General features: G+C 60.5%; 54 protein-coding genes (2 of these 54 only partly in view). 32 read left to right on the forward strand and 22 right to left on the reverse strand.

Translation table 11 applies throughout. The annotated features are described in order from the left end of the window. The 11 genes from H8K11_08280 to H8K11_08330 form a co-directional block, all read left to right on the forward strand. On the forward strand, window positions 1-2,095 hold the 3' portion of the coding sequence (locus tag H8K11_08280; GenBank protein MCS6263742.1) for an endonuclease MutS2. 338 nt of this gene lie to the left of the window's left edge; 2,095 of the gene's 2,433 nt are visible here — the last part of the coding sequence; its start codon lies off the left edge, out of view; the stop codon is at window positions 2,093-2,095. Between the two features lie 190 nt (window positions 2,096-2,285). Next, window positions 2,286-4,592 (forward strand): PAS domain S-box protein, encoded by a 2,307-nt coding sequence (locus H8K11_08285; GenBank protein MCS6263743.1) that lies wholly within the window; start codon window positions 2,286-2,288, stop codon window positions 4,590-4,592. Then, window positions 4,574-5,218 carry a response regulator transcription factor gene (locus tag H8K11_08290; protein MCS6263744.1) on the forward strand — a complete coding sequence of 215 codons (645 nt, stop codon included), beginning with the start codon at window positions 4,574-4,576 and terminating at the stop codon, window positions 5,216-5,218. Before H8K11_08285 ends, H8K11_08290 begins: the two co-directional genes overlap by 19 nt. A 155-nt stretch (window positions 5,219-5,373) precedes the next feature. Then, window positions 5,374-5,703: a hypothetical protein gene (locus tag H8K11_08295; protein ID MCS6263745.1), complete on the forward strand. Its 330-nt coding sequence runs from the start codon at window positions 5,374-5,376 to the stop codon at window positions 5,701-5,703. Between the two features lie 36 nt (window positions 5,704-5,739). Next, complete coding sequence (locus tag H8K11_08300) at window positions 5,740-6,138, forward strand: hypothetical protein (GenBank protein MCS6263746.1); 399 nt, start codon at window positions 5,740-5,742, stop codon at window positions 6,136-6,138. 40 nt (window positions 6,139-6,178) lie between these two features. Further along, on the forward strand, window positions 6,179-6,688 hold the full coding sequence (locus H8K11_08305; GenBank protein ID MCS6263747.1) for a hypothetical protein: 510 nt from the start codon (window positions 6,179-6,181) through the stop codon (window positions 6,686-6,688). A gap of 143 nt (window positions 6,689-6,831) precedes the next feature. Beyond that, the gene (locus tag H8K11_08310; GenBank protein ID MCS6263748.1) at window positions 6,832-7,614 is read left to right on the forward strand and encodes a DUF3365 domain-containing protein; all 783 of its coding nucleotides are present in this window, start codon (window positions 6,832-6,834) and stop codon (window positions 7,612-7,614) included. Then, window positions 7,611-9,224 carry an SUMF1/EgtB/PvdO family nonheme iron enzyme gene (locus H8K11_08315; GenBank protein ID MCS6263749.1) on the forward strand — a complete coding sequence of 538 codons (1,614 nt, stop codon included), beginning with the start codon at window positions 7,611-7,613 and terminating at the stop codon, window positions 9,222-9,224. The genes H8K11_08310 and H8K11_08315 overlap by 4 nt, the downstream gene beginning before the upstream one ends. Before the next feature lie 281 nt (window positions 9,225-9,505). Further along, window positions 9,506-11,644, forward strand: coding sequence for an adenylate/guanylate cyclase domain-containing protein (locus H8K11_08320; GenBank protein MCS6263750.1), 2,139 nt, complete (start codon window positions 9,506-9,508; stop codon window positions 11,642-11,644). 26 nt (window positions 11,645-11,670) lie between these two features. Then, the gene (locus H8K11_08325; GenBank protein MCS6263751.1) at window positions 11,671-12,183 is read left to right on the forward strand and encodes an SH3 domain-containing protein; all 513 of its coding nucleotides are present in this window, start codon (window positions 11,671-11,673) and stop codon (window positions 12,181-12,183) included. Continuing rightward, entirely contained in the window at window positions 12,173-13,039 is an 867-nt protein-coding gene (locus H8K11_08330; protein MCS6263752.1) for a M48 family metalloprotease, read from the forward strand. The genes H8K11_08325 and H8K11_08330 overlap by 11 nt, the downstream gene beginning before the upstream one ends. A 54-nt stretch (window positions 13,040-13,093) precedes the next feature. On the opposite strand, the gene H8K11_08335 is transcribed toward H8K11_08330, so the two are convergent. The 4 genes from H8K11_08335 to H8K11_08350 form a co-directional block, all read right to left on the reverse strand. After that, window positions 13,094-15,031 (reverse strand): hypothetical protein, encoded by a 1,938-nt coding sequence (locus tag H8K11_08335; GenBank protein ID MCS6263753.1) that lies wholly within the window; start codon window positions 15,029-15,031, stop codon window positions 13,094-13,096. Next, entirely contained in the window at window positions 15,031-16,416 is a 1,386-nt protein-coding gene (locus tag H8K11_08340; protein ID MCS6263754.1) for a sigma-54-dependent Fis family transcriptional regulator, read from the reverse strand. Before H8K11_08340 ends, H8K11_08335 begins: the two co-directional genes overlap by 1 nt. 93 nt (window positions 16,417-16,509) lie before the next feature. After that, window positions 16,510-17,541: a tRNA epoxyqueuosine(34) reductase QueG gene (gene queG / locus H8K11_08345; protein MCS6263755.1), complete on the reverse strand. Its 1,032-nt coding sequence runs from the start codon at window positions 17,539-17,541 to the stop codon at window positions 16,510-16,512. Continuing rightward, window positions 17,541-17,915 (reverse strand): hypothetical protein, encoded by a 375-nt coding sequence (locus tag H8K11_08350; GenBank protein ID MCS6263756.1) that lies wholly within the window; start codon window positions 17,913-17,915, stop codon window positions 17,541-17,543. The genes queG and H8K11_08350 overlap by 1 nt, the downstream gene beginning before the upstream one ends. A 319-nt stretch (window positions 17,916-18,234) precedes the next feature. Here H8K11_08350 and H8K11_08355 point away from each other — a divergent pair, with 319 nt between their 5' ends. Both H8K11_08355 and H8K11_08360 read left to right on the forward strand, forming a co-directional pair. After that, entirely contained in the window at window positions 18,235-18,996 is a 762-nt protein-coding gene (locus tag H8K11_08355) for a response regulator (protein MCS6263757.1), read from the forward strand. Window positions 18,997-19,355: 359 nt separating this feature from the next. Further along, window positions 19,356-19,871, forward strand: a complete 516-nt coding sequence (locus H8K11_08360; GenBank protein ID MCS6263758.1) for a hypothetical protein — start codon at window positions 19,356-19,358, stop codon at window positions 19,869-19,871. Here H8K11_08360 and thiI read toward each other — a convergent pair. The 4 genes from thiI to H8K11_08380 all read right to left on the reverse strand — a co-directional run bounded on the left by thiI (window position 19,855) and on the right by H8K11_08380 (window position 23,605). Further along, window positions 19,855-21,033 (reverse strand): tRNA 4-thiouridine(8) synthase ThiI, encoded by a 1,179-nt coding sequence (gene thiI, locus H8K11_08365; GenBank protein MCS6263759.1) that lies wholly within the window; start codon window positions 21,031-21,033, stop codon window positions 19,855-19,857. The genes H8K11_08360 and thiI overlap by 17 nt on opposite strands. Before the next feature lie 59 nt (window positions 21,034-21,092). Further along, window positions 21,093-21,455: a four helix bundle protein gene (locus tag H8K11_08370; protein MCS6263760.1), complete on the reverse strand. Its 363-nt coding sequence runs from the start codon at window positions 21,453-21,455 to the stop codon at window positions 21,093-21,095. A gap of 42 nt (window positions 21,456-21,497) precedes the next feature. Continuing rightward, entirely contained in the window at window positions 21,498-22,418 is a 921-nt protein-coding gene (gene trxB / locus H8K11_08375; protein ID MCS6263761.1) for a thioredoxin-disulfide reductase, read from the reverse strand. 572 nt (window positions 22,419-22,990) lie between these two features. Further along, a complete protein-coding gene (locus H8K11_08380) occupies window positions 22,991-23,605 on the reverse strand; it encodes a dephospho-CoA kinase (protein MCS6263762.1) in 615 nt (204 codons plus the stop codon). Window positions 23,606-23,698: 93 nt separating this feature from the next. On the opposite strand from H8K11_08380, the gene H8K11_08385 reads away from it, so the two are divergent. The 8 genes from H8K11_08385 to H8K11_08420 all read left to right on the forward strand — a co-directional run bounded on the left by H8K11_08385 (window position 23,699) and on the right by H8K11_08420 (window position 33,181). Beyond that, window positions 23,699-24,724 carry a right-handed parallel beta-helix repeat-containing protein gene (locus H8K11_08385; GenBank protein ID MCS6263763.1) on the forward strand — a complete coding sequence of 342 codons (1,026 nt, stop codon included), beginning with the start codon at window positions 23,699-23,701 and terminating at the stop codon, window positions 24,722-24,724. A gap of 155 nt (window positions 24,725-24,879) precedes the next feature. After that, entirely contained in the window at window positions 24,880-25,065 is a 186-nt protein-coding gene (locus H8K11_08390) for a hypothetical protein (GenBank protein MCS6263764.1), read from the forward strand. A gap of 241 nt (window positions 25,066-25,306) precedes the next feature. Further along, window positions 25,307-27,982, forward strand: coding sequence for a glucosidase (locus tag H8K11_08395; protein MCS6263765.1), 2,676 nt, complete (start codon window positions 25,307-25,309; stop codon window positions 27,980-27,982). A 14-nt stretch (window positions 27,983-27,996) separates the two neighbouring features. After that, window positions 27,997-29,982 carry a glycogen debranching enzyme family protein gene (locus tag H8K11_08400; GenBank protein MCS6263766.1) on the forward strand — a complete coding sequence of 662 codons (1,986 nt, stop codon included), beginning with the start codon at window positions 27,997-27,999 and terminating at the stop codon, window positions 29,980-29,982. 141 nt (window positions 29,983-30,123) lie between these two features. After that, window positions 30,124-30,630: a hypothetical protein gene (locus H8K11_08405; protein ID MCS6263767.1), complete on the forward strand. Its 507-nt coding sequence runs from the start codon at window positions 30,124-30,126 to the stop codon at window positions 30,628-30,630. A 736-nt stretch (window positions 30,631-31,366) separates the two neighbouring features. Next, window positions 31,367-32,041, forward strand: coding sequence for a hypothetical protein (locus H8K11_08410; protein ID MCS6263768.1), 675 nt, complete (start codon window positions 31,367-31,369; stop codon window positions 32,039-32,041). 127 nt (window positions 32,042-32,168) lie between these two features. Then, complete coding sequence (locus H8K11_08415; GenBank protein MCS6263769.1) at window positions 32,169-32,720, forward strand: heme-binding protein; 552 nt, start codon at window positions 32,169-32,171, stop codon at window positions 32,718-32,720. Then, entirely contained in the window at window positions 32,717-33,181 is a 465-nt protein-coding gene (locus H8K11_08420) for a hypothetical protein (GenBank protein MCS6263770.1), read from the forward strand. Before H8K11_08415 ends, H8K11_08420 begins: the two co-directional genes overlap by 4 nt. Before the next feature lie 106 nt (window positions 33,182-33,287). Here the strand turns inward: H8K11_08420 and H8K11_08425 are convergent, their stop codons facing one another. After that, the gene (locus H8K11_08425) at window positions 33,288-34,187 is read right to left on the reverse strand and encodes an NAD(P)-dependent oxidoreductase (protein MCS6263771.1); all 900 of its coding nucleotides are present in this window, start codon (window positions 34,185-34,187) and stop codon (window positions 33,288-33,290) included. A gap of 141 nt (window positions 34,188-34,328) precedes the next feature. Here H8K11_08425 and H8K11_08430 point away from each other — a divergent pair, with 141 nt between their 5' ends. Then, window positions 34,329-34,550: a DUF3565 domain-containing protein gene (locus tag H8K11_08430; protein ID MCS6263772.1), complete on the forward strand. Its 222-nt coding sequence runs from the start codon at window positions 34,329-34,331 to the stop codon at window positions 34,548-34,550. A gap of 74 nt (window positions 34,551-34,624) precedes the next feature. Here H8K11_08430 and H8K11_08435 read toward each other — a convergent pair whose 3' ends face one another. From H8K11_08435 to H8K11_08445, 3 genes are all read right to left on the reverse strand, one after another. Then, entirely contained in the window at window positions 34,625-35,452 is an 828-nt protein-coding gene (locus H8K11_08435) for a hypothetical protein (protein ID MCS6263773.1), read from the reverse strand. A 192-nt stretch (window positions 35,453-35,644) separates the two neighbouring features. Then, window positions 35,645-36,766 (reverse strand): dipeptide epimerase, encoded by a 1,122-nt coding sequence (locus H8K11_08440; GenBank protein MCS6263774.1) that lies wholly within the window; start codon window positions 36,764-36,766, stop codon window positions 35,645-35,647. Further along, entirely contained in the window at window positions 36,763-37,407 is a 645-nt protein-coding gene (locus H8K11_08445; GenBank protein ID MCS6263775.1) for a molybdopterin-dependent oxidoreductase, read from the reverse strand. The genes H8K11_08440 and H8K11_08445 overlap by 4 nt, the downstream gene beginning before the upstream one ends. 905 nt (window positions 37,408-38,312) lie before the next feature. Between H8K11_08445 and H8K11_08450 the strand changes: the two genes are divergently transcribed. Genes H8K11_08450 through H8K11_08460 form a run of 3 tightly spaced genes read left to right on the forward strand, consistent with a single transcriptional unit; the run spans window position 38,313 to window position 41,399 of the window. Further along, window positions 38,313-39,050, forward strand: a complete 738-nt coding sequence (locus tag H8K11_08450) for a TVP38/TMEM64 family protein (GenBank protein ID MCS6263776.1) — start codon at window positions 38,313-38,315, stop codon at window positions 39,048-39,050. Between the two features lie 49 nt (window positions 39,051-39,099). Beyond that, window positions 39,100-40,653: a mercuric reductase gene (locus tag H8K11_08455; GenBank protein MCS6263777.1), complete on the forward strand. Its 1,554-nt coding sequence runs from the start codon at window positions 39,100-39,102 to the stop codon at window positions 40,651-40,653. A gap of 11 nt (window positions 40,654-40,664) precedes the next feature. Further along, window positions 40,665-41,399: a DUF3047 domain-containing protein gene (locus H8K11_08460; protein MCS6263778.1), complete on the forward strand. Its 735-nt coding sequence runs from the start codon at window positions 40,665-40,667 to the stop codon at window positions 41,397-41,399. 107 nt (window positions 41,400-41,506) lie between these two features. Here H8K11_08460 and H8K11_08465 read toward each other — a convergent pair whose 3' ends face one another. Next, complete coding sequence (locus H8K11_08465; protein MCS6263779.1) at window positions 41,507-41,920, reverse strand: hypothetical protein; 414 nt, start codon at window positions 41,918-41,920, stop codon at window positions 41,507-41,509. A gap of 200 nt (window positions 41,921-42,120) precedes the next feature. Here H8K11_08465 and H8K11_08470 point away from each other — a divergent pair, with 200 nt between their 5' ends. From H8K11_08470 to H8K11_08490, 5 genes are all read left to right on the forward strand, one after another. After that, window positions 42,121-43,119, forward strand: a complete 999-nt coding sequence (locus H8K11_08470) for a radical SAM protein (GenBank protein MCS6263780.1) — start codon at window positions 42,121-42,123, stop codon at window positions 43,117-43,119. A gap of 13 nt (window positions 43,120-43,132) precedes the next feature. Beyond that, window positions 43,133-43,909, forward strand: a complete 777-nt coding sequence (locus H8K11_08475; GenBank protein ID MCS6263781.1) for a DUF547 domain-containing protein — start codon at window positions 43,133-43,135, stop codon at window positions 43,907-43,909. An 11-nt stretch (window positions 43,910-43,920) separates the two neighbouring features. Continuing rightward, window positions 43,921-44,556, forward strand: a complete 636-nt coding sequence (locus H8K11_08480; GenBank protein MCS6263782.1) for a ferritin-like domain-containing protein — start codon at window positions 43,921-43,923, stop codon at window positions 44,554-44,556. After that, window positions 44,553-45,257, forward strand: coding sequence for a TIGR04283 family arsenosugar biosynthesis glycosyltransferase (locus H8K11_08485; GenBank protein ID MCS6263783.1), 705 nt, complete (start codon window positions 44,553-44,555; stop codon window positions 45,255-45,257). The genes H8K11_08480 and H8K11_08485 overlap by 4 nt, the downstream gene beginning before the upstream one ends. A 140-nt stretch (window positions 45,258-45,397) precedes the next feature. Then, on the forward strand, window positions 45,398-45,715 hold the full coding sequence (locus H8K11_08490) for a hypothetical protein (GenBank protein ID MCS6263784.1): 318 nt from the start codon (window positions 45,398-45,400) through the stop codon (window positions 45,713-45,715). On the opposite strand, the gene H8K11_08495 is transcribed toward H8K11_08490, so the two are convergent. Beyond that, window positions 45,703-45,846: a hypothetical protein gene (locus H8K11_08495; GenBank protein MCS6263785.1), complete on the reverse strand. Its 144-nt coding sequence runs from the start codon at window positions 45,844-45,846 to the stop codon at window positions 45,703-45,705. The genes H8K11_08490 and H8K11_08495 overlap by 13 nt on opposite strands. 90 nt (window positions 45,847-45,936) lie before the next feature. On the opposite strand from H8K11_08495, the gene H8K11_08500 reads away from it, so the two are divergent. Beyond that, window positions 45,937-48,612, forward strand: a complete 2,676-nt coding sequence (locus tag H8K11_08500; protein ID MCS6263786.1) for a CBS domain-containing protein — start codon at window positions 45,937-45,939, stop codon at window positions 48,610-48,612. 111 nt (window positions 48,613-48,723) lie between these two features. Here H8K11_08500 and H8K11_08505 read toward each other — a convergent pair whose 3' ends face one another. From H8K11_08505 to H8K11_08525, 5 genes are all read right to left on the reverse strand, one after another. Beyond that, entirely contained in the window at window positions 48,724-48,924 is a 201-nt protein-coding gene (locus H8K11_08505; protein MCS6263787.1) for a hypothetical protein, read from the reverse strand. Between the two features lie 133 nt (window positions 48,925-49,057). Further along, on the reverse strand, window positions 49,058-50,023 hold the full coding sequence (locus tag H8K11_08510) for a biotin-dependent carboxyltransferase (GenBank protein ID MCS6263788.1): 966 nt from the start codon (window positions 50,021-50,023) through the stop codon (window positions 49,058-49,060). Beyond that, window positions 50,013-50,789, reverse strand: coding sequence for a LamB/YcsF family protein (locus H8K11_08515; protein ID MCS6263789.1), 777 nt, complete (start codon window positions 50,787-50,789; stop codon window positions 50,013-50,015). Before H8K11_08515 ends, H8K11_08510 begins: the two co-directional genes overlap by 11 nt. Then, complete coding sequence (gene pxpB, locus H8K11_08520) at window positions 50,786-51,490, reverse strand: 5-oxoprolinase subunit PxpB (protein ID MCS6263790.1); 705 nt, start codon at window positions 51,488-51,490, stop codon at window positions 50,786-50,788. The genes H8K11_08515 and pxpB overlap by 4 nt, the downstream gene beginning before the upstream one ends. Window positions 51,491-51,518: 28 nt before the next feature. Beyond that, window positions 51,519-52,799 carry an MFS transporter gene (locus H8K11_08525; protein ID MCS6263791.1) on the reverse strand — a complete coding sequence of 427 codons (1,281 nt, stop codon included), beginning with the start codon at window positions 52,797-52,799 and terminating at the stop codon, window positions 51,519-51,521. Window positions 52,800-52,907: 108 nt separating this feature from the next. Between H8K11_08525 and H8K11_08530 the strand changes: the two genes are divergently transcribed. Then, window positions 52,908-53,546, forward strand: coding sequence for a J domain-containing protein (locus H8K11_08530; GenBank protein MCS6263792.1), 639 nt, complete (start codon window positions 52,908-52,910; stop codon window positions 53,544-53,546). A gap of 25 nt (window positions 53,547-53,571) precedes the next feature. On the opposite strand, the gene H8K11_08535 is transcribed toward H8K11_08530, so the two are convergent. The 3 genes in view from H8K11_08535 to H8K11_08545 are tightly spaced (each overlapping or abutting the next) and all read right to left on the reverse strand, a layout consistent with a single transcriptional unit that may run on beyond the window. After that, window positions 53,572-54,780: an amidohydrolase family protein gene (locus H8K11_08535; protein MCS6263793.1), complete on the reverse strand. Its 1,209-nt coding sequence runs from the start codon at window positions 54,778-54,780 to the stop codon at window positions 53,572-53,574. Next, on the reverse strand, window positions 54,777-55,379 hold the full coding sequence (locus H8K11_08540; GenBank protein MCS6263794.1) for a DUF3365 domain-containing protein: 603 nt from the start codon (window positions 55,377-55,379) through the stop codon (window positions 54,777-54,779). The genes H8K11_08535 and H8K11_08540 overlap by 4 nt, the downstream gene beginning before the upstream one ends. Continuing rightward, on the reverse strand, window positions 55,376-56,484 hold the 3' portion of the coding sequence (locus tag H8K11_08545) for an alanine--glyoxylate aminotransferase family protein (protein ID MCS6263795.1). The gene runs 58 nt beyond the window's last position; only the last 1,109 of its 1,167 coding nucleotides appear in the window; its start codon lies beyond the right edge, outside the window; the stop codon is at window positions 55,376-55,378. The genes H8K11_08540 and H8K11_08545 overlap by 4 nt, the downstream gene beginning before the upstream one ends.

Raw genomic sequence — 56,484 nt, forward strand, 5'->3', positions numbered from 1 at the left:
TCATCAGGCCGATGCCCCGGCCGTGGGTGCGCTGGCGGTGCAGCTTGGACCGGTCGAGGAGTATCGCGGGCTGAGCAGGGCATTACAGGCCGCCATCGATCCCGGCGGATCGATGCGTGAATCGGCCAGCCCCGAGCTGCACAGGTTGATGCAGCGCGCCAACGACCTGAAGCAGCAGATGCGGCATCGCCTCGATCAGATTCTGCACTCGCGCCGGTATGAGGAGGTGCTGCAGGAACACTATTTTGCGCAACGGGAAGGGCGCTACGTGGTCCCGATCAAGGCCGAGATGCAGGGACGGATTCCCGGCATTGTGCATGACGTCTCGTCGAGCGGAGCGACGGTATTTCTGGAGCCTCGCGAGTTGGTGGATCTCAACAACTCCATCAAAGTCGTAGATCTGGATGTGGAACGTGAGGTGCGGAGAATTCTGCGGGAACTGTCGGCGATGGTGGCGCCTCATCAGCCGGCGCTCGCTGGCAGTGTGGCGGTGCTCGGCGAGCTCGATGCCATTTCAGCGAAGGCGGGGCTGAGCCAGCGGCTGCAGGCCGTTCCGCCGCGTCTCAATGATCAGGGGCGCATCCTACTCAACCGCGCACGGCATCCGTTCCTGGTCCTGACCAAAGAGCAGGTCGTGCCGAATGACCTGGTGTTCGATGAATCTGTGCGAGTCCTCATCATTTCCGGACCCAATACCGGCGGGAAAACCGTGACCCTGAAGCTGCTGGGATTGTTCGCATTGATGGCGCGCTGCGGTCTGCATCTTCCCTGTGCGTCCGAGTCGGAGATGGCGATTTTCCCTTCGGTCTATGCGGACATCGGCGATGCACAGGATCTGGCGCGGGATCTGTCCAGCTTTTCTGCCCATATCACGCAGATGGTGCAATTGCTGAAGGAAGTCTCCGAAGCGACCGCCCCCGGCACTTCGCCCCCGCCGATACATCCAGGACGGGCATTGGTACTGCTCGACGAGCCGGTCACGTCGACCGATCCGGCTGAAGGCGCGGCATTGGCGAGCGCGCTGCTGTGCCGGCTGGCGGCAGCGGGCGTGAAGGTGGTGGCTACCACACACTACAGCTTGTTGAAAGGGTTGGCGCAAGAGACGCCGGGTTTCGCCAATGCGAGTGTGGAGTTCAACATCGACACACTCTCCCCCACCTATCGGCTGATCCTTGGGCAGCCGGGAGGGTCGGCGGCCATCGAAATTGCCGGACGTCTCGGGATGGATGAGTCGTTATTGAAGGATGCCCGTGCCCGGCTGCAGGGCGATAATCAGCTCCTGGAGACCTTGCTGAATGATTTGCAGGACAAACAGCGGCGTATGAGCGAGGACCTCGCTGCCGCAACGGCAGCCAGGCAGGCTGCCGAGCAGGCGGCGCGCGAGTCTCAGGAACTGCTGGCCTTCCTGCAGGAGTCGGAGCGGGACGAGCGACAGGGATTGAAGAAAAAGCTGTCCCAGGAGTTTCAACGCGCCCGGGCTGCGGTCCAAGCCACGCTCGACGACCTGAAGCGCGACCAAAAGTTGCTCAAGGCCAAGGAAACCAAAGTCCGGCTCATCGAACTGGAGCAAGCTGTCAGCCGTGAAGTGGGAGCGGCGCAGGAGCCGATTCCCGTGGATCAGCTGTCGGTGGGAGATGCGGTGGAGGTGGTCGGGTTGGGCATGACGGGAACCTTGCTCGAAAGCCCGCAGGGAAAAAAACGTGTGCGCCTGAAAGTCGGGGAAGGCGAAATTTTAGCGAACGTGGGAAGTCTGGTCGGCCTCGCACGACCCCCTCAGCCCGCTCGAAGCGAGCCTCGTAAGACGACGACGGTGACGTCCAGGCGAACCAGTCAGCCCCTGGCCCCCGAGGATATTCAGGAGACGTTGGATGTGCGAGGCCAGGCCGCGGACGACGCACTGGATATCGTGGTGGCCGGGCTCGATCGGGCCATCTTCGGCGGGAGTCCGTTTGTGCGCATCATTCATGGACACGGGACCGGCCGACTGAGGGCTGTACTACGTGACTATCTGAAGGCGTCTCCCTACGTCGTGACCTTTCGCCCCGGTGATCGCGCAGAGGGAGGCGATGGTGTCACGATTGTCGAGTTGCGATGACCGTGCATTGTGAGGCCTATGTTCGGCAACCGAAATTTTGTATGCTGAAGGGGTGGCGAGTGTACGCCCGACAGCAGTGGAGTGTGACATGACGTAACCGATGTGCGGTCCGGCCGGCATTCCCTCTCGGCAGAACTCGCTGCCTGGTCCAAGGAGCCGGTCGAGTCGCTCCCTCCAATGGCCTGCCGCCATGCGTCAGCGGGTCAGTCTCCAGAGTTTGATTACCCTCTCTGTGCTGTCGATCGGGATTCTTTCCGGCACAGTCGGCCTCGTGTATGCCTACTGGCATGCCAAGCAGTCACTTCACACCACAGTCGGCATTACCTTCCAGGAAATAGCCCGCCAGAGCGCGGACAAAGCGGCCCTGTTGCTTGCCAAGGAACTCGAGTGGATGCAACGGCTCAGTGCCCTTCCTGAGATTCGAGCATCCGTGGAAGGGGCGTCCCCTGCGAAGCAGCCTACGCTGCAGTTCGAGCAGTGGCGAGAGGAGCAGCATCGTTATTTTCACTCGCTGGTGATTGTCCGGTGGGATGGCCAATTGGTCGGAGGCCGGCAGAGCGAATCCGCACGGACTTTTTATGCGCAGCAACCATGGTGGCCGGTTGTGTTCTCGGCTCAACGCGCCTGGGCCGGTCCGCTGACTGTTGACGACAATGGCCGAGGTTTTTGGGAAGTCGCAGTGCCGATCGGCGGAGAGGGGCAGCCGGTGCGAGGGGCCCTGAAGGCCGTGATCGGGACGGACCGTATCCTGTCCTCGATTGTGGGAAGCCGCATCGGCCGGACAGGACACATGATGCTGCTGGCCGAGGACGGTGTGGTGCTTGCCTGTTCCATGCTGGCCCCCAATCTTCACGCAACCCTTCGGACACAGTCTACGCAGGCAGCAGCGGACGCTCCCGCCGCTCGATGGCTTCAGTTGGAGGAGGATACGCATGGCGGGCACCAGAGCATCATCGGTCTGGCCCGGGTCGTCCTGCCGGCGCAGATCGAGCAGGCCCGTGGCTGGTACATCCTGATGCAGCAGGATCCGTCGGAGACGTTCGAGCCGTTGCTGGCCCTCATGGGGAAACTGGGGGCGTTCTGGGTCGGAGCCGTCGTGTTCATCGTGTGGCTGCGCTGGCGGCTGGCTCGGCGCATCGTGCGTCCCCTCGGCGATTTGATTCAGCGGGTCAATGTCTTCGGCGGCGCATGGCCGTCGGAACCGCTGCCGTCTCAGGCCTTCTCCCTGCCCAGCGGCATTGTCGAGATCGATGCGCTGGCCTCGAGTTTCGACGACCTCGCGCAACGATTGGAACAGGCCTCCCGAGTGAAGGCGCAGTACGTCCGCCGGTTGGAACAGGTGAATCTTGATCTCGCCACGTCGGAAGAGCATTACCGGCTCCTGTGGAACCATTCGGTCGATACCAAAATTCTGATCGATCCGGTCGGTTCCATTCTGGACATCAATCGGCGAGGGGAGGTCACACTCGGGCGGGGGGTCTCGACCCTCGCCCGGCGTCCGTTCACGGACCTCGTCGCTGAGTCAGAGCGGCCTCGACTGCTGGAGCAGTTGGAGTCAGTAATTCGGATCGGGGCGGACCTGTCGGGTGGGGCGATGCACGTTCCGACACCCACCGGTGACCTGACGATGGATGTGGATTGGGTGCCGGTCAAGAAAGCGGGCCGCATTGAATCGATCATGATCCAACTCCGCGACCTCACCGAACAGAAGGCGCTTGAGCGTCAAGTCGTTCGGTCCGAGCGGCTGGCCTCGTTGAGCCAGTTTGCCTCGATGTTTGCCCACGACATCAGGAATCCGCTGGCCGGGATCAAGAAGACGCTGGAGTGGCTTGGAGGCTGTCCCGAGATGGGGCGGGATCCGCCGCGTCGCTGTCTGGAGGACCTGCGCTTCACTACGGATCTCCTGCTGGGCATGATCAACGACATGTTGGATGTCTATCAGGAGAACTATTCGGGACTGCCGTTGAGTACGTCGCCGGTGTCGCCAAGTCTGTTGATGCACGAAGTGTTACGACTGTTTCGTTCCGAGGCCGAGGCGCAAGAGGTGCGATTCAACGTCCAGGTTCCCTCGGAGGCGGTGTGGATCATGGGGGACGGTCGGCGCTTGCAACGGGTGCTGATCAATTTGATCCACAACGCGCTGAAGTATTCGCCGGCAAGGGGCGCCATCATGATTACCGTGCAGGTGAACGGGGGACAGGTCTCACAGAGAGAAACTGTCGACGAGCCGGATGCAAGTTCGACCGTGACTATTCAGATCCAGGATGAGGGGCCTGGAATTGCGCCGGAGGACCTGCCGCATCTCTTCGAGATGTTTTTCAGGAAAAAGGACGGGCAGGATTACCGGATCGGACGCGGCCTGGGGCTGCACTTCTGCCGGTTGGTGGTGGATGCCCATGGCGGACAGATCACGGCGGCAAATCGTCCCGAAGGCGGCGCGGTCTTTACGGTCGCGTTGCCGGTCAGGCAGGAGCAGGTATGCCCATCACCATCGTGATTGCCGAAGATCAACGGTTGTTCCGGCAGAGCTTGCGCCTGCTGCTGGAACATGAGCGGGATCTCGTTGTGGTCGGGGAAGCGATGGATGGCCGGCAGGCGTTTGATCTCGCGGTGGCACACAAGCCGGGCATCGTTCTGATGGATGTGGATATGCCCAGGTTGGACGGCATCACGGCCACGCGATTGATCCGCAGCTGCGTGCCGGACAGCAAGGTGCTGATGCTGTCGGTACATGACGACGATGCCCGGATCGTGGCCGCCGTGCAAGCGGGCGCCTGTGGGTACATTCTCAAGGACGCCGACCACCAGGAGTTTCTGCGCATCATTCGCGCTACGTTCGAGGGCGACGTGGTGCGATCTCCCTTTATGCCCGACGGCTTCGCCAAGAAGGCGATGGCCCTGGTGAACAAACAGGGCGAATCGGAGGGCAGCGGGTTGTCGCTCCTTACGGAGCGCGAGCATGAAATTCTCGCCTGCGCCGCTGCCGGGCGGAGCAACAAAGAAATCGCCGATCAACTGTGCGTATCCCTCGATACCGTCAAGACCCATCTGCACCATATTTATCAGAAGCTCCGGGTGAGCGGCCGGGTTGAAGCCGTGCTCACCTATCTGCAGAGCCGCTAGATCCCCGTTCATTCCCTCCACGTCCTCACTCGAAGGGTGGAGGGAAAATCCACCCTCCAGGCAATAGGCCCCGTGTCCCGCTTCCAGTACTGTTCTAGGTGCTGCCGCAGAGTGCCTGTGCAATGCGGTCATCCTTCATGGAGGAGGGAGACATCATGGAAACGGGATCACGTATCAAGTTTGTGTGGGTCATTGTCGTCGGGTTGGGCCTGGCCTTGTCCACTGCGTCCGGGGGACAGGCGCAAGTGATCCATCCCGACCAAATTATCGGTATTCCCTCCCCGCAAACGGAGATGGGTTTCGGGGAGAGTCCGACATCCTCCGAGCCGTCGGCAAACGACATGGAGAAGGGGTTTGATCGTCAAATGATGGTTCCGGAGAGCGGTGCATCCGGCAGCATGGACATGAACAAGCTGAAGACGCCGGACGCTACCGATGCGGAGAACGCGCGCGAGTCGGACCGCCAATCGTCGGTCTCCTTCTGATCCTGGTGGGATCGTGTCATTGAGAGGAGGCGCACCATGAGCATGCAACAGAGAGGCTATCGATTCTGTGCCTTGTCTATCGGGTTGTGCCTGGGTGTGGTGGTGTGTGCGGCTGCCGCTTTTGCGCAGCAATCGGCATGGGTCGATGAAATCAATAACTCCCTCAACTTCTACAAGACCAGTTATCCCGGTTCGAATTGGGAACCCTACAGCCAGCGGCTGCAGACCGTGAAAGAGGCGGTGGATCGCGCGGATACCCGGACGGTCAAGTCAGAAATGGGCAAGTGGTTCAAGATGCTCAGGGCCCGTGAGCAGGGCATCCACGATGTCGCTGCCGACGAGTTGTTCAACTTTGCGTTGATGGTCACGCCGATCCTGGAATACGGCATCACGGTTCCACCGGCCCCCGGCGGAGGCACCGAGCCGGGTTATTGAGTCGATGCCTGGATGTGAGTCGGTGCGAAAGGAGGCCGTTATGAGGTGGAACGCGTGTCTAGCCGTTGCTGCGATCGGGGTCTTCTTCCCGGTGGCGTCAGGATGGGCTGATTCGACCGACAGCCTCCTGATGGGTGTGCGTTCGGCGGTGAACGGGCATATCGTCAAAATCGAGAGCGGGCTCTTGTTTGTCAAAACTCCCTATGGGCTGCAATTCCGGACGATCAGTCCGAACAAGGCCGATCGGGTGGGGCTGCACAATGCTCGGCCCGGCGATGAAGTGTGGTTACTGATCGATTCAGGGAACGTGTTGCTGGACGCGGCCAGGTCGGGTGGTGAACATTTTGCCAATCACAAGGTCGTGGCCGGTCGGATCCACTATGCGGACCCCTTCTGGGGAGAGATTCAGATCTCCACGCCTGAGGGATTCGAGCGGTTCGAGGTCGATGCGCTGGCGGGAAGCAAGCTGTCGGTATTTCAAGAGGGGATGCCGGTGACGATCGAGTTGGACTCCGACAACGTGATGATCGACATACAGTCTGATCGGTAGTATGACAGGTCGCACCTGTCGTCGCCTTGACTTCATTGTGAGAGGCTCGTACGATTTTTAGCAATGCGCGCTCCTGCCAGGCAATCGCGAGCAGGAGCGCGCGGTTCCCGCAGTCCGCAACGCGAACGCACCAGAGGCGGCTCATGCGACGTCTGCCGTGGATGCTGGCGTGCCTGGTAGCAGCAGGGTGGTTTTTGGCCTTGCCGTCTGCCCGGGGGCTTGAGTCCTCCTCCGACCGGTCGACTATTCCCTTCCACACCATCCTCGAACTGGAGCAGACGGCTCGTCTGCTGGCCATCCTGCTCGACTCCGGCCGCGCAGTCGTGAATGACAATCAAACTTTACTAGATGACCCGAACAAGGCACACAAAGGCTTCACGCCGGAGGCTTTTGAAGGACAGCTACGCGATATGTTCCGTGGCCGAGCCGGCATCAATCTGGATGAGTTGGATGGGAGCGCCTTATCCTCCCGGAGCCGTCGTCTGCTTCAGGAGCTGGTGTCGGTGAGCAAGCAGGTGATCGCGGATGCTCAAGCGGAACTCAATCGGCAGGGGGCCGGGTTCAAGGGGTTTATTCCGGCCGTGTTCGGAGCGCGCGTATCCACGCGCTTCACCGCAGTGACGGGGGTGCGACTCAAACAGACGGCCTTGGATCCCCGGAATCCCGCCAATCGGCCTGACTCGTACGAACGGGTCGCACTGGAAGCGTTTGCGGACTCCGCCTACCCTCGTGAAAAAGTCATCAGTGAAATGGCTGCCAACAGTTCGTCGCTCCGCCTGATGTTTCCTCTCTATGCGACGAGACAGTGCCTTGATTGCCATGGCGGTCCGAAGGGGGGACTCGATCGCACGGGCTATCCGAGGGAAGGCCTCACCTTGGGGCAAAACGCCGGGGCCATTAGCGTGCTGTTGCCGGTCGGAAAATGAAGATCTACCTGGTCCTGCTTGTCCTGTTGTTCGCGCTCGTCGAAAGTGGACGGGCGAACGAGCGTCCGCCGTTGCCGGTAGAAAAGCCGGCCGGCAGCGGCGTCATTGTTCATCGTGATGGGTATGTCCTCACGGCCCACCATGTCGTCGCCAATGCGAAGCGGATCACGATCGTGACGTCCGGGGAATTTCGGGCGCCCGCCGTGCTGGTGAGCGTGGACGCGGAACACGATCTCGCCTTGCTCAAGGTGGAGACGGTGGGGCTCTCCGAAGCACTCCTTGGGTATGCCGGCGCTGTGAAGCTGGACCAAGAGGTCATTGCCGTCGGGTTTCAGTTCGGCTTGCGTGAAATCACCATCACCCGTGGCCACGTGGCTGCCGTCAGGACCAAGGGCGTGCAGCGGGTCTTTCAGGTCGATGCCGCGGTGAATCCCGGTAACAGCGGAGGCCCGGTGTTCAACCGGAAGGGCGAAGTCGTGGGCATCCTCACCACGAAGTTTACCCATCCGTCCGGGATCGTGCCGGAAGGGATGGCCTTTGCCGTGCCGATCAGTTATGCCACGCCCTTGTTAGCCAACATCCCGGATTTCGATTTCTCCGCCATCGGCAGGGGGCGGAGGGAGTCACCCAAGGGAAAGGGCAACGGTGATCTGGTCATGGAACTCACGCGGACCTCCGTGCGCATCGAAACCCTGCGCATGTCCGAGGGGCCGGCCACGGTCATGCAACCTGCGCCGATGCCTCCGTCTTCTGACGGCCGGCGCAGTGCGCAGCCGTCTGTCACCCATGTGCCGGTGCCGTCCGCTCGCGTCCATGAACCGGTTCCCCTGGCCGGAGACGAATCTATTGATCGCGTGAATGCTCAACTGCTGGCAAGCCAGCAGGAAGAACTCAAGCGACTTGTCGATCAAGGCCTGACACCTCCCGGCGAGATGGTGTTGATTCCCGCCGGCGAGTTCCTCATGGGCATGGAGGATGGTTTGCCCGATGCCCGTCCGATCCATCGGTTGTCTATGAGTGCCTATTGGATCGACCGGCATGGAGTGACGAACGGGCAGTACCGGGCCTGTGTGGAGGGGGGGGCCTGTCTGATTCCGAAAGTGCGCGATGCCTTCGACGATCCGCAGCGAGCCCAATTCCCGGTGACCAATGTCACCTGGTCCCAAGCCCGGGCCTATTGTCAGTGGGTCGGTAAACGATTGCCGACGGAGGCGGAATGGGAAAAGGCGGCGCGGGGAATCGACGGCCGGCGCTATCCCTGGGGCAACAGCGACGAGGTGATTCAGAAAAGCCGGGTCAAGCTGACGGACGGGAATTCCGCCAATGGCGTCGATCCGTTGGGCCTGCCCTCGGTCTCCGCGTCACCCTACGGCGTGCTCGGCATGATCGGGATGGTGTCGGAATGGGTGAAGGACTGGTATGCGGAGGATTTTTACCGCACCTCGCCGGCCCGGGATCCGCAAGGGCCGCTGCGCGGGACGTTTCGTGTCTTGCGAGGCGGCAGTTGGATGGAGCGGCCCCTCGAGTTGCGCGCCAGCTACCGGGCCTGGGACGAGATGACGTACTGGGGGCCGACGTTAGGATTTCGTTGCGCGACCGACGTCCCCTAACCCGGAAGATTCCTGACTGCCTGCTCCGCCGTCCGATCCTCTTGCCCGGCGGGGCTTTTCTCGCTCGGCCTCCTCGACGGACTCCAAGTACGCCTGCGTCGGCCTCACTTGCGAGAAGCCCCGGCGGGCTTCGGTCTCGAACGTCTCGCGACGGCCCTCAGGAATCTCATCCGGGCCAGCCGGGTGCTGAAAAAGGCCCCCTCTAGCCCCCTTTCCCTCCGGTTCATTCTCACGTACGATAGCCCGATGGTCGGCGCGCTTTTGATCGTGCAATCGCCTTCATGACCTCCACTCCCTTTCGAAAGAAAATCCTGTCGGCGGTCGCAGTGGGCCTGACGGTGTTCGCCCTCGTGGCCGGGCTCAGTACCTCCCGCTGGTTCGAGGTCGCAGAACTCAAGGCGCTGGATCATTTGGTCCGACGCTACGCGGATCCTGCCAAAGCCGATTCGAATCTTGTGTTACTCGCCATCGATGAATCGAGCCTCGAGGCATTCGGGCGCTGGCCCTGGCCTCGCGATCGGTTCGGCTACGTCGTGCGGTATCTCAAACAAGCGGGCGCCAGAGCCGTCGTGTTCGATGTGATGTTCTTCGAGGCGGACGAGAATGCGGAAGAATTCGACCAGTCGTTTGCCGATGATTTGAAGGCGGCAGGCAACGTGTTCCTGCCGATGCTGTTCCAGGCTGAGCCCGCTGCCATTCCGCCTGAGGCGCAGCCTCGCGCCACGCTCACGGTGGAGTCGTCTGGTGCGGGGCCCGCGCCGGATACTTATGCCGGAGTGAAACTGCCGATTCCGGTGCTGGCACAACAGGCACGCGGGCTGGGTGTCATCAATCTGTCTGCCGACGCCGACGGCCCGACAAGGCGGGTGCCTTTGCTGGGGCAAGTCAACGGCAAGGTCGTGCCGCATCTCTCGGTAGCGGTCGCGCAATACCTGCTCGGCGCCGACCGGCTCTCGATGCGTGACGGGCGTCTGCAGATCGGCGCCCACCACGTTCCATTGGAGACCGACGGCAGCCTGTTGATTGACTGGCATGGATCCCTGGAGCAGACCTACCATGCGAAGAGGTATTCCATCGGACGGGTGTTGCAAGCCTTCGCGCAGCAGGCGAAAGGCGAACGGCCGTCGCTGGATCCGACGCTGTTCAAGGACAAGGTGGTGTTTATCGCCGGTACAGCGGCGGGGCTCTACGATCTTCGTGTCACGCCGTTCTCTGCTGCCACGCCGGGCGTGCTCATTCATATGGCGGCGTTGGACAATCTCCTGCACGGGCAAGGTTTACAAGCCGCTCCGAGGTGGTTCTCGCTGACGACCATCCTGCTGCTCTGTCTGGCTTCTGCCGGTACCTTCATGTTGTTCCGTTCCTACCCGGTCAAGTTTGGCGTCACGATCGGACTGGCGGTGGCCTACTATGGATTAGTCGTGCATGCGTTTGCCGGGCACGAGTGGTGGCTGGAGCTGGTGTTTCCGGAAGCGGCGCTGGCGTTGACATTCGGCACGGCCGCGACCGTCGAATATGTGACCGAAGGCAAGCAGCGCCGTCTCATGCGCGCGGCCTTCGACAAGTACATGTCGTCCGAGGTGGTCGAGGAGATCATGCGGAATCCCGAGGCCATCAAGCTTGGCGGGGAGAAAAAAGAAATCACGATCTTTTTTTCCGACATCGCAGGCTTTACGACAATCTCGGAAAAGATGTCTCCCGAAGACCTCGTGACGTTGCTCAATCGCTATCTGTCGGCGATGACGACCATCATCAAGACCACCCATCGTGGCAATGTGAACAAGTATCTCGGCGACGGGATCATGGCATTGTTCGGCGCGCCGCTGGACGACCCGAAGCATGCCTCGCTGGCCTGTTACGCTGCGCTGGACTGTCAGGTCGAGTTGGCCCGTCTCAGGGAAGTGTGGAAGCGGGAGGGGCTTCCGGAGATCGGCGCCAGGATCGGCCTCAATTCGGGCCCCTGCATCGTGGGCAACATGGGGTCCGAAGAACGAATGGAATATACGGTGACCGGCGATAGTGTGAACCTGGCTTCTCGTCTGGAGGGGGCCAGCAAGTATTACGACACGCTGATTCTGATCGGCCAGCGGACGGCCGAACTGGCGAAGAACGACATTGAAGTGCGGGAGATCGATCTGCTACGAGTGAAAGGGAAAAAAGAGCCGGTCGTCGTGTTCGAACTGTTGGCCCGCAAGGGGCAGCTGGATGACAAGAAGCGGCGCGTGATCGCAGTGTATCTGGAAGGACTGACGGCCTATAAGATGCGGAATTTTTCAACCGCTTGTGCCAGGTTTTCAGAAGCCGTTGCGCTGGATCCGTCGGATGGGCCTTCGCGGGTCTACCTGGAACGATCCACGAATTATCGACAGATGCCCCCGCCTGGAGAGTGGGACGGCGTCTATGAAATGACCTCAAAATAAGTGGCAGTGCCGAGGGGGAGGAAGCTGTGACAGCACCACGATCGTTTTGGATTCCGCTCATCGCCCTGTGGATCGGTCTGTTCGCCTGGGGGACGGAAGCCTGGGCCGAAACCGTCTACGTGCAAGCCAAGACGGCTCAACTGCGCGCAGGAAAAACCTCGCTGGATGCCGTGGTCGGGAATGTAAAGTTCGGCGAGTCGCTGGAGGTGGTCGGTCGAGATGGAAGCTGGATGGAGGTCAAAACTTCAGCCGGCGCACGGGGATGGATCTTCGCCAACAAAACGTCCACATCGAAACCGTCAGGGAGCAACGACACCTTGGCGCGGCTGGGTCAGAGTATGCGGGGCGGAGACGCATCCGCGACCACCGCGTCGGCGGGAGCCAGAGGGCTGGACAAGGCGTCCGAGGGGTATGCCAACCGTGCCGGCGTGTCCGCGCGGGATCGGGAGGTAGTGGATCGCATGACGGCCTATCAAATCCCCGACCAGGACGTCGAAGAGTTCATGCGGGAAGGAGGCCTGGGCGAATATGCAAAATAACAGGATCTGGACGGCGAGCCTGATGGCGCTCTCGATGGCGGTGGCTGGTTGTGCGGAAGTGCAGCGGGCTGCCGAGGATGTCGCGCGACAATCCGGCAATCCCCGATTGGCCGGCGCAATCCATGGCGCAGGCAATGTCGTCGGCAGTCTGTTTCCCATCGGTTACGAGGAAGAGTCGTCGATCGGGCAGGCGATAGCCCTGCAAGTCGTGGCGCGATACGGCGGTGTCGTGGATCAGCCTGAGTTAGTCCGTTATGTGAACCTGGTGGGGAGGGCGGTGGCCAACACATCCGACCGGCCCGATATCCCATATCGGGTCGCCATTCTGGATCACGAGTCGATCAATGCGTTTGCCGCGCCTGCCGGGTATATTTTTGTGACGCGGGGTCTGCTCAAGCAAATTAAGAATGAAGCGGAACTCGCCGCCGTTCTGGGGCATGAAATTGCGCACGTGAGCGAAAAGCATATTCTTGACGTGATTCAACGCAGCAAGCGCCTGGCCGGGGTCACCGAAGCCGGCCTCTCCTATGCGACGAGTAATCCGGCTGCGTTCAAGGGCGTCATCGACGGCGCCGTCAAGAAGCTGCTCGATGAAGGGCTGGATCAGGAGAAAGAAACCGACGCCGATACGGTCGGTGAAGTGTTCGCCGCGCGGGTCGGATACGATGCGGAGGCCTATGTGGGCCTCCTGACGCGGTTGCGCGATCTCAAGGGCGATGACCGTGCGCTGTTTAAGACCCATCCCAACTTTTCCGCGCGGATCGAGGCCGTGCAGAAGACCATTCGCACCAAGCATCTTGCCTCCAACGGCCTGGTGTTGCAGGAACGGTTTGCCCGCATGATCAAGCGTGTCTAGCAGGCGGCTGAAACAGGCTGCCAGCGGCGTTCTCGCGGCGTTCAGGGGCCGTCCCTAGCTCGCCGGGCGAAAGCGTAGCGTGAAGGTGGTTCCTTTTCCCTGGTTGCTGGTCACGGCCAGGGTTCCGCCGTTATCCTCGATGAGCCGTTTGACGTTGGTGAGGCCGAGACCGGTTCCATAGGCTTTGGTCGTGAAGAAGGGCTCGAAGATTCGTGAAAGGTGTTCCGGAGCGATGCCGTTTCCGGTATCGGCCACCTCAATTTCCACCTCGCTGTCCTGTCCGGCTCTGGTCGTGAGGGTCAGGGTTCCTCCTTCCGGCATCGCTTCACGCGCATTGATGAGGAGGTTCATCAGGGCCTCCTTCACCTGCTCCGGATCGACCTGAATCGAGGGCAGGGCATGCTCAAATCGCTGTTCGACCCGGATGCGTTCATGTCCACCCTGTGCTTCCCACTGTCTCAGCGCAGCGCGGACGACGGCTTCCGCAGGTTCTACCTTGAAGTCCGGCGGCTTCTGTCTGGCATACCGGAGAAAGTCGTGGAGTCGCAGTGAAAGTTTGTCGACTTCATCGATGATATAGCGGGCCATTTCCTGGCGGATGGGTTCTTCCTGCGGCCCCTCCAGCACGACTTGTGCGGAACTCCGGATGACGCCGAGCGGGTTCCGCAGATCGTGGGCGAGGGCGGCGAGCAGTTGTCCCACCGACGCCAGCTTTTCCTGCCGGATCAGCTCATGTTGCTGTGACCGGATCGTTCGCAGGTTTTCTTCCAGCACCTCCCGCATGGCCGCGAAACTCGTGGCCAGGTCTTCAATTTCATCAGCGGTCTGATAGCCCGGCGAAAGCAACGGGGGCCGGGGGCGGTTTGCGGTGCTCTCTTCCGGTAGGGCCAGCGTAAGGCGAAGGCCCTCCGCTTCGCGCTGGAGCGCCACGATCGGTTTCACGATGCGGTAGCCGACAAGAAACCCGAAGGCGGAGAGCACGATCACCAGCCCGAACCCGATGACGCCGACCGTCAGCAGCAGGGAATAGATCGGCGCGTAGGTTTCCTCGGGCGCCTGCCGGATGAACGCATACCATCGGTTGCCGTCGAGGCTCCCCGGCGTCAGCGCATGAGTCAGGTGGACCGGCGCCGCCCCGACGATCGCATCGCGGCCGCCGTGTGCATCATCGTCTGCGACCAGCCACAGGGGGCGATCCAACGTCAGCCGGTTCATCAAAGTCGATGGAATCAAATGGGCGGTGGGCGGCAGGACCGGGCAGATCAACGGCGTGCCTTGCGTGTCGAGCAGCATGGCGTGACCCGTGTTCCCGATCTGGATGGGGAGGATCATTTGAGTCAACAGATTGCGACGGATGACGAGGCCGACGACGCCGATGGTGGACCGGCGGGTGTCGTCAAGGATCGGGACGGCAACATGGAAGACCATGTCGTTCACCTGAGGATCGAACGTCACGTTGCTGACGTAGGATGTGCCGGGTGCGGCCTGTATGGCTTCACGCCACCAGACTTCGCCCGCCTGTTGCGGCGGCAGCCGCGGATCTGTCGAGGCGACGACCTGGCCCTGTCGGTCGGCAATGGTGACACGCACATAGTGCCGGGATTCGCCCGCCCATTCGTGGAGGTAGCTTGTGGTGTCCTGGTCCACCGCGGGCGGGCCGTTGGATTTCGGATGGGCCGGCGATGGCGGAGGCTGTGTCTTGCCGGCAGTGGTACCGGTCTGTTGGTTCGCAAGGACGACCGGCTGACGGACGTGCAGGGGGACGAGCGCCAGCCGGATGGCCCGATCGATTTCATTGTCGACAGCGGTTGCCAGTCGAATAGAGGTGGAACGCGCGATCTCCTGGAAGCCTTCACCGATGGCTTGCTTGAGAGTGGCGGTGCTGGATCGGTAGGTCGCCCAGAGCGCGACCATGCCGGGCACGATGCCGACAATGAGCAGCGCGATGAAGAATTTTCTCTGGAGACCGCCGGTTCGTCGTAGGCGACGCATCAGCCTGAGGGCAGCGACAGGTTATGTTTGGCCATTCGATACCGCAACGTATTGCGCGTGATCTTGAGCAGACGGCTGGCTTCGGACACGTTCCCCCCGGTTTTACGCAACGCCTCCTGGAGCATCGTCTTTTCGACTTCCTCCACGGAAAGTCCCAGCGCGAGGAGGGACGGTGTACCGGCCGGTTTCTCTTCGTTTGGCGGCGGAGTGCTCTTGAACGAGGCCGGCAGATGCTCGGGCGTAATCTCGTCCTGTTTGCAGGTGATGGTCAGCCACTCCACGACATTGTGCAGTTCCCGCACGTTGCCCGGCCAGGGGTATTGTTTGAGGATCGCGAGCGCCTCGGTGGTCATTCCCCTGATGCGGCTGCCGCGTTCCCGACGGGCCTGGCTGAGGAACTGAGTCAGAATCGGTTCGATATCCTCCGGTCGTTCGCGCAAGGGCGGCATCCGGAGCTGATACACGTTCAGGCGATAGTAGAGGTCCAGGCGGAAACGGCCCGCTTTGATAAGATCGGGCAATTCCTGGTTGGTCGCGGCGATGACGCGAATATCGACGGCGACACTGCGCACGCCGCCCAATGGCTCCACGACATGCTGTTCAAGGACGCGCAGGAGCTTGGCCTGTGCCGTCAAACTCAGTTCGCCGATTTCGTCCAGGAACAATGTGCCCCGGTCCGCCATTTGAAAGCGTCCCGGCTTGGCTTTCTTTGCGTCGGTAAACGCACCCTTCTCGTACCCGAACAGTTCGGATTCCAACAGGTGCTCGGGGATGCCGGCGCAGTTCAGGGCTACCATCGGGCCTTGGGCGCGCGGGCTGACGAGGTGGATGGCGCGCGCGAGCAGATCCTTGCCCGTTCCGCTTTCGCCTGTGATGAGGACCGTGGCATCGGTCTGTGCCACTTCCCGGGCGAGCCGCTTGATCAGTTCCATCTCCTTGGAGACGCTGACCATGCGGTCGAAGCCGAACTGTTCGTGCAACCCTGCGCGCAGAATGCGATTGTCCCGGGCGAGCTGACGGACCTGCAGCGCGCGGGCAATGACGATCTTCAACTCTTCATTGTCGACAGGCTTGGAGATGTAGTCGTAGGCGCCTTTCTGCATGGCCTCGACGGCCGATTTGACGGTGCCGTATCCGGTCACGATCAGGACCGGCACATCGGGTAACTGTTGCCGGGCTGCTTCCAGCACATCCATGCCCGAGACGGCGCCCAATTGGAGATCCGTGATGATCATGTCGAGGGATTCGTGTTCCTGGATCATGCGGAGGGCTTCGTCCCCCGAGCGGGCCAGGAGCAACTGATACCCGGCAGGTTTCAGCACCAGCTCGAAGAGCCGCCGCATTCGTTCTTCATCTTCGACGATCAGGAGGGTGGGTGCGTGCATGGCCTCGCAACCGGCTGAGGTGGGTCCTCACATGAGGGAGGACATGAGACCGTAGCCTACCACTATCGGCCGGGGAGAAACAGTGGGTGGGGCTTAGCGGGGATCGGCGCTCGGCGGAGGTGTGGTGCTGTGCCGATCAACGGGGGCGGTTTCATTGGAGAGCGCCCAGGAGAGATTGCGTTGGAGTCCGGCGTATTTTGCGCGGCGGATGGGACTGTGTTTGAACGTGGTGGCGAAGGTCTGCTCGTCCATCTTCGTCAGGGCCAGCAGCGACGGGGCCGCGGTGAGTGGGGAAGGCTGGAAGCCGGGTTCGGTGGTTGATCCGGCCTGGACGTTGTAGGGGCAGATGTCCAGGCAATCGTCGCAGCCGAAAATCCGGTTGCCCAGCTTTCGCCGGAGGTCCTCGGCGATCGGCGGTTCGGTGCCGCGAAGTTCGATGGTCAGGTAGGAGATGCAGCGTCCGGCATCGACGACGTAGGGTTCGGTGATCGCGCCGGTCGGACAGGCCTGGATGCAGAGCGTGCAACTTCCGCAGAGATCGGTTCCCGCCTCATCCGGCTCAAGCTCCAGCGTCGTCAGAATTTCTCCCAGGAGCAGCCAGGAGCCGAAGTCTGTCGAGACAAGGTTCGAATGTTTGCCGATCCAGCCGAGGCCGGCCTGCTGGGCCCAGGCCTTCTCCATGACCGGTCCCGTGTCGACATAGGCCCGGTTGAGGCTGTCCGGGGCCAGCGCGCCGATGCGCTCGGCGAGTTGGGCCAGCTTGTCGCCAAGGATCTTGTGGTAGTCGAGGCCCCAGGCATAGCGGGCAATGCGCCCGTTTCCCTGGCGTTCGTCGGCCCGATAGTCGGTGTAATAGTTCATGCCGACGGAAATGATCGATCGGCAGCCGGGCAACACTCGGGTGGGATCGGCTCGCCGCCCGGGATCACGGACCATCCAGGCCATGGTCGCGTGGTATCCGCGCCTGAGCCATTCTTGGAGCCGGTCCAGCAGGTCACCGGCCGAGGCCTCGCGATTCAGATTTGTGGCCGGGTTCGTTTGCGTAGGAAGGAGGCTGATACCGACGGCGTCGAAGCCGAGTTCGCGGGCGGCTTGTTTGATGGCGACTGTGAGGGACGCGGGCATTAGGGCTTCGCGCACTCGAATCGCACCATGAATTGCCCGGTGCAATGACCTGAATCGCAGCGGGTACATTGGCCGGTAATGCGCGTCTTCCAGTCCGTGCCTTTCTGATCGAAGGTGCAAAACGTGCGACCGGCCTTGGAGATGGTCGTCCACGGTTTGTCGGTTCCCGGGAAGCGGGCGATGACGCAGCCGGCGGGAATCGGCACTTGACACTGGTGAGTAGGATCGCCTTTCGCCATGCCGAAACTGCAGGATTGTTCGGTCGTCGCGGAAGAGTCAGGCGGCGCTTGGGCCTGCCCCTCGTCGGGAACAGAGCCCCATGTGAGGGCACAGCCGAGCAGGAGCGGAAGGATCGGACGAATCAGCCAAGACATATTGGATCAACTCCGTTAAAGAGCGGTATGGTATCACAGCGGTCATTTCCGCGGCGAATCCACCTCATCGCGCCTGTTCCAGGCCAGCCCTGTCTACTACCGATTCTGTCCAGGGACTGTTCAAAAACCACCGCTAGTGTATGGGGGCAAGAATCCGGCCCGGCGTAACATGATGCCGGTACAGGGAAGCGAAGGTGGCATGTTAGTTGCGTTGCCCTGGGGTATCGAGTGCCGTGCGGATACGTGTGTAGTGTGTTCGAACGGTGTGTGGTGTGACCGGCGATACCAATTTTCCGATCTCGTTTCATCGGGTTGTACTATGGCGCAGGCAAAAATTCTGATCGTCGATGACGAAGTGGTGGTGGCTGAAGACATCAGACGTCAGCTGCGCACACTCGGGTATCTGGTCGTAGGTGTGGTGGCATCCGGGGATGAGGCCGTACGGCTGGCCGGGGAGCATCGGCCGGATTTAGTTCTCATGGATATTAAGCTGAAGGGGGCGATGGATGGGATCGACGCGGCCCGAACCATCCAGTCCCGGTATGGTACGCCGGTGATCTATCTGACGGCCTTTTCGGATGAGGAGACACTGGAACGGGCGAGGGAAACCTTGCCGTTGGCCTATTTGATTAAGCCGTTTGTGAGCAGCGATCTGCGCGCCGCGCTGGAGCTCGCGCTCTTCCGCCAGCGTGTGTCGCGTATTGCCGAGCAACGCGGGCGGTGGTTGGAGGCGGTTGTCCAGTCGATGGAAGATGCCGTTATGACGGTCGATCAGCGGGGGCGAGTGACCATGCTCAACCCGGCGGCTGAAGGTTTGACCGGCTGGGCGCAGCCAGATGCGCTGGGGAAGGCAGTTCAGGAAGTGATGGTGGTGTTGGATCCGGAGAGTCGGTGGCCGGTGCCGAACCGGGCCGTACAGCTCTTGCGTACGGGAACGTCTGCCGATCTTGGCGGGCGTCCGTTTCTTCTCGTCAGTCGCAACGGGCACGAGCATCGGATCACCGACAGTGCGGCCATGATCCGTGATGAGCGGGGAGACCCGTCAGGAGTCGTACTGGTGTTTCGCCCTGCCTCTGCGTAACCGTTCAGGTTCCCGCCGTTTTCAACCGTGTGATCATCCGCCCAGCAGGCATAATTGTATTCGTCCCGTCGTTGCGCTCGCACTGGGCGCATTCAATGAGTATACTTCTTGAGTAACGCTGCAGGCCGGCGAGTGATTCCGGTCGCACGGGTGTTAAGACGGTGTCTAGGTGTGGAGGCACGCATGAGTGTTGGTTCTGCAATTTTTCGGGTGCGACGTCTGTCTGATGAGCGCAATTTCGTCCGGTTCACGAACCCCACCGTTATACTGTGATGCACAGACTACGATGTGTCCTAAGCTGGGTTTGGTTGGTATCCGGTTGCCTGCTCGTCCTGGTGTCCGTGCCGGTCGGGGGCGCGATGGCTGGAGAGGTTGGCTCAGCCCATCTGCTGCGGGCCCTCGTGGTGCAACCGGATCCTGACGGTGGTGTGCGGGCAACGGCTACGCTGCTGTTTCCCGGCGGCCCGGCGGTGCTCCAGTCGATTCTCTCCGAGTACCGCAAATGGCCTGAACTGTTTGAAACCCGGATGCGGGTGGCGCAAGTTGAAGAGCGGGACGGACGGGTCCTCACGGATATCTATATTTCACACGCGCTCTTGCCCGGTGAACAGCGGCTGCTCTGTGAATCGCAGACGTTGCCCGGCGGCGGGCTCATCACGCACCTCAAGGGGGGGGATTTCACGCGCTACCATCGGGAGTGGCGGCTCCAACCGGCCGGCGACGGCACGCAGACGCGGGCGGAATTCGACCTGTTGGTCGAGGTGAAGACCCTCGTCCCCGATTGGCTGGTCGCCGTCGCCATGGAGCGGGAGCTGAATACCCACTTTCGACTGGTTCGGGAGCGGGCCTTAGATCGGATTACGAAGGAAAGGTGAACGTCGACAGCTCGGCCTTTTCGACGCCCTGCTTGACGAATGCGCTGATCTCCAGGCCCCGTTCGATGCGCAGGATGTCGTCCGGCTTGGTTCTAGTGCTCGGGTGTAGCGGCACGAAGAGCTTGCAGCAGTCTTGATCCGGCTCGATCGACGTCGTGAAGCTCCCGATCTGTTGCGCCTGCTCGGTAATTTCGATCTTGTCCATTCCGATCAACGGGCGCAGAAGCGGGAGTTCCGCGGCCGCCTCCACCACCGACAGATTCTCAGGTGTTTGCGAAGCGACCTGGCCGAGGCTATCCCCGGTGACCAGCGCCCAGCAGCCATGACGCCGCGCAAGTTCTTCCGCGATGCGCACCATGATCCGCCGATACAAGACGACACGAAAGGCCGCCGGGGCGTTCGCGACGATCTCACGTTGAATCTCGCCGAAGGGCACAATGTAAAGTTGCGAATGGTATTGGTAGGCCGTCAGCAGCTGGACCAGCTCCTGGACCTTCTCTTCGGAATCGCGGCTCACCAGCGGGCGTCCGGAGAAATGCACGAAGACGGCTTTGCAGCCGCGTTTCATCATCCGGTAGGCCGCCACGGGGGAGTCGATGCCGCCGGAAATCAAACAGGCCACTTTTCCGCTGGTACCCACCGGCATGCCGCCCGGGCCTTGGATCTTTCTTGCCGCGACATGGGCTTCCTTGGTGAGGAGCTCGATGTAAAGTGTCAGGTCGGGCTGTTTTAGCTTCACGGCTTTTCCCGTGGTTTCGTGGAGATAGCCGCCGACTTCGCGTTCGACGTCCATCGAAGTCAGAGGCAGGCGTTTGTCTGCGCGTTTGGCCGTCACCCGGAACGAGTTGAAGGTCTGTTCGGAGAGTTGCCGCTCAGCGACCTGTTTGATGGTCGTCAGATCCGGTGCCGTGAGATCCAACGGCACGGATTCGGTCAGCAGAAAGTTTGAGACGCCGCAGGTGCGGCGGAGTCGCTCGGTCACCATGTCCGGCGCGACCTCATCGGGAATCGTCACCCGGATGCGCCCCTGCAGCGACTCGATCCGCCGGATCTTCAGATCTTTCAGCGCCAGTCTGAGATTGCGGACAAGCCGTTGCTCGAAGAAGTCGCGGTTGCGGCCTTTGAGGGCGAGTTCGTGGTAATGGACAATTGCGCAATGCATGATATCAGCGTGAAACGGGAAAGGTGAAATGTGAAACGTATGAAAAAGGCAACACGCGTCTAATCTTTTGTCCTTAAATGTCGAATCAGTCCGCTGAGCATCCTATCGACCCGTTCGAGCATTTCCACTAGAGATTCCAACTCTCTCTGTCCGAGGTACTCGAGTCGCCGGGCAAGTTCCAGTTGTGTATCCAGTTCGCTCAATGAGCCCTTCGCGATATAGAGAAACTGGATAAACTCCTTTTTGGTTTGTCTGGCTGCTCCCTCGGCAATGTTGCTGGGAATGCTGATTGCTGCCCGCCGCGCTTGATTGGTGAGGCCAAACTGCTCTCTCGCCGGGAATTCATCGGTAGTCTTATAAACTAACTGCGCCAGCTCGACGGCTGTCGTCCAGGCATCAAGCTGCTTGTGAGGCTTGCTCATGCGCCGGTTCATTCCGGTCAGAACTCGCTCACCTTTCACGTTTTACGTTTCACGCGACTCCAGGAATCGCTCGGCGTCGATGGCGGCCATGCAGCCGGAGCCGGCCGCGGTGATGGCCTGGCGATATTTGGTATCCTGCACGTCGCCTGCGGCGAAGACACCAGGCACGCTGGTGGCGGTGCCTTGCGAGGTGAGGATGTACCCCTTCTCATCCATCGTGAGTTGGCCCGTGAAGAGATCGGTGTTGGGCCGGTGGCCGATGGCGACGAAGACGCCGTCGCAAGCCAGTTCCGAAGAGGCGCCGGTCACGAGGTTCTTGAGCCGGGCTCCGATGACCAGGTCCCTTCCAAGGATGTCCTCGACGATGGAATTCCATGCAAACGAAATTTTTTCATTCTTCATGGCGCGGTCCTGCATGATTTTCGAGGCCCGCAGTTTGTCACGTCGGTGGACCACGGTGACGGTTCGAGCGAATTTCGTCAGGAAGTTGGCTTCTTCCAGCGCACTGTCGCCGCCGCCCACGACCACTAAATCTTTCCCGCGAAAAAAGTAGCCGTCGCAGGTCGCGCAGGTCGAGACGCCGTGTCCGATCAACCTGGTTTCATTCGGTACGCCGAGCGGAATGGACGAGGCGCCGGTGGCCAGGATCAAGGTCGCCGCCGTCACCGTCTGTTCCCCGTCGATGGTCAGGTGAAACGGTCGCTGCGCGAGATCGACGGCCGAGACATCGCCGGTGAGGAATGACGTGCCGAAGTGCTCGGCCTGGGCGCGCATTTCCTTCATGAGCTCGGGGCCCATGATGCCTTTTGAAAATCCGGGATAGTTTTCGACTTCGGTGGTCGTCGTGAGTTGCCCGCCGGACTGCCAGCCTTCGATGAGCAGCGGCGAGAGATTGGCTCTGGCTGCGTAGATGGCGGCGGTGAGGCCGGCAGGGCCGGAGCCGATAATGACTACATTGTGCATGGAAAGAACTTAACACGGAGACACTTGCGGATGCATCTTGGCGGTTTGTTGTTTCTCGATTCGTGAATTCCCCTGGTTGCAGGGAGATGGTGACGTGGAAGGAGGGGCGTCCTCTTTCAGGGCTGAAAGGTAATCGACCATTTCGTATAGGGCTTTAGCTGCAAGTGCAGTTTTATAATTCAGGGGCATCGCGACCGACCTATATCCGTTAGGAACGTAGAGGTCATGATCTAAGATCGATTCCACCACATATTCTCTGACAGACCTCGCAGTACCCTTATAGCTTGAGCTGTTGAGCCGTTTCTGACCGGTCGTTCCCATGACCAGTTTGGGCACTATTGTTCCAACAGCACCTCGTATCCCAGGAATTACATGACAGGCTATGCACTTTGCTTTGCGAAATAATGATTCAATATCTTCATCGCCAGTAGATGTGACCAAGGAGGCTTTGGCTGGGCCACCTATTTTGAAATACAAAGTAGAGGACTCTTTCCTCAAGCTTCCTGCTGCAGAAGTATCTCCCTGAGACGCGAGCAGAGATGCCAAGCTTAGTGTAACCAGTATGAGAGGTGTCATTGTTTAGAACTGCTCCTCTCGACAAGCTCCTTCCAGACAAGTTCAACCTTCTTGCGGAGCTGTCTCAAAGAGCTACTTCCATCAAGAACCGTGTCTGCTCGCCGGGTTTTATTTGCAAGTGGGAGTTGGCTCTTAATTCTTCTGATGGCCTCGGCGCGGGTGAACCCATTGCGCTTCTTCAATCGGGCGATTTGAGTTTCGCGGTCGGCGGTGACGACGATGACCCGGTCCACGCGTTTGTCGATACCGGCTTCGTAGAGAAGCGGAACGTCGTACACGACGACGGCCTTGGGGTTGTTGCGTGCGGCTTGTCTCGTCAGTCTGGCTTGCTCACGCGCGACGCGGGGGTGGATGATTTGTTCCAGCCGGCGCAACTTGGACCGGTTCCGGAAGACCATGGCGCCGAGGGCCTGGCGATTGAGAGTACGATCGGGATTGAGAACGGCTTTGCCGAAGGTCTTGATGATGGCGCGCCAGGCCGGTTTGCCAGGTTCCACCACCTGGTGGGCCAACGCATCGGCATCGATGACGAGGGCCCCGCATCGCTCGAACATCTTCGCTACCGTGCTTTTGCCGGTCGCGACGCCGCCGGTGAGGCCCACAAGGATCATGGGACGGGAAGATACCATGGGGGGCGAGGGCTCGCAATGACACTCGATTGACTTCTCGCCATGCCCGGCGGTATGACCATTCGTATGAAAAACATGAAACATTGTCTAGCCGCCGTCCTCCTTCTGTGTCTGCCATTCGGAGTCTTGGGCCTCTCCATCGCTCGGGCGGAAGCGCCGGCGCCCGCCGAACGGCAGCCGCTGGTGGTCGCCTTGGATGACTCAGGTCAGTACCACTCGATCCAGGAGGCGGTGGATGCCGCAAAGAAGGGTGACACCATTCTCATCAGGCCCGGCTCCTATGCCGAGGATGTGACCATTCACAGCAAGGAAAACGTCCGACTGGTGGGGGCGGGAATGGATCAGGTCACGATCCTGGGTCGTGAACGCGTCGGGGTGTTCCATGTCGGAAAGTGGCCCTATGGTGCGACGAACATCGAAATTTCCGGCCTCACGATCAACGAGCATGGCGGCCACGCGATGGGGATGTTCAACGGCCGCGGCATCACCCTGCATCATGTGCGGGTCAAGGGTATGTTGTTTACGCAGCAGGTGGAGGATGTGCGGATTGAGGACTGTATCATCGGCGGCAGTGAAACCACCGGCGTTCAGTTCGCAAATTCTCAGGCGGTCATGCGGGGCAATTTCATCCATGACAATGACCACGGGGTGAGTGTGGCGGGCAAATCCACGGTGCGCCTGGAACGAAACGTCATCACCAGGAGCCTGTTCGAGGCGGTGATCGTGAACGATCAATCGAAGGCTGCGTTGGTCGGCAATACCTTTGTGAAAAACGGGGGCGGCGCCGCGTTTCTCGGGACCTCCCAGAATGAGGCTTCGGGCAACATCGTCAGCCTCAACGCCTACGGGTTTGTCGTGGCGCCCTCCAGCCGGGTGCTCTTATCCTACAACGCCATGCAGAATTCCGGATCGAACTATCTCCGGCACGGAACCCCCAACCAACCGGCTCCGGAGCTGAAACCCGATTCGGATTTGACGGTGGACCCACGATTTGTTGACACCGCCCGGGATGATTTCAGATTGCGTGCGGATACCGCGCTGGTCAAAATCGGTGACTTTCCTTACCTTGGTGCCCTGCCTCCCCTTGCGGAATCGCACTGACTTCCGCAGTAAAGCATAACAAATTGAGAGGTTAGCGCTTCCACTCAGCCCCGAAATTCCCTGTGCTATGCTTCAGTGAGCGCATGGTAGTCAGGTGTCTCCGGTGTGGCTCAAGAATTGCTGCACTACGACCGACAAGGGATTGGAGGTAACAAGTGGCCAGCTTTCGATTCGATCTGGAAAAGCGGAGTACCGACGGGATTCCCAACTTGGCGGAGCTGGAGTCCGGCAAGCTTCTAGGGGCGATCCTACCGATGTCCGAGCAAGCACAACTTCAGTTGCGTGACAGCATCGAAGTCATCGACTATCTCATGAACCAGGAAGGTGTCGTCTGGAGTTAGGGCCTGCGTCCTCCCGCTGAATGTTCCTTTCCCATTCCTGTTCCGTCCCTTGTCATCACCCCCACATCTTTCGCCTGACCTCGCAAGGATCGCTCTGCTGACTCGATTTCTGTCGTGCATGGCCGGCACTGCCTCGCTTCTTGAGCTGGCGCCCTCGAATCTCAGTTGAATCTTTTTGGGGCCGGGCGCATGCTGGCGCCTGCTGCAAGCTGTGTCTCGTTCAGTCGGGAGACCTCGTGCTATGTCGATGTCGCCGGGAGAGGAATCTGTTCGTCCGGGGTCCGCTGAGCAGCAGCGCCTGGATGAGGACGATCTGCGCCGGAAACACTGGAAACGCTGGGGGCCCTATGTCAGTGAACGGGCTTGGGGAACGGTCCGCGAAGACTATAGCCCGTATGGGACGGCCTGGGAATCGGTTCCCCACGATCATGCCCGCTCGAAAGCCTACCGTTGGAATGAAGACGGATTGGCCGGCATTTGTGATCGGCACCAGTTCGTCTGTCTCGCGCTGGCGCTCTGGAACGGACGGGACCCGATTCTCAAAGAACGGATGTTCGGCCTCACGGGGAACGAGGGCAATCATGGTGAGGATCCCAAAGAATATTATTTCTACCTCGACTCCACCCCTACGCATTCCTACATGAAGTTTCTCTACAAGTATCCGCAGGCGGCGTTTCCGTATACACAACTCATCGAAGAAAATCGCCGTCGAGGCAGGAACGATCCGGAGTTCGAGTTGCTCGATACGGGAGTGTTCGCCGACGATCGTTACTTCGATGTCGGTGTCGAATATGCCAAGGCCTCGCCGGAAGATGTGCTCATGCGGATCCAGATCGTCAATCGCGGTCCGGATCCGGCGCAGCTGACAGTGCTGCCGACCATCTGGTTCCGCAACACCTGGTCGTGGGGACTCGATGTGCGCCGCCCGCGGATGCGGAAAGGCGAATCGACGTCGTCGGTCGGTATTGTGGAGTTCGACCATGAGTATTACGGGCCGCGACGGTTGCTCTGCGAGGGTGGGCCGGATCTGTTGTTCACCGAAAACGAAACCAATACCCGGCGTCTCTACGGCGATGTGGATGGCGCACGGTATGTGAAAGACGGGATCAATGACTACGTCGTGCAGGGCGACAAGGGCGCGGTCAATCCCGAGCAGATCGGCTCGAAGGTGTCCGCGCACTATGTGGTGACCGCGTTGCCTGATCGGCCTGTGACGATTCGATTGCGGTTCACGAACGGGGCCGCTGAGGGGGCTCTCGATCCGCAGGCATTCGACGCGGTCTTTGCCGCCCGTCTCAAGGAAGCGGACGAGTTTTATGCCGCGTTGGCCCCCGCGAACGTGTCAGAAGATGCGCGAATGGTGCAGCGGCAAGCCTTTGCCGGGCTCTTGTGGAGCAAGCAGTTTTATCACTACGACGTCGATCGTTGGCTGAAGGGCGACCCGGCGGGACCGGAACCTCCTAAAGAGCGGCTGCATGGCAGGAATGCGGATTGGACACATCTCTACAATGCGGACGTCATTTCCATGCCGGATAAGTGGGAATACCCCTGGTATGCGGCCTGGGACTTGGCGTTTCACTGCCTGCCGATCGCACTCGTCGATTCGCGTTTTGCCAAGGATCAGCTCGTCCTCATGCTGCGTGAATGGTACATGCATCCGAACGGCCAGATTCCTGCCTATGAATGGGCCCTGGGCGACGTGAATCCGCCGGTGCATGCCTGGGCGGCCTGGCGGGTGTACAAGATCGAGAAGAAGCGGAAAGGCGTCGGCGATCGCATCTTTCTGGAGCGGGTGTTCCACAAGCTCCTGCTGAATTTTACCTGGTGGGTGAATCGGAAGGATGCCGAGGGGAAGAATATTTTTCAGGGCGGATTTCTGGGGTTGGACAACATCGGGGTGTTCGATCGCAGCAAGCCGCTGCCCACCGGCGGGCACATCGAGCAATCCGACGCAACCAGCTGGATGGGGATGTATTGCCTGAATATGTTGTCGATCGCGTTGGAATTGGCGCGGGAAGACCGGGCCTATGAAGATGTCGCCAGCAAGTTCTTCGAGCATTTTGTCTACATCTGCCGGGCGATGAACAACATCGGCGATGCGAAGATCGAACTCTGGAACAAGGCCGACGGCTTCTTCTACGACGTGCTGCACCTGCCGGACGGGAAGAAGTTTCCCATGAAAGTGCGGTCGATGGTCGGCTTGATTCCGTTGTTTGCGGTGGAGACGCTGGATTCTGAGCTCATCGACCGGTTGCCCCGGTTCAAGCACCGGATGCAATGGTTCATCGAAAACCGGCCGGATTTCAGTCTGCACATTGAAACCCAGTCGCAGGACGGGGAGGTGCGCCGGTTCTTGTCGCTCGTCAACCGTCACCGGTTGCCCAAGGTCCTGCGGTACATGTTGGATGAGCAGGAGTTTTTGTCGCCATATGGCGTGCGGGCCCTGTCCCGTTATCACAAGGACCACCCCTACGTGTTCTCGATGATGGGTACGAGCCAGTGTGTCGAATATCAGCCTGCGGAATCCACCAACGGTCTCTTCGGAGGGAATTCGAATTGGCGGGGGCCGGTCTGGTTTCCCGTGAACTACCTCCTGATCGAATCGCTTCAGAAGTTTCACTATTATTTGGGCGACGGCTTCACGGTCGAGTATCCGACGGGATCCGGGCAGAAGCGCACTCTCGCCGAAGTCGCCGCCGAATTGTCCCGGCGGCTCACGCACACCTTCCTGCGCGGACCCGATGGTCGGCGTCCCGTCTACGGTGGTGCGGAAAAGTTTCAGCAGGATCCGCACTGGCGCGATCTCATCTTGTTTTATGAATATTTTCATGGCGACAACGGCGCCGGGATCGGCGCGAGCCATCAAACCGGCTGGACCGGGCTAGTGGCGAAGTTGATTCAGCAGTCGGGCGAGTAAGCCGGAGGCACGGGATGACCATTGATTCGAGGCGCTGTCAGGACCTTGAGCGGGCACTCAGTCTGGAATGGCTGGAGACGAACGGGCGGGGCGGGTATGCTTCGGGCACCGTCGCCGGCGCGAATACGCGACGCTACCATGCGTTGCTGCTGGTGGCCAGACGCCCGCCGGTCGATCGTGTGGTCCTGGTGAATCATCTCGAAGAATCGATGGAAGTCGGCGGCCAATCCTTTCCGCTCTCGACAAATTTGTATAGCGGCGCGGTTCATCCGGAAGGGTATCGGTATTGCGACGGGTTCTCCGCCCTGCCATGGCCGACCTGGTGTTACGCCTCCCACGGAATTCGCCTGGAGCGTGAACTGCTCTGTCCGGATGGCCGCGATATGGTCGTCGTGCGGTGGCGGTTGCTTGGCGACGCACCGTCTGCTGTGGTGCTGCGGGTCAGACCGATGCTCTCGGGTCGCGACTTTCATGCGCTGCATCAGGAGAATGCCGGGGTGCGCAGTCAGGCCACGGTTGACGGGGGGCGTGTCACGTGGCAACCCTACGAGGCGCTACCTGCCGTGCTGGCGTTCCACAACGGGCAGTATCTCCATGAGCCGGATTGGTACCGCCACATTCACTATCGGATCGAGCGCGAACGCGGCCTGGACCATACAGAGGATTGGTGGTCGCCGGGCGAATGTGCGTTCACGCTCACTCCGGGATCGGTGGCGGAACTTCTGTTCACGACCGAACAGCTTGAGTCCATCGAGGTCACGCAGGTTGTAGAGGCGGAGCGGCGGCGGCGCGCAGAGTGTCCGGTATCGGCGCCGATCGACGATGCGTTGGCGCAGGAGCTCTGGGCTGCGAGCAGCGCGTATCTTGTCCGCCGGGGAAACGGGCAGACGGTGATCGCCGGATATCCCTGGTTTGCCGATTGGGGGCGAGACACGTTTATCGCGTTGCCGGGGCTCTGCCTGGTGACGGGTCGTTACGACGTGGCCCGGCAGGTGATCGAGGCGTTTGCGTCTCATGTGTCGCAAGGGATGGTGCCGAATCGATTTCCCGACATCGGCGAACAACCTGAGTACAACACGATCGATGCGTCCTTATGGTTTATTCATGCCGTGGATCGCTATCTCCACTATAGCCGCGACCTCGACGGAGTACGCCGGATTGCCTGGCCCGCGATCAAACAGATTGTGGAGGGGTATCGTCGAGGCACGCGGTTCGGTATTCACATGGACGACGACGGGATGATTACCGGCGGCGAGGAGGGCGTTCAGCTCACCTGGATGGATGTCAAAATTGGCGATTGGGTGGTGACTCCCCGGCATGGGAAACCGGTCGAGATTCAAGCGCTCTGGGTGCGGGCGTTGGCGGCGGCTGCCGAACTGGCGGCGCAATTCGGGGAACCGGCGTACGCGGCACAATGCCGGCAAGATCGTGCGAAGGCCACCGAGTCGTTTCGAGCCCGCTTCTGGTATCGAACCGGAGGCTATCTCTTCGATGTGGTAGACGGGCCGATCGGAGACGACGCCTCGCTCCGTCCGAACCAGATTTATGCCCTGGCGTTGGACGATCAGCTGGTGACGGAGGCACAGGCAAAACACATTTTGCAGCTCGTGAAAGAACGGTTGCTCACGCCGATGGGCTTACGCACATTGGCGCCGGAGGACATCCGGTTCTGTGCGTCATACGAGGGTGGGGTCTCTGAGCGGGACGGTGCCTACCATCAAGGCACCGTGTGGCCGTTTCTGCTCGGCCCGTTCGTGACGGCGTGGGTGAAAACCTATGGCGATAGTCCGGCGGTGCGGCGGGATGCACGCCTGTTTCTCGACGGGCTGCACGAACATTTACACGAAGCCTGCCTGGGTCAGGTGTCGGAGATCTTCGATGGTCAGCACCCGCATCGAGCGCGTGGCTGTGTGGCGCAGGCCTGGTCCGTAGCCGAACCCTTGCGCGCGCTCATGGAAGATCTCGGCGCGGTTCGTGAGAGATCATCGAATCCGCGCTGACTTGTGACGTTGCGGGTCCTTCATCAATTCCGGTTCCATGCGGACACGAGCGCGTGAGTGCTCCTGTCCTGTCACGTTCCTGCCAGATTCTGCTCCGGAAATCTTGACAGCCAAAGAAGCGATCCGGTAAGGATAAGAAAGATGCGCCAGCACACCTCCGTCACAATTGTTGCTCTCCTGTCCGCCGGGTTGTTCCTGACCGGCTGTCAGCTCTTCGATTCCTCCACGCGTCAGCCGGCACCTCGCTCGGCTTCCGTGATGTCGATGTGGGAATTGTACCGGCATTGCCAATCGAGCGGCGATGTCGAGACGGTCTTGTCGGCAGCGAAACAGCTGCAGCAGTCCGCTGATACGCATGTGGTTCCCGCTCCGGATGTTCCCAAGAGTCTTGACCGGTTTGTCACGCGTCAGCCGGTTCGCACGACGGTTGATCCCAAAGCGCTGGCCGCTTCGTGCACCTTGCAGGCGGCGAGGACGAGCCTGAGCGCCGGGCGTGAGCAGGAAGCGGAACAGCTTCTCTATGCTGTGGTGTTGAGTTATCCGGAAAGCGACTATACCTTCTACGTCGCGCAAGCGAAGGTCTGGATCGAGGAATTGCATCGTCCCGGCACGCCGGATGCTCTCATCCATCCCATCTCCACCTTCTAGCAGGCCGTTGAAACAGTCCGCCGGCGTCGTTCTCGCTCCCTTCAGAGCCTCAACGTACCACAGAGGGTACGCCTTGGCCCTTCATTCGCTGCAGCCTTGCTGGACGGCCTTTTTGAACGGCCTGCGGGTGGTGCGCATGGCATACGTGATCGCGGCCGATTCAGAACAACAGTGGACGGACGGCTGGGGGCGACAATCTGCTAGCCGGCTGTCGACCTCGTTCCGTTTCTCATTCAGCCAACATTGTTGAGCTGAATCCCTTGATCATGACGGAGTGATTGTCTGATGCGCAGGTCATTGCGGCCCGGATCTATCATTGGACCCGATGTGAGATGGGTTCAGCGCTATGGTGCGAAGCCGGTATTCTGTTGCAGGCGGCCGGACTCTCGTTGCGCGCCCTTGCGTGAGTCGCACGCGGGGATAATGTGAATCGAGTGGGAGGATGGCGGGCCCTGTAGCGTGGAAAAACCTGCCTGCAGCTGGTGCGCGGTGTTATGGTCTACGTCTGGCCCTTGTCGATCCTCGGGCGGCTCTTCTATCGACTTCGCTGGTCTCCTCCTCTTTATGGGGTGATCAATCGTCGATCTCGGCTGGTATTCCGCTCAATTCCGCAGGTGCTTGGTCCGGATGGTGCTGAGGCGGTTCGCCCCTCCATACCGACGGGATCTTTCGCACCACCGTCAAGGCGCTGGCGCAAGATCTCGCGCTGTTCCGGGATCTGGCTCGGAATGCCGGGATGATGCTCGCCGGACAGGATGTTCAACGGAAGATCACGCAACGATACAATTCGAGCGATATGAAATGGTACGTGGTGCGGGCGATCGGACGGCGCGCGAAACGGCCGCCCATTCCGTCATCGTTCATCCGCTTCTTTCTCCACCCGCAGCTGCTGAGTATCGCCGGTACCTATCTCGGGTTACAGGTCCGTCTCAACTACTTGGATGTCTGGCATAACATCCCGGTGCGAGAGGGTGAGCCGCCGATCTCCGCGGAGTTCTGGCATCGCGACCATGAAGATCAGCGTATCATTAAGGTCTTTGTGTTGCTGACCGATGTCGATGAGACAATGGGGCCCTTCAACTATGTGAAGCGGTCCCAGGCAGGCGGGGAGTACGGCACTCTCTTTCCCGCCATTCCCCCGACCGGTCGATACCCGAAACGGAACGTGCTCGACCAGCTCATCAATGAGACGCCGTTGCCGTCTGTCTCCTGCATCGGGCCGGCGGGCAGTGTCATCCTCTGTGATGCGAGCGGGTTGCATCGAGGAGGTCGGTCGCTGACGCAGCCGCGAATCGTTTTAGTGGGCGTCTACACCTCCAATGCCGGACTCGATGCGGCCCGTTATTCCCTCCCTCGATCGGTCGGCCATGAACTGTTATCCCCTGCCGCGAAGTTCGCCCTGTATTTCTAGCGCACCGGTACTTGGTCACTCCAATCTGTAAGCCTGACCTCTGAGTATTGACAGAGCGGGGTGATGGCCGTACCCTCGCACGTCATACGCAGATTGCGCAGGGCATGTGAAACTAAGGAGGCTTGTAATGGCGGGGACGATACAATCGTTGAAACGGGGCGTGGGGCGTGTCGGCATGATGGCGGGAATTCTGTTCTTGGCCGGCGGGTGGCCTATGGCGGCGTCGGCGGCGGATGAATTGCCAAAAGAAGCCGTATTGCCGGCGACACTCGCGGGCAAGGCCGTGCAGGCAGCGCTCGATTTCTGCAAGAAGGACGGCTATCGTGTGAGTGCGTCGGTCGTCGATCGCGCAGGGGTCTTGCGGGCCATGATGCGGGCCGACGGAGCTGGTCCGCATACCGTCGATAGCAGCAGAAAGAAGGCCTATACCGCTGCCAGCTTGCGGCGCGCGACGAGCGACTTGGCCGACATGATTGCCAAGCAGCCCGCGTTGCAAGCATTGCGAGAGATGAATGAGAGTATCTTGATGGTCGGTGGCGGGTTACCTATCGAAATCGCCGGCGAGGTAGTCGGAGCGATCGGCGTCGGGGGCGCGCCTGGTACGCATCTGGACGATGCCTGCGCCGAGGCGGGTCTTGATGCAATCGGAGCGGCCTCGAAGATGCCTACGGCGAAATGATGAAGAGACAAGGGCGGGGACCGGGCTGGGTTCTGATCGGTCTGGTCCTCCTCTTGTCGGCCTGCAATAGTGATCGCCCTGAGCCGGCCGAGTTTGAGCTTCCCTCGGCCGGGATTCGGCTGAACCTGACTCGTCTCGCCACGCACCCCTTCCTCTCCCGCTATCGATTGACCCTTCGCATTGAAGGGCCGCGCGGCTGTTCGGCCACGACGGAATTATTTCCCGACACGGGGTACGCCGGGCGGCGAAATGTCTACCAACAGCGGTCGGGCGTCATCACGGTTTTGGGGCAATACGACGCGCGGGTGTTCGATCCGGCCACGTGCAGCCTTCGCCTGGTGGAGTTTCAATCGCTGGTCGGTCAGGCCACATTTCTTGGCGCGTTCGACGTCGATGCCCAGAAACGATGGCGATTTCTTGATGCGTCCGTGCGACCGGAGCGGTCGTTCGAAAAGCATTAGCAGGAAGTTGGCCTCGAGTTCGTACCTCATGCACTGCTGCGAGGGTGGTCGGTGCCGCCGTGACCGGGGCGCTGCTCCATCGGCGGAGTGTGTGGGCGTCAGATCGTCAATCGTGTAACCGGTCTTTGAAGGTCAGTTCGGCCACCGCCGATTTATCCAATTCCCCCTTGCCGATGTCGATCAGCCGCCGATATTGTTCATACGTCGCTTTGGCCAGGGGCAGGTCCAAGCCTGCCTGTTTCGCCAATGCGCAGGCGATTCCCGAGTCTTTTGCCGCGTGAGCCGCTGAGAAATAGCAATCGTGGGCCCGCTGTTGCATGTCCTCACCGTCGGTTTCGAGCACGCGGGAGTTGGCGCCGGTTTGAGAAAAGACTTCGCGAAGCATCGTGAGGTCCAGGCCGAGCGCCGCCCCCAATCCCAGCCCTTCGGCCAGGGCGGCGGTGTTGGCATTCATCACCATATTCACCAGGGCCTTGACCTTGGCGGCTTCGCCCGCAGGTCCGATATACCGCAGGTGTGCGCTCAGATCCTGCAAGAGCGGCTTCGCCCGTTCGAACGCCTCGGGTCGTCCGCCGCACATCAAGTAGAGGGTGCCTTGGCGAGCCTGTGTGATGCTGCTCGCCATGCAGGCTTCGAGGCTTCGGCCGCCTTGGTGCTCGACCAACGTATGGACTTCGCTTTGGAGCTCGGGGGAGAGGGTGGCGCAATTGATGAAGAGGCGATTATCGGCATGACGGAGAAGACTGTCCGGCCCGACGGGTGAGTAGATTTGGCGCATGGCGGCATCGTCCGACACCACCGTCAGCACCGTATCGGCTAACTCAGCCACACGTGCCGGAGTCATGACCGCCGTGCACGCGAGTTCCTTCGCGAGCGCCTCCGCACGTTCCGTGTCGGTGTCATAGACCGCGACGATCGCATAGTGGAGGTCGTGGAGCCGCCGGGCCATGTTGGCCCCCATTCGCCCTATTCCCACGATGCCGATTCGAAATTCTGACTGTGCCATCCGCAACCTCCTGGAAAACATGCTACTCTGCCGGGCGCGGAAGTCTACCACAGTCCCTACGGATGCAGGTATCCACGCGTCCGGTTGTGTCAGGTGGGTGCGTCGATTCACAAGAGCGACACGAAACATGGGGAGTGCGGCATGCAACAGGCGATTATCGGATATCACCAGGACGACGAAGGCCATTGGGTGGCCGACCTTCGCTGCGGCCATGGCCAACATGTGCGACATCAGCCGCCCATGACGAGTCGTCCGTGGGTATTGACGGAGGAGGGGCGGCAAGCGTTCCTCGGAACCGAGCTGAACTGTAAAAAGTGTGACGAGGGGGGCGACGGGTTTGACCCCACCGGGGCCCGGTCTTGAGGGATCCGGTGGGGTTGATACGGCGATGAAACGCCTGGATCAGGGCTGATGGAGAGAGACGCTGAGTACCATCTCTAGGCCCAGATCCAGTCGAAGAGGGATGTGAACCATCCCGTTACACTTGAGAACCAGGAGTCGTCTTGGGGGGCTGCTGCGGTCGCGGGTCGTGGGGCTGGTGGCGTAGCGGGTGCCTGCGCAACCTTTGCAGGAGTACTGGGCGAAGCCGGGGCTGCGGCGACCGGTGCGGGCTGAGGTACTGCCGGTGTCGTGACGGTACTGGCAGCCGGGGGCGCCGACGCCTGCGATGCGCTCGGCGCAGGGGCTACGGGGGGCGGCGTGGAATCAACCTGTGGCGTTTGCGGGGTGATGACCGCGACCAGGTGTGGCTCCTGCGGGTTTCCGTCCACCGTGGTCACACGGGCCTCCGGGCCGGATGGTGTGGTCGCCATCGTGTGTTCGTGTTGGGCCGTGAGCGCTTCCAGCCGTTTCTCGATCCGTTTGGTCTCGCTGATTTCCTTCAACATGGCCTGATGCCGGGCGCGCAACGCGGCGATGTTGTACTCGAGCGCCGCGAGTTTGGCCTGGTTGCTCTTGTGGAGCTGTTCGTAGGCGAGCTGGATCTTTTTCAGTTCGCCCTTGAGAGCGGCAAGAGAACGTTCCTCACGCTGATTGGCGAGGTGCGTCTCGTCTCGTTGTTGTTCGAGGCTCTGAATGTCAGCCTGCGTCTGGGCGAGTTCAGCGGCCCGCGTTTTGACCTCATGTCTGGCTGTCTCATAGGTGTGTTGTGAAACACAGCCCCCTAGCATCAAGACGGCGACTCCAAGCATCCAGCAGCGTGCGATGGGTCGGATGTTGCGGGGAGACGCGGTCGTGAGTATTGGACCTGGAGTGATTGCTTGCATGGGACCTTCCTCCCGGGTACGTACAGTGCCAGTCGTTGCGAACGGTGATCCGCCTGCGCGGAGCCGCTGTGCCTGAGGTTAATTTTTCAGAAAAGTGGGAAAACGGCAAAATATTTCGGGAAACCTGCAGTGCGTTGTCGAGGGGGGAGAACCGGAGAACAGCGACGTTGTGTGAGGTGATCCGGATCCGGGCTATTGAATGCTGATGCGGTCTGCGGGACAAGGGATCTGCATATCGAGTCCGGCCCCATGCCAGGGCTGGAGACGCGGGCCGCTATATCGATAGCCCCCGGTGACCGGGTCGGTTGAGAGGAGGAGCGGTGTGTCCAGATCCAGCACATCGAAGCCGCCGAGGCCCAGCACGAGACTGAACGAGCAGCCCATGGCGATACGGGTTTCCAGCATGCCGCCGACCATGAGACGCAGGCCCGCGGAGCGGGTGAAGACGGCGATTCGCCACGCGTCGATCACGCCGGTTTTCATGATCTTGATGTTGATATAGTCGGCGGCTTGCATCCGGACAACCTCGCGCGCATCGTCCAGTGACCGGACAGACTCATCGGCGGCCACGGGAATGCCCGTCAGGTGCCGAATCGCCTGTAGCCCTTCGAGATCATCGCGCACGACCGGCTGCTCGAGCAAGACCAGCCGCCCGCCGAACTGCTTCACTCCATGGACAAATCGGAGGCAATCTTCACGGGAAAAACCCTGATTTCCATCGCCGATAAAGCCGATCTCGGGGAGTGCGTTGTGCACGGCCTGTAATCTGCGAATGTCCTGTTCGACATCCGTTCCGACTTTCATCTTGAAGAGGCGGAATCCCCGGGTGTACCAACCCCGCGCGAGTTCCAGCGTCTTTTCCGGACTGCAGATCGGGATGGTGATGTCGGTTTCCCGCTCGCGGACGTCCGCGGCTCCCCACAGTTGCCAGAGCGGGATGCGCTGCGATCGACAGTAGGCGTCGAGCATCGCGGTTTCCAAGCCGCAACGAGCGGCAGGGTGGAGTGGGGCCTGTTCGTTGAGCCGGCCTGCCAGGGACTCATAGTCCCCGACAGATTGGCCGATCATACTCTGCGCCAGCTCCGTGGCCGCGGCGAAGCAGGATGCCCGATCCTCACCTCCGACTTCCGGGAACGGCGCGGCCTCGCCGATGCCCTGCGTTCCATCCCGCAACGTCACTCGCAAGAACAGGTTTTGCGCCGTCACCCGCGCGCCCGTGGCGACAACGAACGGATCCGTGATCGGAATATCGACCGGCCAGATTTCGATGCGTTGTATGGTGTGGGCATCCACCGGCGTGTCGTGTCCGCTCATCCGTACCGGTCATTTTGCCAGGGGAAGGCGCTGTTCGAATAGCCCCGGACTTCCCAGAACCCCTTCTCGTCGTGGTCGGAGAAGGTGATTTCCTTGATCCACTTGGCGCCTTTCCAGGCATACCGTTTCGGGATGATCATGCGAACCGGGCCGCCGTGTTCTTTGGTGAGCGGCCGGCCGTTCCATTTGTACGTGAGGAGCACGTCGTCGTCCTGACAGGCGACGAGCGGTAAATTCGTGGTGTAGTCGTCGTACGATTTGAAGAGGACGAATTGGGCCGACGGGAGCGGCTGGACGACGGCCAGGAGTTGTTTAAAACTGACCCCTTCCCACTCATTGTCGTAACGACTCCAGGACGTCACGCAATGGAAGTCCGACACGTCTTTGAATTGCGGTTGCGCAAGGAAGTCCGTCCAGGTCCAGGTAACGGGGGTCGTGACTGCACCTCCGATGGTCAACGTCCATTCTGAGAGGGGAATATCTGGCTTTTGGCCCAGGTCGAGCACCGGCCAGGTTTCCACGAGGTGTTGGCCAGGGGGGAGCCGATCATCTCCTTCGTAAAAGACCTCGCGTTCTTCCCCGCCGCGTCGGGCCTTGGCCCAGTTCTCTTTGGTCTTGATCAAACGGTCATTCTGATCCATACCCAGCCTCCTGGAGACAGAGTAGGACAAGAGGCTAGGATCTTACAAGGCCGGTGTTGGGGATCGGCCGGCGCGGGTGTTTCGTGCGCTGTCTGCTAGAAAATGACGAAGGGGAGATGAAGAAGCTCAGTATTGTCGGGGAGTTCAAGCTGCGGATTGAGCGTACAGAGGCGGATGGTCGGGAGAGAGTGATTCGAGTGATCGGACGGCGTAGGTAACCCCCGGCCTCTAGATAGCCTGGCCGTTGGTTTTCTTCACGAGGATCAGACGTGTAGTCTGGTCTCTCGTTCAGACCAACGCTGCGGACGCATCAACGTGCCCAAGGCCGCGATGGCGCAGATTGTCGCCAGAAGAAGGAAGCTTGCGAAGAGGAAAAATCCACTTTTCATGTCGTGCACCGAGAGCGGTCCCATGACGTCACCCCCTTACAATAATCTAATTGTACCACTTCACTCCGCGTGCCAACCGCATCCGCAACGCCATGATTCTTCAGGTGATTTTTTTCTCAGGCGCGAGGAGCAGTGAGGGCAGGGGCGCATCCACACATGTGAAGTCGTCTCATAGACGGGGTGCGAGTTTTGGGACTGCTGTGAGACCGCGTGTGTTGTCAGCATAGCCGAGTCCAAGAGTTCAATCAGCGCATGCATCTGAGACATTACCTCCACTGGCACCCTGTCTTCAAGAGTTCTTTCGGAGGGACAAGGCGGGGACTTGAGGGCCACTGGTCCCATCGTGGGTCATCATCGTGCAGGCGGGCAATCTAATTAGATTCGCCATCCGTATACAGTGCAATGTGGTGACAAGCAGGTTCCTTCCTCTGTAAGGTTGCTGACATTCTTTCAGCCACGAGCGGTGTCTTGTCCGCGCAGGTGAGTCCACGATTGACACATGAGTGAGGAGGCAGGATGATACCGCCCCAAGGTGCCATGACCACATCTGTAGCATCGCCCTCATCTTCGAAACGCCCCGGGCTCGGCAAACTGATGCTGGGGATTTTTGTCGGGTTGAGCCTCGCCGCATTTTTTTACTTTGATCTGGGACAGTACCTCTCACTGGATGGACTCAAGTCCAACCGGGCTCGTTTGCTTGCATTTACAGAAGCCAACTATCCGGTCGCAGTGGCCCTGTTTGTGCTCGCCTACTGTGTGGTGGTGGGGCTCTCGCTGCCCGGTGGAGCGATCATGACGTTGGCCGGAGGGTTTCTCTTCGGCAGCCTGTTGGGCACGCTTTACGTCAATGTCGGTGCGACCGTGGGTGCGACGCTGGCATTTTTGGTGGCCCGCTATCTGCTCAGGGAGTGGGTGGAGCAGAAATTCGGCAGCCGGTTGGACGCGATTCAGCAGGGATTTTCCAGGAACGCGTTCAGTTATCTGATGACGCTGCGGTTGATCCCGTTGTTCCCGTTCTTTCTGGTCAATATGGTCTCGGGGCTCACCAGGGTGAATGTGGGGACCTACATGGCGGCGACCTCCTTGGGCATCATCCCCGGCAGTTTTGTCTTTGCGTATGCCGGCCGCCAGCTCGGCACGATCAGTTCACTCAAGGAAATCGCTTCACCCAATGTGTTGCTCGCGTTTACGTTACTCGGTCTGTTGGCGCTGGTGCCCATTCTCTATCAGAAGTTTGCCGGTAAGGCGGTCTAACTGCACGGCCGCGGCCATGTGTAGTCACCAGAGGGAGAATCCGACGTCAATGAACGCGCCTGTCCAAAGCTTGGTCCTGCCGGATGACGAACACAACCGGCGGTTGGTGGAGAATGTGCACCCCTCCGGCTGGGCGAATCCCGAGCCTCTCGGTCGCTACAACATGGTTGTAGTCGGCGCCGGCACTGCGGGGCTGATCACGGCGGTGGTGGCGGCGGGTTTGGGCGCAAAGGTCGCGCTGATCGAACGCCATCTGATGGGAGGCGATTGCCTGAACGTCGGATGCGTGCCCTCCAAGGCCCTGATTCGTGCGGCCAATGCTTGGGCGCAGTTGCGGGATGCCTCGGTCTTCGGGCTGCATCTCCCGCCGGGGGTGACTCGTGACTTCGGTGCGGTAATGGCCAGGATGCGAAAATTGCGCGCCGGGATCAGCCATGTGGATTCGGCTCATCGCTACACGTCGCTGGGGGTCGATGTCTATATCGGGCAGGCTCGCTTCACTGGCCGGGATGCCGTGGCGGTGGAGGGCCCATCGGGAAATCGGACGCTGACTTTCGTCAATGCGGCAGTCTGTACCGGGGCAAGGGCTTCGGCGCCGGCCATCCCTGGGTTGGCAGAGGCGGGATACCTCACCAATGAAACGGTGTTTTCGCTGACGGAGTTGCCGGCGCGTCTCGCCGTGATCGGCGCGGGTCCGATCGGGTGTGAACTGGCGCAGGCCTTCGCACGCTTCGGGAGCGAGGTATCACTCATTGAAGCGATGCACGGCATCATGCCGAATGAGGATCGGGACGCAGCGGAGGTGGTGCAGCAGTCCATGACGCGGGACGGTGTCAGGCTACTTTGTTGCGGGAAGGATCTAAAAGTGGAGCGAACGGCCGCCGGAAAGCGGCTCCTGCTCGATTCGCACGGCCGGCACTACGATCTCACGGTGGACGAAATTCTGGTCGGCGTGGGGCGTACCCCGAATGTCGATGGGCTGGGGTTGGAGACGATCGGGGTTGAGTATGACAAAACCGGCGTGAAAGTGAACGATCGCCTCCAGACTACGAACTCGAGGATTTACGCCGCCGGCGACATCTGTTCCCGGTACAAATTCACCCATGCCGCGGATGCGATGGCGCAGATCGTCATTCAAAATGCATTGTTCCCGCATCCCTTCGGGCTGGGGTATGCCAGCATGGAGTCGCTGATCATGCCTTGGTGTACGTTCACCGAGCCCGAGATCGCTCATGTCGGCCTCTACGAAGCGGATGCCAAAAAGAAGGGCTTGGAGATCGAAACCTATACCTACAAACTCAGTGAGGTGGATCGAGCCATCCTGGATGGTGAGCAAGAAGGGTTTGCCCGCATCCATATTCGAAAAGGCACCGACACTATTCTCGGGGCCACGATTGTGGCGGCACATGCCGGTGACTTGATCGGAGAATTTTCGGTGGCGATGAAGGCCGGTGCCGGTGCCAAAACGATCGCTGCCACGATCCATCCGTATCCCACCCGGGCGGAAGTCAACAAGAAGGTCGTCAACCTCTGGCGCAAGGCGCACTTTACCGCGCGGAGCAAGATGCTGTTAACGAGGCTCTTTGCCTGGTTGAGGCGATGAGGGGACAGGTGATGCGGCTCGGGATTGGCCTGCTCCTGTGCTTGTCGGGCGCTGCGATCGCCGCACATGCGCAGGGCTCTATGAAGCTGGAGGTCGGACAGTTTTCGATCGCTACTGAAGGCGTCACGTTGCCCGAGGGATGGACACCGTTGACGTTTAAGAAGATCGAACGGCACACAAGATATGAGGTGGTGAAGGACGGGCCGGTTTCCGTGGTGAAGGCTGTGAGCGAGGCATCTGCCTCAGGCCTGACGAAAGCCGTGGCGATTGATCCGCATGAATATCCGATTGTGCGCTGGCGATGGAAGGTGGAGAATCTGCTGCAAAAGGGCAGTGTGAACCGCAAGGACGGTGATGACTATCCGGCACGGCTTTACATTACCTTTGCCTATGAGCCGGACAAGGTAAGTTTTGGAAGAAAGCTGAAATACAAGGCCGGTCGGGCGCTGTTCGGAGATATTCCGATCGGCGCCTTGAACTACATCTGGGACGGCAAGAGCCCGGTCGGGACGGTGGTGGACAATGCCTTTACCGACTTTGCGAAGATGATTGTGGTGGAGAGCGGGCCGCAGCGCATCGGCACGTGGGTCGAGGAAGAGCGCAATGTGTATGAAGATTATCGAGTGGCCTTCGGCGAAGAGCCGCCGGCGATCAGCGGCGTCGCGATTATGAGCGATACGGATAACACGAAGGAACGGGCCGTGGCCTATTACGGTGACATCGTCTTCGTCAAGGCGTTGAAGTGACGAGGAGGGGGAACTGCTGGAACTGAGAAAGGCGGGGAGGCCGACCTGTGCAGGGTCGGCCTCTCCAGGACACCGGCGAGCTGATGCGGGTTCGCAGAGTCAACGGGTTATTGAACTGAATTTGCGAAGCCACCGTGGGTGATTTCAGCCCGAATGGTGTCGCCCACTTTCTTGTTACCCCGGAGGTGCTTGGTTCCCTGTCCGACATGCACCTTCATTTGGCTGCCATCGAAGTCTTCGACTGTGTACGTCTCGCCGTGAATTTCTTTGACGGTGCCGCCCACGGTCTTCCATGCGACTCCGGGTTTGGAGTCATGTTGCCCGGGTTTCGGAGCCGGGGGTTGCTCAGGGACTGATCCCAACAGTGAGGCAGCCGCGGCTGCCGAGGTGGTGGTCGCATGGTTCGAATGTTTGCCGGCCTTCTCCTTGTCCTTTGCCGATGCCGGAGCCACGACAAAAGCGACGGTGGCGAGGGTGGCCGCGGCGATGGTGAGTATCGAAGCCTGGAGCTTGGTGTTCATAACAATCCTCCCTGGGATGAGTCAGGCTGCAGTGTCGAGAGTCATTCAGCAAACCGTATGCCTGGAAACCGGTTGCCTGCAGTGCCGAATCGCCTGGATTGGTGCCGATTGTGTCGCGTTGTGCTGAGTCGGATGAGGTGGAGCCGGAGGAAAATGGCAACAGGTGTTCAAATGTGGTCAGGCCGACCGGGGAATCCACGATGACGAGGAAGCCCCCGCTGGCCATGATTGCCGACTGTGCCCGGCCGTTGGCAAATCTCTTACGGGGGCGGCCGGTCCTCGCCACGTTTCAGGTGACCCTGCGTTGTAACTCCGCCTGTGGCTACTGCGATCTTCCTCTGAACCAGGGACGGTATGAACTGACGCGAGAGGAGATCCGGGGCATCTTTGGACAGCTCTATACCGAAGGCATCAGGTTCGTGCTTGTTCAGGGGGGTGAGCCGCTCCTACGCACGGACCTCGTCGACATTCTGTCGGATCTTTCCTCGTTGGGGTTGCAGGTGACCGTGATCACCAATGGGACCAGGCTGACTCCTGACCTTGTTGCGCAGTGTGCTTCGTTGCGCTTACCGGTGTCGATCAGTCTGGACACGCTCGATCGTGCTCGCTACCGACAGATACGCGGGGCCGATCAGTTGCCTCAAGTCCTGTCCGGACTCAATCTCTTGGCACGGTATCCCTTCCCTAAATTCCTTACCTGCATCGTGAGCGAAGCCAATCGCGACGAGGTGCCGGACGTCGTGCGATTCGCACGGCGGCACGGTTTCATTCCCGTGGTGGGAGCCTACCACTGGAACGTGGGCCTTTACGGCAAAGAGGATTCTGCGTTGATGTACGATCGTTCGGCAGCGATCCGTGTGTTCGAACAGCTGTTGAAGGAAGACCTGATCCCTCCCGGGTATTTTCGACACTTCGTCAAGGACAGCGCCGTCTGGTTGCGGGGAGAACGGCTCGAGCCCTGTGACGCCGGCCGGTATAGCATTGCCATCGATGCGTCCGGCCAGGTCTCAGCCTGCTTGGCGATGCCGGCGGTGGGGAACCTGCGCGAGGTGCCCTACCGGGAGATCCTCGGTCGCTTCGACCGGAGCCAGATTCAAGCCTGTTCAGATGGGTCCTCATGCAACCGTCTCGATGGGCGCGTGGTGGGGACGATCCTGAGACATCCGATCACGGCATGGCGGACTCCGGTGCGGTTTTAATAGGAGAGAGATTGTGATGCGAAATTTCCTGATCGGAGCGCTGATGATCGTGCTGGGGGGCTGTTCGACGGTACCGACCTCTTTTACCCCCTCAGACCCGCTCCCGCCGGAGCAAGTGTCTCATCGGTTGTGGCAGGAACTACTGAGCGTGGATGTCCGTGACGGCGTAGTTGATTACCCGGCCATTCGCCGCCAGGGGCGGCTTCCGCCCTATGTCGCGTTGTTGAATCGAGTGGATCCGGGCGGTTTGTCGGCGGAAGACCGGCTGGCGTTCTGGATCAATGCGTACAATGCCTTTGCCGTCACGGGTATTCTGGAGGGGTATTCTCCGGACACGTTGTTCGGCCGATACCGGTACTTTATCGCGCGGGAGTACTCTGTTGGTGGACAGCCGGTGAACCTCTACAATCTTGAGCGGGAGATTCTTATCGCCCAGTTTCACGAACCACGTGTACATTTTGCTATCGTCTGTGCTTCAGCCTCCTGCCCGAAACTCCAATCGTGGGCGTTCGAGGGGCAGCACCTCGATGAGCAACTGAATCGGGTCACGAGGGAGTTTGTGAATGACCCGTTGCGCAACCGGTTTGATCGATCGAGAAAAGTGGCCTCGTTGTCGATGATTTTCAAATGGTTTGCCAAAGATTTCGAGGCTCGCTCAGGATCAATCCTGGCGTATGTCGGGGAGCATGTGCAAGATCCGTCGCTCAAGCAGGATCTTCTGGCCGGCGACTACACCGTGGAGTTTCTCGACTACGATTGGCATTTGAATGGACCGCCCCCGCAGTACTGAAGGAGTTGTGCATGGTGGTGTTGCCTAGTGAACGAGTCCCCATTGCCCGGCTGCTGACGTTTCTTGAACATGGCGAAAGGATGGCGCACCTCTGTGCGCAAAGCCAGGCGGCGTTGGCTCCCGACTTGAAGGCGCGCCGTTTTCTCACGACCCAGGCACGTCAGGAGGCGATGCATGCGGTAGTGTTTCGTGGCGCCATCGGCTGGCTTGCGCCACGCCACCTCGGCGATGCTCCGTTCCTGCCGGCTCTTGAGGACTATCGCCGGCTTCTCACTGAGGCGCTTGAACGTGGCGATTGGCTGGAGAGTATTCTGGCTGAACAGGTGATCCTCGAAGGACTGGGGGAGGCAATTCTGACCCGGATCGAGGGCGGCCTTGAAAAGCGGCAGGCGCCGTTTCGCCGGTTGCGCCGGGTTTTGCTGCACCAGGAAGAGGCTCATCATGACTTCGGGCGGCGTGTCTTGGAGCGCGCGATGGTGGACGGACACAGGGAGTTGGAGGCTCTCCGTCTGCGCACGCAGGACTATCTGGCATTGACTGACTCGATGGTGTTGACGCTCTGCGACCTCTTCGAGACGATCGAGGAAGATGCCTCCGCCTGGGCGGCGGATGTGCGCACCTTCTTGCCCGTTTGGTTGACGGCATGATCTCGGTCGTCGTTCCTGCCTATAACGAAGAACGTGCATTGCCCGTCACCCTGCGTCATCTCCTCGATCAAGCCGGCGAATATGAAGTCATCGTCGTCGATGGCGGGAGCAGCGATGGCACCTGTGAGCTGGTTCGGCAATGTTCCCTCAGCTGGCGGCTTCCAATCCCGGCGCCGCTCACACTCGTGACCGCGCGTAAAGGACGGGCTTCCCAGATGAATGCCGGCGCGAAGCTGGCACGGGGCGAGTGGTTGCTCTTCCTCCATGCCGATACACTGTTGCCGGTCCAGGCACTGAGTCGGCTCAATGCGTTGGAGACGAATCTTACTATCCAGGCCGGCGGCTTTTGTCACCAATTTTCAGGATCGGATTGGCGGCTTCGACTCATCTCGTGGCTCGATAATTTTCGCTGTGTCAGGAGCCGTGTCATCTATGGAGATCAAGCGTTATTCGTGCGGAGGGTGTTGTTCGAGCACCTCGGTGGATTCCCCGATCAGCCCATTCTGGAAGATGTGGCGTTCTGTGAAAAACTGCTGACCGTCACGACACCGATACTCCTATCTCCCCCTGTCGTTACGGATGCCCGCAAGTTTCTCAAGATGGGCGTCTGGCGAAGTTTTGTTCGCGTGTTGTTGATCATTCTGCACGTGGAGTTCAAGCTGCCCTACCTCCCGCGGGTCTTTTTTCAGGATATTCGCTGATCTCTGGTTCATCGTGCATAACTTGCTGTGGCGTCATTTCACGGAGGTCTTTGGAAACCGCCATTTCGATTGTCAACCAGCCGGCGTCCTTGTACGTTGGAGCGGATGACAGTGCAGCGGGGGCAACCAAAGGAGGATGTATGAAGCAGGTGATGTGGGGCGCGGCGTTGTTGTCGGTGTGTGTCACGTCGTTGGTGTTTGCGCAGGCGGAGACGCCCAGGATCGATCAACGGCAGGCCAATCAGGAGAAACGAATCGACCAGGGGATTGCCAGCGGTCAATTGAATGAACGTGAAGCCAATCGCTTGAACAACCAGCAGGAACACGTCAACAAGATGGAGGACAAGGCGAAATCGGACGGCGTTGTGACGAAGAAAGAACGGGCCCGGATCAATCGCGCGCAGGATCGCACGTCGCGTCATATTGCTCGCCAGAAGCACGACCGTCAACAGCGATAAACGATATCACCGATGCCGGGCGTGCCGTCGAGCGACCGGTTCGACCCGGCCAGGCGTCCGCGCTCGCTCATTCTGTCGAGTAACCCCATGCCGTCCACACTGCTTGTGTGGACGGCATGGTTCCTCTCCATCCAATCCTCTCGCTTCGTGCACAGCCTTCCTTCTCCTCTGTCTCCACTGCGGGACTGAATCGATTCGCTCGATCCTGTTAGAATGCCGGCATGGATCTGATCACGACACATCTGAATGCAGACTTCGATGGACTGGCTTCGATGGTGGCCGCCCGGAAGCTCTATCCGGGAGCGGTCCTGGTGTTGCCCGGCGGTGCGCAGGAGTCGGTGCGAGGTTTTCTGGCGACGCACCATCTGGACATCTCTCGCCTCAAGGACGTGGCGCTGGAACGGGTACGACGGTTGATTCTCGTGGACGTTCAGGAGCCGGAGCGGCTGGGCCCGTTGAAGGCCCTCAGTTCACGCGCAGATGTGGAGGTGCATGTTTTCGATCACCATGGAGCCGACGATGAGCCGGAGCCGCAGACTCGACCTCAGTGGCCTCATCTCGCTGAACGGCACATCGAACCGGTCGGCGCCACGACTACGCTGCTGATCGAACGCCTGAAGGCGCAGCAGATTATACTCACGGCTGCCGAGGCGACGGTGTTGGCGCTTGGTCTGTACGAGGAGACAGGGTCATTGGCCTATCCGTCGACGACTCCGCGTGATCTGGAGGCTGCGGCAGTTGTGCTGCGCGCCGGCGCGGATTTGAACGTCGTGGCGGAGGTCTTGCGGCATCCGCTGGATCCCGATCTGATCGCCCTGTTGAACGATCTGTTGCAGGCCGGATCAATCTATTATCTGGAGGGCCGCAAAATTCTTGTGGCCTCCAGCACGTATGACCGTTACAAGGGCGATCTCGCGGAGGCCGTCCACCGGTTGGCGGAATTACAGGGATTCGATGCCGTCATCGTGGCCATTGCACTGGATGAGAAGGTTGAGGTGATTGGCCGGAGCCGGCGCCCCGAGATCGATGTGGCGTGGATTGCGCGCGAATTCGGCGGCGGCGGACATGCCGTGGCGGCAGCGGCCAGTGTGAAGGGCCGAACGCTCATCGAAGTGCAGGAACGGCTGACGCGTCTCCTGACGGAACGCTATCGCCCGACCCTGGTGGCCCGGGATGTCATGACACAACCGGTCAAAACGATCGTCGCGGATGCGACCGTGGCGGAGGCCGAACGATCCATGACTACGTATGGGGTCAACGTTCTCCCGGTCGTCGATCAGAAGGAGCGCTATGTCGGGACGATTTCACGTGAGGTCGTTCAGAAGGCACTGTTTCATCGTCTCGGAGCGCAACGAGTCGAGGATCTGGCCAGACACGATCAGTACAGCGCAGAGCCGGAGACCCCCTTTCACGACATCGAAATGCGGATGATCGAATTGAATCAGCGGTTTGTGCCGGTGCTGTCCGGCGGTAAAACGGTGGGCGTGATTACGCGAACCGATCTACTCCGCAGTCTCCATGAGGACGTGATGGCATCCGCACGGGGGAAAGCCAAATCGTTGATGGACCTGGAGTCTTCGGGTGCAGTGCGCCGACGCGATGTCGGGGGATTCCTGCGGGACCGCTTGCCTCGTGATGTGCATGACCTGCTACGGACGGCAGGCGATTTGGGCGAGCGCCTTGGCTACTCGGCCTATGTGGTCGGTGGATTTGTGCGGGATCTGCTGCTCGGTATCGAGAATCTCGATGTCGATTTTGTGGTGGAGGGTGACGGGATCGCGTTTGCACGCGCCCTGGCGAAGGAGCGGGCGGGCCAGGTGAAGGTCCACGAGCGATTCGGAACGGCTGTCGTGCTCCTGCCGGACGGGTTCAAGGTGGATGTGGCCACGGCCCGCACGGAGTATTACGAATATCCGACGGCGTTGCCGACGGTCGAGCAGAGCTCCATTAAGAAGGATCTCTACCGTCGGGATTTCACCATCAACACGTTGGCTGTGCGCCTCAATCCACGCGCGTTCGGCCAGCTGATCGATTTTTACGGCGGACAACGCGATCTCAAAGAACGCCTTATCCGGGTACTACATAGCTTGAGTTTTGTGGAGGATCCGACGAGGGTCTTTCGCGCGATTCGCTTCGAACTGCGTTTCGATTTTCACTTGAGCAAGGAGACGCTGGCGCTGATTAAAGGCGCGGTGAAGATGGAGTTGTTCCATCGACTGTCCGGTCGGCGGTTGCTGGATGAACTGCGGTACTTATTTTCTGAGCGCACGCCACGCCATGCCGTTCGCCGGTTGGCGGACCTGGATCTTCTGCGGTTCATTCATCCGACACTGACGTGGTCGAATCGACTGGATCGTCGGTTGAGCGAAGTGGAAGCGGCGCTGGATTGGTACAAACTGTCCTGTCTGGATCGGCACATCAGCGGATGGCTGGTGTATGCCATGGCACTTACCGAGGCGATGCCGGATCAAGCCGTACACGAGATGCTCGAACGATTTCCCTTCACGGAAGCGGAACGAGGGGCTATCACTGCGGCTCGGTTCCTTACGCAGCCGGTGTGTCGGGCTCTGAGCCGACGCGTGCCGCTCAGGCCTTCGGAAACGGTGGCTCTGCTGGCCGGTCTGGCAGATGAAACGCTCGTGTTCCTGCTGGCGAAGAACGGCTCGGCATCGGCCAAGCGACACCTGTCTCTCTATCTGACGACGTATCGCGACGTGAAACCCGCCTTGACCGGGAAATCCCTCCAGGCGCTTGGATTCAGACCGGGTCCACTCTATCGCACGATTCTCGAGCGTCTGACCAAGGCGAGGTTGGATGGTGACGTGAAGACTGAAGCGGAGGAGCGGGAGCTCGTGAAAACCTTTTCTGATCAGGGCCGGGGGAGAGCGAGAGACTAGCTTCCCGCATTCGGGGAGGTATCAAGCCACATCGGCGGTGCCGCAGAGCGCGGACAACCTCGGGAGGTCGCGTTGAACGCCTCCCGTGCCCGATGACACGACGCGGGGAGGTTAAGCCAGCGGCTCAACCGGCTCGAGTTCGTCGTGCATGTCGACGGTCCGAGCATCTTTTCCCATTGCGGCGAGGAGGCCGTCATAAACGATGCGAGCCGCGTCCGACCATTTAGGATTGAATGGGCGACCAGCGAAAGCGGCTTCGGCCGCCTTTTTCTCATCGTGGGTAATTTGTCGAGGAGTCAGTGTGGTGTCCATAGGAATAATAATAGATCGCTTCAGGGCAATGTCAAGGACTCAACGGAATGGCAGAACCCCTGTTGTTTAACAGACATTGCTTTCTAGCGCTGCGGCATGCATGGCCTGAAGCGTCCGGAGTAAGGGATTCTCCTCAAGCACGGTGCGGCGGCAAGAGCCGGTCAAGTTCGGCGTGAACCGACCGAAGCAGTGTCGATGCCGTCTCGTACGTGACCACCACGAACGAGAGTCTGTCTCCCGGCGATAGTTGAGCCGCAAGAGTACGATCGGCCGCGATCATCGTCGCGAGTTTGGCATACCCTCCCGTCGTCTGGCAGTCGGCCATGAGTAGAATCGGCTGTCGATCCGCCGGCACTTGAATGTTCCCGGCACTCACGGCATCGGACACGATGTCGGCGGAGGTGCGATGCGGCAACGCCAAACCTTGTAACCGATAGCCCATCCGGTCTGATTCAGAAGCGAGTCGGTACGGTTGGCTCGCGAGTCTCTCCAGCGCATCGTCCGTGAAACGATCGGCCTGTGGCCCCGCTATCACCCGTATCGTGGCGGTGGATTGATACCGGGGGCGCTGTGCGTCAGGAAGTGTTCGTTCTACGTATGGTTTGCCCGCAACTCGTGCCGGTCCGGCATTGAGCCGATCCCATTTCCTCAGCGCGCGACCTGCGACGCCTCCCAATCCACTACGCACGTGGGTCGATCGGCTGCCGAGCATCAACGGCCCGTCGATGCCGCCGGCCACGGTGAGGTAGGCACGAGCGCCTTGTCGGCGCATGCCGAATTCAAGGCGACTCCCGGCGGGCATGCGGACGACGGTCCACATGGGCAGTGCGATGCCGTTGCCGGTGGGACTGAGGTCCGCCCCGGTGATGGCGATGGAGAGTGCGTCTTCGAACAAGAGTTCCGGTCCTTGGATGGTGACCTCCAGGCCGGCGGCCCGGTCGGGATTACCGAGGAGACGATTCCCGACCGTGAGCGCCCAGGGATCCATCGCGCCGCTCACCGACACGCCGAACCGTTGGTATCCAACACGACCGAGATCCTGAATGGTCGTGAAGAGTCCGGGGCGTACGACGTGGATGGTCGGCTGCTTAAGAGGCATGATCAATACGGACTGTAGAAATCCCTCCGTCGTCGAACATGGTCCGTAACGCATGAGCCAGTCGGACCGCGCCAGGAGTGTCGGCGTGAATACACAGCGTATCGATATGAAGATGAAGGAACGAACCGTCGATGGCCGCGATGGTGTCGTCGTGAATCAGCGAGTGTGCGCGCGAGACCACGGTCGATTCATCGTGGATGAGCGCGCCTTCCTGCCCTCGAGGCACTAAACGGCCGTCGATTTGGTAGGCCCGATCGGCAAACCCTTCGGCGGCAACCGGAAGACCGCGGGCTTTGCCGGCGACGAGGAGTTCCGACCCAGCCAAACCCACGAGGATCAATCGAGGATCAATGTGTGCGACCGCTTCGGCGATGGCGTCGGCCAGCGCAGGATCACGTGCCGCCAGGTTGTAGAGCGCCCCGTGGGGCTTCACATGCGAGAGCCGAAGACCTTCGGCCTGACTGATGGCCATCAGTTCACCCACCTGGGCCAGGATCAAGTCTTGTACGAACGAAGGGGAGAGCGGTTGTTCACGACGACCCCCGGAGTCCCGATCCGGCAATCCGGGGTGCGCACCGATTGCCAGATCATGCTGTCGCGCCAGCTGCACGGTGCTGCGCATTAAGGCCGCATCGCCGGCATGCACCCCGCAGGCGATATTCACCGACGTGACATAGGCCATGATCCGGGCTTCCACATCCAGTTGCTCCGGTGTCGCGGCCTCTCCCAGGTCGCAATTGAGGTCGATGCTACGTTTCTGTTTCATGTGTGATTCTCGAACAGCGCATGGAATTCTGTTTCGCCGATCGGCACGAATTGCACCTGGTCGCCCGGAGCTAGCAAGAACGGCGCAGGTCGGGTCAGGCTGAACAGCGGTACCGGAGTGCGTCCGATGATGCGCCAGCCGCCCGGGCTGGCATGCGGGTAAATGCCGGTTTGTGTGCCGGCGATGCCGACCGATCCTGTTGCGACTTGTTTTCGAGGTGTCGGGAGTCGTGACGTCGCGATGCGATCCGGCACGGTCCCTAGATAGGGAAAGCCCGGGCTGAATCCCAGCATGTACACGCGGTAGACCACGGAAGCATGCAGGGCCGCCACCTGCTCGGGTGTGAGTGCCGCTCGCTTGGCCACGTCGCCCAGATCGGGTCCTGCGCTACCTCCATACCACACGGGAATCGTGTGAGTCGTGGGGGCACGTGGCGGGGGTGTGTTCGTTGCCGTCATCAAGGCACGGAAATGCCCGGTCATCGTGGATACATCGGTACGGAACGGATCGAAATAGACCGTAGCGGAACGGTACGTCGGCACCACCTCCAGAAAGCCCGGGAGCCCGGCCCGTTCTACGGCAGTGGCGAAGGCCAGGACCGACTCGTTCGTATGAAGATCGATGCTCTCCCCGAATTCAATGGTCAGGGCGGACTCACTCAGTGGCACGATGCGCGGGATCGCAGTCTCAGGTTGTTTCATAGTAGCCGGGCAGTCGGTCCGCGAGATGTCACTCCGGTAATGGTTTCCCATTCGTCTCGGTCGCAAAGGGCAGCACGGCCAATCCCAACAGATAGATCAGGGCGATGGTGCTCGCCGCGTTGTTGAACGATCCCAGCCGGGTGACGAGCCACCCGGTGACGAAGGGCGCGGCCGAGGCCAGCACGCGGCCCGCGTTGAAGCAAAATCCTGAGCCGGTGGCGCGGAGTCGTGTCGGATAGAGCTCAGGCAAGTAAATCGGAAAGCCGCTGAAAATGCCATTGTTGAAGAATCCCAGCAGCGGGAGTAACAACAACACTTCTGCATAACTGTGTGGGACGAAATAGGTCGCCGGCAGCATGATGAAGCTGCCGAGGCACATCAAGCCGAATACGGGCAGGCGGCCGAACCGTTCGGCCAGCGGCCCGAATCCCAGATACCCGAACAACGAGCCCGCATTGAGCGCCATGATTGCGTAGCTGACCTTCTCTGTCAGCGTCGCGGCATCCTGCCCTTGGAGGTCCGGCATGGCCCGGATCAAGGTGGGGGCCCAGTTGGTCGCGCCCCACAGACCGAAGACCGCCACGAACGCCAGGGTTGAGCCCACCCAGGTGTTGCGGCGTAATGCCGGTTGAAACAACTCGGCGAGGTGCAGGAAGCTGGTGCACGCGGATTGCGCCTCCTGTTCGTGGGCCTGTACCCATCGCTCCGGTTCCTTGACCCACCAACGGACGAGTAAGGCCACAAAGGCGGGCAGGATGCCCACGAGGAAGAGGAGTCGCCATCCATAGCTGCTTAGGAGCAGGTTGAAGCCGGCGGCCAGGAAAAATCCGGCGGCCCATGCAGACTGTAGAATCCCGGCCGCCCGGGCACGTTTGTCCTCAGGCCAGGTCTCGGCCACAATAGCCGCACCGGCGGCCCATTCACCGCCGATGCCGAGGGCGGTCAGAAAGCGATAGACAGCCAGATGCCACCATTCTTGAGCCAACGCGGCGAGGCCGGTGAAGACGGCATATATCACGATCGTGATGATCAACGTCTTGGTCCGGCCGAAATAGTCCGCGGCCATCCCGAAGCCGATTCCCCCGATGGCCCACCCGATCAGGAAAATAGAAAACACCATGCCGCCGTACCACCCGATCTGTTCGTCCGTGACGGCGCCGCCGGCGGCCCCGGCCTGTAGAAGCTCATGTAGGGCGGGATGCAGCACGATCGCGTAGATCGTTGCGTCCATGGCGTCGAATACCCACCCCAGCCAGGCGACGAACAGGACCAGCCATTGATACCTCGTGACGCCTTGCGCCCACGCCATGCCGAACTCCCTCTCCTGGGAACAGATTGCCTCCGCGCCAGGCTACGGGGGAGACCCGACGCTGTCAAGGTGAAGCCGGCGAAGCGGCATGGTATAGTCTCCGCCTGTATGCCTCGCGTGGATTATTATCGTGTCCTCGGTGTGTCGCGCGACATCTCCGACGACGACATCAAGAAAGCCTACCGGAAGCTCGTTTTCGAGCACCATCCCGACCGCAATCCCCACAACAAGCAGGCAGAGGAGAAGATCCGCGAGATCAACTCCGCCTATGAGGTCCTGGGTGATCCCGAGAGCCGGAGAACCTATGATCGCCTGCATTGGGGGGAAGAGGCGCGGGCCGAGACGGTGGATCCGTCCCTGATCCTTGAGGAGATGGAGAAAAAACTCTTCGACGAAGGGCGGAAAGAAGTCTTCGCCGTCCTGATGAAGATGGTACCGCGGATCAAATCGGAACTGGCCCTCATTCGCGAGCGCACGGTGGCGCATCAGGGGTATGACACCTTCAAGGAATCCATCGTGGAAGCGCGCGGGGCGGAAGTCCTGGATGAGTTCGTAACTCCCGATATGGAGCAACGGAAACAGCGCTTGCTTGAGGTCGCGGTGCAGATGATGGTGTCGCAGGCGGTGGTCGCGAGGGGAGACGAGGGCGGGATTCGTACGCTTCGCGGCCGGTTAGAGGAAATGTTCCGCAAGGGCCGGATCAACGGCTTCGCGACGGCCTTGGAATTGCTGTATGAAAGACGGTAACGACCCGCGTCGTTCGTGTCACGGTTCACGCCCCTGAGAGCGGACCCGCCACGAATCGACCGCGCTGCATCACTCCCGCAATCCGCTCCCGTTTCAGCAGTGCTCCGATATTTCTGAGAGGATTGCCTTCCACAAACAGCAGGTCCGCCTGTTTTCCCGCCGCGATGGATCCGATCTCCTGAGTCAGGCCTAGTAATCGCGCGGCGGCGGAGGTGCTGGTCATGATCGCGTTCATCGGCGTCATGCCCAGCGCGACCATCCGTTCCAATTCCTGAGCATTGTCCCCGTGGTAGTTGAACGGCGTTCCCGCATCCGTACCCAGGGCGATCGGAACACCCCGGCGCAGGGCGGCGCGGAAGCTTCTCTCGTGTTGCTTCACCATGTTTCTCGCCTTGGAGCGGGCGCTGTCGGGAATGCCGCAGCCGGTCGGGCAGGCCGCTGTCGTGGCGAGGGCCGACAGTGTCGGTACCATGTAGACGTGGCGCTGGGTCATCATCTCTGCCGCGTCATCGTCCATGAGGGTGGCATGTTCGATGGAGTGGACGCCTGCGTGCAGCGCGTTCTTCATCCCGGTGGCGCCGTGGGCATGGGCGGCCACATGTCGCCCGTGGGAGACGGCCACCTCGACGGCTGCGGACAGTTCTGCCACGGTCATCTGCGCGTCGTCCGGAGAGGTGCCGGGGGTGAGCACGCCGCCGGAAGCAATGACTTTGATGACTTCGGCGCCGGCATGGAGTTGATCCAAGACGGCGGCCCGGACGGCCTCGACCCCGTCGGCTTCGCGTCCGATGAAGCGCGCATGCCCGCCGGGCATGCAGATCGCGAGACCGGCGGCGAGAATTCTGGGCCCCGGCGTCAATCCGGCCTCAATGGCCTGTTTCAGGGCGAACACCGCATGGTCCCGGAATCCCACATCCCGGACGGTGGTGAACCCGGCGTGGAGCGTGCGGCGCGCCATCTCGGCGGCTTTGAGCAGGGTCACGGACGAGGATTCTCTCTCCACCGCAGCCACGACATCCGCCTCCGCTCCCAAACAAAAGTGAACGTGGCAATCGATCAGGCCGGGAAGGACGGTCAGGCCGCGGCCGTCGATTCGTTGCGCGCCCTTGGGAAGCCGAACGTCCTGTTCGGGACCGACGGCCAGGATGCGGGTGCCCTCGATGAGGAGGGTGCCTCGCTCAATCCGGTGACCGAGGCCGTCCAGAATGCGGATTTGGCGGAAGGCGATGGTCATGGCGCCTCGCTGATCGGAATGGTGACGATGACGCCGCCCATGATGTCGTTGAGTTTATAGTCCCGTCGCGGGCTGTTTACGTGGGCATTGTGGCAGCTCACACAGCTTTCGGACACCGCCCGGTCTGCGTAGATGCCCTGGAAGTAGCGGACGCCCGCCTGTTGATAGAATCCGGTGAAGGGTTTTTCGGGCGCCTTCATTACGACCTCAAGCCCGCGCCGTTCGAACTCGCTGTTCGGTCCGTTCCACACATATATCGGGGTGAGGCTGGCCAGCCGGAAACTGAGTTTCATATCTTTTTGTGCCACCAGGCGCCCGGATTCGAGGAGGAATTGAGCCGGGAGCGGGAGGCCCTTCTCTTCTTTCCAATGTTCGAGTGCCTCGACGACGCCCTGGTTATGGAGCTTGTCTACGACATTCTGGGTATAGTTGGCGCGATTCGCATCGATGACCGCATGAATAAAGCTGGTCACGCGCTCGGGGGGGACCATTTCCGCCTTGTGTGATTCTGCGACCGCGAGGGCAATGGCCCAGTAGGTGATGGCCGCCACGAAGCCGGCCACTCCTGCCGTCACGATCCATAACCCGTTTCGACTCATGCACCCCTCCTCGCCGATCCTAGTGAATGGGTATAAATTTCTTCCGCTGCCTGGGCGGCGCGGCCCGGCTGCACCGGCCGTCCCTGGCCTGCGAAGATTTCTTCCAGGGCGTTGAGCAGCGTCAGTACGTGCGCCTGTCGGCACGATTCGCCCATCAGGCCGATGCGCCAGACTCGCCCCCGTAGCGGTCCCAGTCCGCCGCCGATTTCGATGCCGTACTGCTGCAGCAGGTGCGTCCTCATCAGTGTTTCGTCCATGCCGTCGGGTAGCGTGACACAGTTGAGCATCGGGAGTCGATGGCCCGGCGGAGGCAGGGGACTCAGGCCCAGAGCTCGGAGCCCGGCCGTCAGTGCATCACTGTTGACCTGATGTCGCGCGGCACGCGCCGGGAGTCCCTCTTCGTGCACCAGCCGCAGGGCTTCCCGAAGCCCGTAGAGCATCGAGATCGGGGCGGTGTGGTGATAGGCACGGCTGTGGTCGTTCCAATAGTCGGCGATGAGCGACAGATCAAGGTACCAGCTGTGGCAGGGAACACGTCGCTGCCGGATGGCGCCCATGCCTCGCGGGCTGACGGTGAGCGGGGCCAGGCCTGGGGGACAGCTCAGGCACTTCTGCGTGCCGCTGTAGCAGGCGTCGATTCCCCAGGTATCGACCTCGACCGGGATGCCTCCCAGGGAGGTGACGGCGTCCACGATAAATAGTGCATCGTGCGCGCGGCACAGCGCCCCCACGTCCTCAAGGGGTTGGAGAGCGCCGGTCGACGTTTCCGCATGGACCAGGACCAGGGCTTTGACCGGAGCAGACCGCGCCAGTTCCTGTTCCAGCGCCTCGATGGGAATCGTCGCTCCCCAGGGTGCTTCGATGCGGATCGGGAGGCCGCCGCTTCGTTCGATCATGGTCGCCAACCTGGAGCCGAACACGCCGTTGACTCCCACGATCGCACGATCGCCGGGTTCGATGAGATTGGCGATCACCGCTTCCATGCCTGCCGATCCGGTTCCGGACAAGGCAATCGTAAACTCGTTTTGGGTATGGAAGGTGGCGCGGAGCAAGGCTTGAATGTCGTTCATCAGAGCGAGAAAGACCGGGTCGAGGTGTCCGAGCA

The organism is Nitrospira sp. (genome assembly GCA_024998565.1).
Classification (GTDB): Bacteria; Nitrospirota; Nitrospiria; order Nitrospirales; family Nitrospiraceae; genus Nitrospira_A.

What these genes read in the sequence shown, in the direction of transcription:
- H8K11_08455 (MCS6263777.1), top strand. Translation starts at nt 39,100, where the DNA reads ATGAACGCGCCTGTCCAAAGCTTGGTCCTGCCGGATGACGAACACAAC.
- H8K11_08510 (MCS6263788.1), bottom strand. Translation starts at nt 50,023, where the DNA reads ATGCCTCTTAAGCAGCCGACCATCCACGTCGTACGCCCCGGACTCTTC.
- trxB (MCS6263761.1), bottom strand. Translation starts at nt 22,418, where the DNA reads ATGCACAATGTAGTCATTATCGGCTCCGGCCCTGCCGGCCTCACCGCC.
- pxpB (MCS6263790.1), bottom strand. Translation starts at nt 51,490, where the DNA reads ATGAAACAACCTGAGACTGCGATCCCGCGCATCGTGCCACTGAGTGAG.
- H8K11_08535 (MCS6263793.1), bottom strand. Translation starts at nt 54,780, where the DNA reads ATGACCATCGCCTTCCGCCAAATCCGCATTCTGGACGGCCTCGGTCAC.
- H8K11_08395 (MCS6263765.1), top strand. Translation starts at nt 25,307, where the DNA reads ATGTCGATGTCGCCGGGAGAGGAATCTGTTCGTCCGGGGTCCGCTGAG.
- H8K11_08485 (MCS6263783.1), top strand. Translation starts at nt 44,553, where the DNA reads ATGATCTCGGTCGTCGTTCCTGCCTATAACGAAGAACGTGCATTGCCC.
- H8K11_08435 (MCS6263773.1), bottom strand. Translation starts at nt 35,452, where the DNA reads ATGCAAGCAATCACTCCAGGTCCAATACTCACGACCGCGTCTCCCCGC.
- H8K11_08450 (MCS6263776.1), top strand. Translation starts at nt 38,313, where the DNA reads ATGATACCGCCCCAAGGTGCCATGACCACATCTGTAGCATCGCCCTCA.
- H8K11_08385 (MCS6263763.1), top strand. Translation starts at nt 23,699, where the DNA reads ATGAAACATTGTCTAGCCGCCGTCCTCCTTCTGTGTCTGCCATTCGGA.
- H8K11_08315 (MCS6263749.1), top strand. Translation starts at nt 7,611, where the DNA reads ATGAAGATCTACCTGGTCCTGCTTGTCCTGTTGTTCGCGCTCGTCGAA.
- H8K11_08440 (MCS6263774.1), bottom strand. Translation starts at nt 36,766, where the DNA reads ATGAGCGGACACGACACGCCGGTGGATGCCCACACCATACAACGCATC.
- H8K11_08355 (MCS6263757.1), top strand. Translation starts at nt 18,235, where the DNA reads ATGGCGCAGGCAAAAATTCTGATCGTCGATGACGAAGTGGTGGTGGCT.
- H8K11_08360 (MCS6263758.1), top strand. Translation starts at nt 19,356, where the DNA reads ATGGCTGGAGAGGTTGGCTCAGCCCATCTGCTGCGGGCCCTCGTGGTG.
- H8K11_08300 (MCS6263746.1), top strand. Translation starts at nt 5,740, where the DNA reads ATGAGCATGCAACAGAGAGGCTATCGATTCTGTGCCTTGTCTATCGGG.
- H8K11_08320 (MCS6263750.1), top strand. Translation starts at nt 9,506, where the DNA reads ATGACCTCCACTCCCTTTCGAAAGAAAATCCTGTCGGCGGTCGCAGTG.
- H8K11_08505 (MCS6263787.1), bottom strand. Translation starts at nt 48,924, where the DNA reads ATGGACACCACACTGACTCCTCGACAAATTACCCACGATGAGAAAAAG.
- H8K11_08410 (MCS6263768.1), top strand. Translation starts at nt 31,367, where the DNA reads ATGATGCTCGCCGGACAGGATGTTCAACGGAAGATCACGCAACGATAC.
- H8K11_08465 (MCS6263779.1), bottom strand. Translation starts at nt 41,920, where the DNA reads ATGAACACCAAGCTCCAGGCTTCGATACTCACCATCGCCGCGGCCACC.
- H8K11_08400 (MCS6263766.1), top strand. Translation starts at nt 27,997, where the DNA reads ATGACCATTGATTCGAGGCGCTGTCAGGACCTTGAGCGGGCACTCAGT.
- H8K11_08340 (MCS6263754.1), bottom strand. Translation starts at nt 16,416, where the DNA reads ATGCACGCACCCACCCTCCTGATCGTCGAAGATGAAGAACGAATGCGG.
- H8K11_08350 (MCS6263756.1), bottom strand. Translation starts at nt 17,915, where the DNA reads ATGTCTTGGCTGATTCGTCCGATCCTTCCGCTCCTGCTCGGCTGTGCC.
- H8K11_08285 (MCS6263743.1), top strand. Translation starts at nt 2,286, where the DNA reads ATGCGTCAGCGGGTCAGTCTCCAGAGTTTGATTACCCTCTCTGTGCTG.
- H8K11_08380 (MCS6263762.1), bottom strand. Translation starts at nt 23,605, where the DNA reads ATGATCCTTGTGGGCCTCACCGGCGGCGTCGCGACCGGCAAAAGCACG.
- H8K11_08335 (MCS6263753.1), bottom strand. Translation starts at nt 15,031, where the DNA reads ATGCGTCGCCTACGACGAACCGGCGGTCTCCAGAGAAAATTCTTCATC.
- H8K11_08515 (MCS6263789.1), bottom strand. Translation starts at nt 50,789, where the DNA reads ATGAAACAGAAACGTAGCATCGACCTCAATTGCGACCTGGGAGAGGCC.
- H8K11_08460 (MCS6263778.1), top strand. Translation starts at nt 40,665, where the DNA reads ATGCGGCTCGGGATTGGCCTGCTCCTGTGCTTGTCGGGCGCTGCGATC.
- queG (MCS6263755.1), bottom strand. Translation starts at nt 17,541, where the DNA reads ATGCCCGCGTCCCTCACAGTCGCCATCAAACAAGCCGCCCGCGAACTC.
- H8K11_08445 (MCS6263775.1), bottom strand. Translation starts at nt 37,407, where the DNA reads ATGGATCAGAATGACCGTTTGATCAAGACCAAAGAGAACTGGGCCAAG.
- H8K11_08330 (MCS6263752.1), top strand. Translation starts at nt 12,173, where the DNA reads ATGCAAAATAACAGGATCTGGACGGCGAGCCTGATGGCGCTCTCGATG.
- H8K11_08470 (MCS6263780.1), top strand. Translation starts at nt 42,121, where the DNA reads ATGACGAGGAAGCCCCCGCTGGCCATGATTGCCGACTGTGCCCGGCCG.
- H8K11_08295 (MCS6263745.1), top strand. Translation starts at nt 5,374, where the DNA reads ATGGAAACGGGATCACGTATCAAGTTTGTGTGGGTCATTGTCGTCGGG.
- H8K11_08310 (MCS6263748.1), top strand. Translation starts at nt 6,832, where the DNA reads ATGCGACGTCTGCCGTGGATGCTGGCGTGCCTGGTAGCAGCAGGGTGG.
- H8K11_08495 (MCS6263785.1), bottom strand. Translation starts at nt 45,846, where the DNA reads ATGGAGAGGAACCATGCCGTCCACACAAGCAGTGTGGACGGCATGGGG.
- H8K11_08525 (MCS6263791.1), bottom strand. Translation starts at nt 52,799, where the DNA reads ATGGCGTGGGCGCAAGGCGTCACGAGGTATCAATGGCTGGTCCTGTTC.
- H8K11_08405 (MCS6263767.1), top strand. Translation starts at nt 30,124, where the DNA reads ATGCGCCAGCACACCTCCGTCACAATTGTTGCTCTCCTGTCCGCCGGG.
- H8K11_08480 (MCS6263782.1), top strand. Translation starts at nt 43,921, where the DNA reads ATGGTGGTGTTGCCTAGTGAACGAGTCCCCATTGCCCGGCTGCTGACG.
- H8K11_08370 (MCS6263760.1), bottom strand. Translation starts at nt 21,455, where the DNA reads ATGAGCAAGCCTCACAAGCAGCTTGATGCCTGGACGACAGCCGTCGAG.
- H8K11_08290 (MCS6263744.1), top strand. Translation starts at nt 4,574, where the DNA reads ATGCCCATCACCATCGTGATTGCCGAAGATCAACGGTTGTTCCGGCAG.
- H8K11_08490 (MCS6263784.1), top strand. Translation starts at nt 45,398, where the DNA reads ATGAAGCAGGTGATGTGGGGCGCGGCGTTGTTGTCGGTGTGTGTCACG.
- H8K11_08500 (MCS6263786.1), top strand. Translation starts at nt 45,937, where the DNA reads ATGGATCTGATCACGACACATCTGAATGCAGACTTCGATGGACTGGCT.
- H8K11_08305 (MCS6263747.1), top strand. Translation starts at nt 6,179, where the DNA reads ATGAGGTGGAACGCGTGTCTAGCCGTTGCTGCGATCGGGGTCTTCTTC.
- H8K11_08415 (MCS6263769.1), top strand. Translation starts at nt 32,169, where the DNA reads ATGGCGGGGACGATACAATCGTTGAAACGGGGCGTGGGGCGTGTCGGC.
- H8K11_08430 (MCS6263772.1), top strand. Translation starts at nt 34,329, where the DNA reads ATGCAACAGGCGATTATCGGATATCACCAGGACGACGAAGGCCATTGG.
- H8K11_08540 (MCS6263794.1), bottom strand. Translation starts at nt 55,379, where the DNA reads ATGAGTCGAAACGGGTTATGGATCGTGACGGCAGGAGTGGCCGGCTTC.
- H8K11_08530 (MCS6263792.1), top strand. Translation starts at nt 52,908, where the DNA reads ATGCCTCGCGTGGATTATTATCGTGTCCTCGGTGTGTCGCGCGACATC.
- thiI (MCS6263759.1), bottom strand. Translation starts at nt 21,033, where the DNA reads ATGCATTGCGCAATTGTCCATTACCACGAACTCGCCCTCAAAGGCCGC.
- H8K11_08425 (MCS6263771.1), bottom strand. Translation starts at nt 34,187, where the DNA reads ATGGCACAGTCAGAATTTCGAATCGGCATCGTGGGAATAGGGCGAATG.
- H8K11_08420 (MCS6263770.1), top strand. Translation starts at nt 32,717, where the DNA reads ATGATGAAGAGACAAGGGCGGGGACCGGGCTGGGTTCTGATCGGTCTG.